General features: G+C 71.7%; 58 protein-coding genes (2 of these 58 running past the window's edge). 29 read left to right on the top strand and 29 right to left on the bottom strand.

The genetic code is table 11. From position 1 onward, the window contains the following. A protein-coding gene (locus tag ACFVSU_RS05180; protein ID WP_387139051.1) for an IclR family transcriptional regulator crosses the window boundary here: on the bottom strand, nucleotides 1–397 show its 5' portion. Its footprint begins 350 nt before the window's first position; 397 of the gene's 747 nt are visible here — the first part of the coding sequence; it begins with the start codon at nucleotides 395–397; its stop codon lies beyond the left edge, outside the window. Beyond that, entirely contained in the window at nucleotides 394–1,833 is a 1,440-nt protein-coding gene (locus tag ACFVSU_RS05175) for an APC family permease (protein ID WP_387139048.1), read from the bottom strand. Before ACFVSU_RS05175 ends, ACFVSU_RS05180 begins: the two co-directional genes overlap by 4 nt. 251 nt (nucleotides 1,834–2,084) lie before the next feature. Between ACFVSU_RS05175 and ACFVSU_RS05170 the strand changes: the two genes are divergently transcribed. The 7 genes from ACFVSU_RS05170 to ACFVSU_RS05140 all read left to right on the top strand — a co-directional run bounded on the left by ACFVSU_RS05170 (nucleotide 2,085) and on the right by ACFVSU_RS05140 (nucleotide 9,792). After that, nucleotides 2,085–2,927 carry a hypothetical protein gene (locus tag ACFVSU_RS05170; protein ID WP_387139045.1) on the top strand — a complete coding sequence of 281 codons (843 nt, stop codon included), beginning with the start codon at nucleotides 2,085–2,087 and terminating at the stop codon, nucleotides 2,925–2,927. A gap of 17 nt (nucleotides 2,928–2,944) precedes the next feature. After that, nucleotides 2,945–4,870 carry a hypothetical protein gene (locus ACFVSU_RS05165; RefSeq protein ID WP_387139042.1) on the top strand — a complete coding sequence of 642 codons (1,926 nt, stop codon included), beginning with the start codon at nucleotides 2,945–2,947 and terminating at the stop codon, nucleotides 4,868–4,870. Nucleotides 4,871–4,965: 95 nt separating this feature from the next. Then, nucleotides 4,966–5,652, top strand: coding sequence for a DUF305 domain-containing protein (locus tag ACFVSU_RS05160; protein WP_387139039.1), 687 nt, complete (start codon nucleotides 4,966–4,968; stop codon nucleotides 5,650–5,652). Continuing rightward, nucleotides 5,649–6,209: a signal peptidase I gene (lepB, locus tag ACFVSU_RS05155; RefSeq protein ID WP_387139036.1), complete on the top strand. Its 561-nt coding sequence runs from the start codon at nucleotides 5,649–5,651 to the stop codon at nucleotides 6,207–6,209. Before ACFVSU_RS05160 ends, lepB begins: the two co-directional genes overlap by 4 nt. Before the next feature lie 189 nt (nucleotides 6,210–6,398). Then, the gene (locus tag ACFVSU_RS05150) at nucleotides 6,399–8,846 is read left to right on the top strand and encodes an FdhF/YdeP family oxidoreductase (RefSeq protein WP_387139033.1); all 2,448 of its coding nucleotides are present in this window, start codon (nucleotides 6,399–6,401) and stop codon (nucleotides 8,844–8,846) included. A 26-nt stretch (nucleotides 8,847–8,872) separates the two neighbouring features. Further along, a complete protein-coding gene (locus ACFVSU_RS05145; RefSeq protein ID WP_387139031.1) occupies nucleotides 8,873–9,352 on the top strand; it encodes a molybdenum cofactor biosynthesis protein B in 480 nt (159 codons plus the stop codon). Then, a complete protein-coding gene (locus ACFVSU_RS05140) occupies nucleotides 9,352–9,792 on the top strand; it encodes a molybdenum cofactor biosynthesis protein MoaE (protein ID WP_387139028.1) in 441 nt (146 codons plus the stop codon). Before ACFVSU_RS05145 ends, ACFVSU_RS05140 begins: the two co-directional genes overlap by 1 nt. A 107-nt stretch (nucleotides 9,793–9,899) precedes the next feature. Here ACFVSU_RS05140 and ACFVSU_RS05135 read toward each other — a convergent pair whose 3' ends face one another. From ACFVSU_RS05135 to ACFVSU_RS05110, 6 genes are read right to left on the bottom strand one after another with little or no spacing between them, the layout of a single operon-like run. Beyond that, on the bottom strand, nucleotides 9,900–10,133 hold the full coding sequence (locus ACFVSU_RS05135) for a MoaD/ThiS family protein (RefSeq protein ID WP_387139025.1): 234 nt from the start codon (nucleotides 10,131–10,133) through the stop codon (nucleotides 9,900–9,902). After that, nucleotides 10,133–10,402, bottom strand: a complete 270-nt coding sequence (locus ACFVSU_RS05130) for a DUF6457 domain-containing protein (RefSeq protein WP_056369179.1) — start codon at nucleotides 10,400–10,402, stop codon at nucleotides 10,133–10,135. Before ACFVSU_RS05130 ends, ACFVSU_RS05135 begins: the two co-directional genes overlap by 1 nt. After that, complete coding sequence (locus ACFVSU_RS05125; RefSeq protein ID WP_387139022.1) at nucleotides 10,399–11,025, bottom strand: molybdenum cofactor guanylyltransferase; 627 nt, start codon at nucleotides 11,023–11,025, stop codon at nucleotides 10,399–10,401. The genes ACFVSU_RS05130 and ACFVSU_RS05125 overlap by 4 nt, the downstream gene beginning before the upstream one ends. Next, on the bottom strand, nucleotides 11,022–11,513 hold the full coding sequence (gene moaC, locus ACFVSU_RS05120; RefSeq protein ID WP_387139018.1) for a cyclic pyranopterin monophosphate synthase MoaC: 492 nt from the start codon (nucleotides 11,511–11,513) through the stop codon (nucleotides 11,022–11,024). Before moaC ends, ACFVSU_RS05125 begins: the two co-directional genes overlap by 4 nt. Then, on the bottom strand, nucleotides 11,510–12,754 hold the full coding sequence (gene glp / locus ACFVSU_RS05115) for a gephyrin-like molybdotransferase Glp (protein WP_387139015.1): 1,245 nt from the start codon (nucleotides 12,752–12,754) through the stop codon (nucleotides 11,510–11,512). Before glp ends, moaC begins: the two co-directional genes overlap by 4 nt. Next, on the bottom strand, nucleotides 12,751–13,884 hold the full coding sequence (locus ACFVSU_RS05110; protein WP_387139012.1) for a ThiF family adenylyltransferase: 1,134 nt from the start codon (nucleotides 13,882–13,884) through the stop codon (nucleotides 12,751–12,753). The genes glp and ACFVSU_RS05110 overlap by 4 nt, the downstream gene beginning before the upstream one ends. Before the next feature lie 88 nt (nucleotides 13,885–13,972). Here ACFVSU_RS05110 and ACFVSU_RS05105 point away from each other — a divergent pair, with 88 nt between their 5' ends. Continuing rightward, on the top strand, nucleotides 13,973–14,584 hold the full coding sequence (locus ACFVSU_RS05105; RefSeq protein WP_387139009.1) for a hypothetical protein: 612 nt from the start codon (nucleotides 13,973–13,975) through the stop codon (nucleotides 14,582–14,584). A 34-nt stretch (nucleotides 14,585–14,618) separates the two neighbouring features. Here ACFVSU_RS05105 and ACFVSU_RS05100 read toward each other — a convergent pair whose 3' ends face one another. Next, nucleotides 14,619–15,551 (bottom strand): phosphotransferase enzyme family protein, encoded by a 933-nt coding sequence (locus tag ACFVSU_RS05100; RefSeq protein ID WP_387139006.1) that lies wholly within the window; start codon nucleotides 15,549–15,551, stop codon nucleotides 14,619–14,621. Between the two features lie 163 nt (nucleotides 15,552–15,714). On the opposite strand from ACFVSU_RS05100, the gene ACFVSU_RS05095 reads away from it, so the two are divergent. Beyond that, a complete protein-coding gene (locus ACFVSU_RS05095; protein ID WP_387139003.1) occupies nucleotides 15,715–17,229 on the top strand; it encodes a YdiU family protein in 1,515 nt (504 codons plus the stop codon). Nucleotides 17,230–17,253: 24 nt separating this feature from the next. Here ACFVSU_RS05095 and ACFVSU_RS05090 read toward each other — a convergent pair whose 3' ends face one another. Continuing rightward, nucleotides 17,254–17,616 (bottom strand): MmcQ/YjbR family DNA-binding protein, encoded by a 363-nt coding sequence (locus ACFVSU_RS05090; protein WP_387139000.1) that lies wholly within the window; start codon nucleotides 17,614–17,616, stop codon nucleotides 17,254–17,256. Between the two features lie 151 nt (nucleotides 17,617–17,767). Between ACFVSU_RS05090 and ACFVSU_RS05085 the strand changes: the two genes are divergently transcribed. The 6 genes from ACFVSU_RS05085 (at nucleotide 17,768) to ACFVSU_RS05060 (ending at nucleotide 23,328) form a co-directional block, all read left to right on the top strand. Next, entirely contained in the window at nucleotides 17,768–18,160 is a 393-nt protein-coding gene (locus ACFVSU_RS05085; protein ID WP_387138997.1) for a molybdopterin-binding protein, read from the top strand. Nucleotide 18,161: 1 nt separating this feature from the next. Further along, nucleotides 18,162–18,968 (top strand): molybdate ABC transporter substrate-binding protein, encoded by an 807-nt coding sequence (gene modA / locus ACFVSU_RS05080; protein ID WP_387138994.1) that lies wholly within the window; start codon nucleotides 18,162–18,164, stop codon nucleotides 18,966–18,968. Nucleotides 18,969–18,979: 11 nt separating this feature from the next. After that, the gene (locus ACFVSU_RS05075; RefSeq protein WP_387141240.1) at nucleotides 18,980–19,798 is read left to right on the top strand and encodes an ABC transporter permease; all 819 of its coding nucleotides are present in this window, start codon (nucleotides 18,980–18,982) and stop codon (nucleotides 19,796–19,798) included. Further along, nucleotides 19,795–20,880 (top strand): sulfate/molybdate ABC transporter ATP-binding protein, encoded by a 1,086-nt coding sequence (locus ACFVSU_RS05070; protein WP_387138991.1) that lies wholly within the window; start codon nucleotides 19,795–19,797, stop codon nucleotides 20,878–20,880. The genes ACFVSU_RS05075 and ACFVSU_RS05070 overlap by 4 nt, the downstream gene beginning before the upstream one ends. A gap of 105 nt (nucleotides 20,881–20,985) precedes the next feature. Continuing rightward, nucleotides 20,986–21,597, top strand: coding sequence for a GNAT family N-acetyltransferase (locus ACFVSU_RS05065; protein WP_387138988.1), 612 nt, complete (start codon nucleotides 20,986–20,988; stop codon nucleotides 21,595–21,597). A 180-nt stretch (nucleotides 21,598–21,777) separates the two neighbouring features. Then, nucleotides 21,778–23,328: an SDR family oxidoreductase gene (locus tag ACFVSU_RS05060; RefSeq protein WP_387138984.1), complete on the top strand. Its 1,551-nt coding sequence runs from the start codon at nucleotides 21,778–21,780 to the stop codon at nucleotides 23,326–23,328. 10 nt (nucleotides 23,329–23,338) lie between these two features. Here the strand turns inward: ACFVSU_RS05060 and ACFVSU_RS05055 are convergent, their stop codons facing one another. From ACFVSU_RS05055 to cydD, 3 genes are read right to left on the bottom strand one after another with little or no spacing between them, the layout of a single operon-like run. Then, nucleotides 23,339–24,283 (bottom strand): capsular polysaccharide synthesis protein, encoded by a 945-nt coding sequence (locus tag ACFVSU_RS05055; protein ID WP_387138981.1) that lies wholly within the window; start codon nucleotides 24,281–24,283, stop codon nucleotides 23,339–23,341. A gap of 38 nt (nucleotides 24,284–24,321) precedes the next feature. Continuing rightward, a complete protein-coding gene (gene cydC / locus ACFVSU_RS05050) occupies nucleotides 24,322–25,998 on the bottom strand; it encodes a thiol reductant ABC exporter subunit CydC (RefSeq protein ID WP_387138978.1) in 1,677 nt (558 codons plus the stop codon). Beyond that, complete coding sequence (gene cydD / locus ACFVSU_RS05045; protein WP_387138975.1) at nucleotides 25,995–27,764, bottom strand: thiol reductant ABC exporter subunit CydD; 1,770 nt, start codon at nucleotides 27,762–27,764, stop codon at nucleotides 25,995–25,997. Before cydD ends, cydC begins: the two co-directional genes overlap by 4 nt. Before the next feature lie 89 nt (nucleotides 27,765–27,853). On the opposite strand from cydD, the gene ACFVSU_RS05040 reads away from it, so the two are divergent. After that, complete coding sequence (locus ACFVSU_RS05040) at nucleotides 27,854–29,143, top strand: alpha/beta hydrolase (RefSeq protein ID WP_387138972.1); 1,290 nt, start codon at nucleotides 27,854–27,856, stop codon at nucleotides 29,141–29,143. A 48-nt stretch (nucleotides 29,144–29,191) separates the two neighbouring features. On the opposite strand, the gene cydB is transcribed toward ACFVSU_RS05040, so the two are convergent. The 3 genes from cydB to ACFVSU_RS05025 all read right to left on the bottom strand — a co-directional run bounded on the left by cydB (nucleotide 29,192) and on the right by ACFVSU_RS05025 (nucleotide 32,043). Further along, entirely contained in the window at nucleotides 29,192–30,226 is a 1,035-nt protein-coding gene (gene cydB / locus ACFVSU_RS05035) for a cytochrome d ubiquinol oxidase subunit II (RefSeq protein WP_387138969.1), read from the bottom strand. Nucleotides 30,227–30,244: 18 nt separating this feature from the next. Next, complete coding sequence (locus ACFVSU_RS05030) at nucleotides 30,245–31,690, bottom strand: cytochrome ubiquinol oxidase subunit I (protein ID WP_387138966.1); 1,446 nt, start codon at nucleotides 31,688–31,690, stop codon at nucleotides 30,245–30,247. A gap of 191 nt (nucleotides 31,691–31,881) precedes the next feature. Continuing rightward, complete coding sequence (locus tag ACFVSU_RS05025; RefSeq protein ID WP_387141322.1) at nucleotides 31,882–32,043, bottom strand: hypothetical protein; 162 nt, start codon at nucleotides 32,041–32,043, stop codon at nucleotides 31,882–31,884. On the opposite strand from ACFVSU_RS05025, the gene moaA reads away from it, so the two are divergent. Both moaA and fdhD read left to right on the top strand, forming a co-directional pair. Then, nucleotides 32,012–33,040: a GTP 3',8-cyclase MoaA gene (moaA, locus tag ACFVSU_RS05020; RefSeq protein ID WP_387141237.1), complete on the top strand. Its 1,029-nt coding sequence runs from the start codon at nucleotides 32,012–32,014 to the stop codon at nucleotides 33,038–33,040. The genes ACFVSU_RS05025 and moaA overlap by 32 nt on opposite strands. Nucleotide 33,041: 1 nt before the next feature. Next, the gene (fdhD, locus tag ACFVSU_RS05015; RefSeq protein ID WP_387138963.1) at nucleotides 33,042–33,956 is read left to right on the top strand and encodes a formate dehydrogenase accessory sulfurtransferase FdhD; all 915 of its coding nucleotides are present in this window, start codon (nucleotides 33,042–33,044) and stop codon (nucleotides 33,954–33,956) included. 12 nt (nucleotides 33,957–33,968) lie between these two features. Here the strand turns inward: fdhD and ACFVSU_RS05010 are convergent, their stop codons facing one another. Further along, nucleotides 33,969–34,577 (bottom strand): ArsR family transcriptional regulator, encoded by a 609-nt coding sequence (locus tag ACFVSU_RS05010; RefSeq protein WP_387138960.1) that lies wholly within the window; start codon nucleotides 34,575–34,577, stop codon nucleotides 33,969–33,971. 59 nt (nucleotides 34,578–34,636) lie between these two features. Continuing rightward, nucleotides 34,637–35,008, bottom strand: coding sequence for a hypothetical protein (locus ACFVSU_RS05005; RefSeq protein WP_387138957.1), 372 nt, complete (start codon nucleotides 35,006–35,008; stop codon nucleotides 34,637–34,639). A gap of 325 nt (nucleotides 35,009–35,333) precedes the next feature. On the opposite strand from ACFVSU_RS05005, the gene ACFVSU_RS05000 reads away from it, so the two are divergent. Together ACFVSU_RS05000 and ACFVSU_RS04995 are read left to right on the top strand one after the other, a co-directional pair. Then, on the top strand, nucleotides 35,334–36,749 hold the full coding sequence (locus ACFVSU_RS05000; RefSeq protein ID WP_387138954.1) for an amidase: 1,416 nt from the start codon (nucleotides 35,334–35,336) through the stop codon (nucleotides 36,747–36,749). Nucleotides 36,750–36,867: 118 nt separating this feature from the next. After that, nucleotides 36,868–37,860, top strand: a complete 993-nt coding sequence (locus ACFVSU_RS04995) for an SDR family NAD(P)-dependent oxidoreductase (RefSeq protein ID WP_387138951.1) — start codon at nucleotides 36,868–36,870, stop codon at nucleotides 37,858–37,860. Nucleotides 37,861–37,873: 13 nt separating this feature from the next. On the opposite strand, the gene ACFVSU_RS04990 is transcribed toward ACFVSU_RS04995, so the two are convergent. The 3 genes from ACFVSU_RS04990 to ACFVSU_RS04980 all read right to left on the bottom strand — a co-directional run bounded on the left by ACFVSU_RS04990 (nucleotide 37,874) and on the right by ACFVSU_RS04980 (nucleotide 40,249). Beyond that, on the bottom strand, nucleotides 37,874–38,095 hold the full coding sequence (locus tag ACFVSU_RS04990) for a hypothetical protein (RefSeq protein ID WP_387138948.1): 222 nt from the start codon (nucleotides 38,093–38,095) through the stop codon (nucleotides 37,874–37,876). Between the two features lie 114 nt (nucleotides 38,096–38,209). Continuing rightward, the gene (locus ACFVSU_RS04985) at nucleotides 38,210–39,226 is read right to left on the bottom strand and encodes a hypothetical protein (protein WP_387138945.1); all 1,017 of its coding nucleotides are present in this window, start codon (nucleotides 39,224–39,226) and stop codon (nucleotides 38,210–38,212) included. Between the two features lie 60 nt (nucleotides 39,227–39,286). Beyond that, complete coding sequence (locus ACFVSU_RS04980; RefSeq protein ID WP_387138942.1) at nucleotides 39,287–40,249, bottom strand: alpha/beta hydrolase; 963 nt, start codon at nucleotides 40,247–40,249, stop codon at nucleotides 39,287–39,289. A 167-nt stretch (nucleotides 40,250–40,416) separates the two neighbouring features. Between ACFVSU_RS04980 and ACFVSU_RS04975 the strand changes: the two genes are divergently transcribed. Then, nucleotides 40,417–41,160 (top strand): sulfurtransferase, encoded by a 744-nt coding sequence (locus ACFVSU_RS04975; protein WP_387138939.1) that lies wholly within the window; start codon nucleotides 40,417–40,419, stop codon nucleotides 41,158–41,160. Then, nucleotides 41,157–41,558, top strand: a complete 402-nt coding sequence (locus ACFVSU_RS04970; protein ID WP_387138936.1) for a DUF3054 domain-containing protein — start codon at nucleotides 41,157–41,159, stop codon at nucleotides 41,556–41,558. The genes ACFVSU_RS04975 and ACFVSU_RS04970 overlap by 4 nt, the downstream gene beginning before the upstream one ends. Before the next feature lie 11 nt (nucleotides 41,559–41,569). Here the strand turns inward: ACFVSU_RS04970 and ACFVSU_RS04965 are convergent, their stop codons facing one another. From ACFVSU_RS04965 to ACFVSU_RS04940, 6 genes are all read right to left on the bottom strand, one after another. Then, entirely contained in the window at nucleotides 41,570–41,869 is a 300-nt protein-coding gene (locus tag ACFVSU_RS04965; RefSeq protein WP_387138933.1) for a hypothetical protein, read from the bottom strand. 19 nt (nucleotides 41,870–41,888) lie between these two features. After that, complete coding sequence (locus ACFVSU_RS04960) at nucleotides 41,889–43,247, bottom strand: hypothetical protein (protein WP_387138930.1); 1,359 nt, start codon at nucleotides 43,245–43,247, stop codon at nucleotides 41,889–41,891. 148 nt (nucleotides 43,248–43,395) lie between these two features. Further along, nucleotides 43,396–44,310, bottom strand: a complete 915-nt coding sequence (locus ACFVSU_RS04955) for a glycine betaine ABC transporter substrate-binding protein (RefSeq protein ID WP_387138927.1) — start codon at nucleotides 44,308–44,310, stop codon at nucleotides 43,396–43,398. A gap of 28 nt (nucleotides 44,311–44,338) precedes the next feature. Beyond that, nucleotides 44,339–45,064 carry an ABC transporter permease gene (locus ACFVSU_RS04950; RefSeq protein WP_387141234.1) on the bottom strand — a complete coding sequence of 242 codons (726 nt, stop codon included), beginning with the start codon at nucleotides 45,062–45,064 and terminating at the stop codon, nucleotides 44,339–44,341. After that, nucleotides 45,061–45,732: an ABC transporter permease gene (locus ACFVSU_RS04945; RefSeq protein WP_387138924.1), complete on the bottom strand. Its 672-nt coding sequence runs from the start codon at nucleotides 45,730–45,732 to the stop codon at nucleotides 45,061–45,063. Before ACFVSU_RS04945 ends, ACFVSU_RS04950 begins: the two co-directional genes overlap by 4 nt. Beyond that, nucleotides 45,729–46,553 carry an ABC transporter ATP-binding protein gene (locus ACFVSU_RS04940; RefSeq protein WP_387138921.1) on the bottom strand — a complete coding sequence of 275 codons (825 nt, stop codon included), beginning with the start codon at nucleotides 46,551–46,553 and terminating at the stop codon, nucleotides 45,729–45,731. Before ACFVSU_RS04940 ends, ACFVSU_RS04945 begins: the two co-directional genes overlap by 4 nt. Nucleotides 46,554–46,705: 152 nt before the next feature. On the opposite strand from ACFVSU_RS04940, the gene ACFVSU_RS04935 reads away from it, so the two are divergent. From ACFVSU_RS04935 to ACFVSU_RS04920, 4 genes are all read left to right on the top strand, one after another. Beyond that, a complete protein-coding gene (locus ACFVSU_RS04935; protein ID WP_387138918.1) occupies nucleotides 46,706–48,124 on the top strand; it encodes a dihydrolipoyl dehydrogenase family protein in 1,419 nt (472 codons plus the stop codon). Nucleotides 48,125–48,195: 71 nt separating this feature from the next. Continuing rightward, nucleotides 48,196–48,690 carry a DUF427 domain-containing protein gene (locus ACFVSU_RS04930; RefSeq protein ID WP_387138915.1) on the top strand — a complete coding sequence of 165 codons (495 nt, stop codon included), beginning with the start codon at nucleotides 48,196–48,198 and terminating at the stop codon, nucleotides 48,688–48,690. 124 nt (nucleotides 48,691–48,814) lie between these two features. Beyond that, entirely contained in the window at nucleotides 48,815–49,372 is a 558-nt protein-coding gene (locus ACFVSU_RS04925) for a PadR family transcriptional regulator (RefSeq protein WP_387138912.1), read from the top strand. 121 nt (nucleotides 49,373–49,493) lie between these two features. After that, entirely contained in the window at nucleotides 49,494–51,194 is a 1,701-nt protein-coding gene (locus ACFVSU_RS04920) for an ABC1 kinase family protein (RefSeq protein WP_387138909.1), read from the top strand. A 50-nt stretch (nucleotides 51,195–51,244) separates the two neighbouring features. On the opposite strand, the gene ACFVSU_RS04915 is transcribed toward ACFVSU_RS04920, so the two are convergent. Next, nucleotides 51,245–51,790 carry a hypothetical protein gene (locus tag ACFVSU_RS04915; RefSeq protein ID WP_387138906.1) on the bottom strand — a complete coding sequence of 182 codons (546 nt, stop codon included), beginning with the start codon at nucleotides 51,788–51,790 and terminating at the stop codon, nucleotides 51,245–51,247. Here ACFVSU_RS04915 and ACFVSU_RS04910 point away from each other — a divergent pair. The 3 genes from ACFVSU_RS04910 to ACFVSU_RS04900 are packed head-to-tail and all read left to right on the top strand — an operon-like array spanning nucleotide 51,789 to nucleotide 54,306. Then, nucleotides 51,789–52,541, top strand: a complete 753-nt coding sequence (locus ACFVSU_RS04910; RefSeq protein ID WP_387138904.1) for a DUF1345 domain-containing protein — start codon at nucleotides 51,789–51,791, stop codon at nucleotides 52,539–52,541. The genes ACFVSU_RS04915 and ACFVSU_RS04910 overlap by 2 nt on opposite strands. A 59-nt stretch (nucleotides 52,542–52,600) precedes the next feature. Further along, a complete protein-coding gene (gene gnd, locus ACFVSU_RS04905; RefSeq protein WP_387138900.1) occupies nucleotides 52,601–53,689 on the top strand; it encodes a phosphogluconate dehydrogenase (NAD(+)-dependent, decarboxylating) in 1,089 nt (362 codons plus the stop codon). Then, complete coding sequence (locus tag ACFVSU_RS04900; protein WP_387138897.1) at nucleotides 53,686–54,306, top strand: GyrI-like domain-containing protein; 621 nt, start codon at nucleotides 53,686–53,688, stop codon at nucleotides 54,304–54,306. The genes gnd and ACFVSU_RS04900 overlap by 4 nt, the downstream gene beginning before the upstream one ends. A 3-nt stretch (nucleotides 54,307–54,309) precedes the next feature. On the opposite strand, the gene ACFVSU_RS04895 is transcribed toward ACFVSU_RS04900, so the two are convergent. Next, nucleotides 54,310–54,896: the 3' portion of a hypothetical protein gene (locus tag ACFVSU_RS04895; RefSeq protein ID WP_387138894.1), read on the bottom strand. 361 nt of this gene lie beyond the right edge of the window; only the last 587 of its 948 coding nucleotides appear in the window; its start codon lies off the right edge, out of view; the stop codon is at nucleotides 54,310–54,312.

Genomic DNA, 54,896 nt, shown 5'->3' with positions numbered 1-54,896 from the left:
CGAGGTCCGACAGCGGCTGGGACTCGTCCTCGTCGAGGACCATCAGGCCCGAGCGGTGGAAGGCGAACAGGTGCACGGCCTCGCCGGTGTCGTCCCGCAGCCGCGCGACCACGGCGGCGTGCTCCGGCCGGGTGCGCGCGCCCACGATCGCGGCGAGCTCCAGCACGCGCGTGCCGAGGAGGAACCCCGAGAAGTCGCCGCGGCGCACGAGGTACTCGTCGCGCACGAGCGAGTTGACGACGCGGTAGACCGTCGCGCGGGGCGCGCCGACGGCACGGGCGATCTCGGCCGCAGAGGCGCCGCGGTCGTCACGCGCGACCTGCTCGAGGATCTCGAGGGCCAGGCCCAGACCCTTCTCCGGCAGGCGGGTGTCGTCCGCGAGGCCCGCGCCGCTCACGTCCGCGCCGGCCCGTCGATGCAGTCCGCGTCGGTCGGCCAGTCGTGCACGCCGATTCTGGCGGCCACACGCGGATGGCGCGCCAGTCGGACCGACCCGGCGACCACGACTGCGGCGAGGATGCCCACGGACCACAGCAGGCCCGCCGGATTGTCGCGCAGCGTCGCGGCGAGGTAGAAGCCCAGCACGCACAGCAGCCCCGCGAGCGGCACGACGCTGAGCAGGACCGCCCGAACGGTCAGCTCGCCGATCCGCGCGAGGAACACCGGAGCCGCCGCGCACACGAGCGCGTATGCGAGCACGAAGCCGAGGATCGACGCCGGTGAGGTGACGATGCGCATGTCCTGCCGGCTGCCGCCCCCCGCGAGGACGGCGACGGGCACCAGCGTGACCACAGCGGCGAGCAGCACCCCGCCGATCGCCGGCACCCCGCGCCGCGACACGCGTCCGAACGCCGCAGGCATCAGTCCCTCGCGGCTCATCGCGAAGACCAAGCGCGTCGCGGCGTTGGTCATCGCGAGCGCGCACGCGAGGAACGAGATCGCCACGATCACGTCGATGAGGGTCGCGAGTCCGGTGACGGAGGCGAGGGATGCCGCACCCGGCCGCTCCGCGACGATCGACAGCTGAGCCGCGGTGCCGACGAGCATCACGAGTCCCGTGGCTCCGACGCTCACCATGATCGCGCGGGGGACGGCGGCGAACGGGCGACGGGTCTCGGGGCCGAGCGCGGCGCCGCTCTCGAATCCCACGAACCCGATGAGGGCGAAGGCGACGCCGGTGATGATCGCCTCGAGCGACACGTCCGGGGCGCGGGGGATGAGAAGACCGACGTCCCAGCGGGTGAGGCTGAGCGCGGCGATGGAGAGGCCGAGCACCGTCACGACCGCGATCGACTCGAGCACCAACAGAACGCGTGTCGACATGCGCAGCCCACGGGCGACGACGAAGGCGATGACCGCCCCGAAGCCGGCCATGAGGGCGGTCACGAGCCACGGCGGAGCGTCGCCTCCGCTCACGATGTTCGCCAGTCGCGTCGACCCGGAGGCCAGCGTGTTCATCGCCACGGCGAGGTAGCCGATGCCCAGCGCGGCACCGGTGAGGAGACCGGCGTGCGAGCCGAGCCCCCGCACCGCGAACGTGTAGAGGGACCCCGTACTCGCGATGCGTCGCGCAAACATGCCGATCACGAGTCCCACGCCCACCACGAGGGTGATCGTGATCGCGATGTCGAGGAAGGCGAAGGAGCCGCTGCGTGCGAAGGCGGCGGCGGGATGGATCAGGAGCACGCCAGCGGGAGCGGTGGCGGCCACGGACTGCGCGACCACGTCGATCGTGTGGGCATGGCGTCGGCGGAGACCGGCGAACGGTGAGCGGGCGCCGAGGTCGTTGCGCGGGCGAGCCCGCTCGATCGCGTCCGCGAGTGCACTGCTCACGCGACCTCCTCGCTTCCGACGCTCGCCGCCGTGCGGCTGGCCGTGACGCTACCGGCTGCGCGTTGCCGGGAACGACGGGGCATGTTTCGGCCTCGTGACGAGCCGTGGGAACGAAGGACGTCGATCGCGCGGCCTCGTCTCACGAAGTTTTCGCCCGACGTTCGCGGACCCGAATCATCGGGAAACGGGGGCGTCCAAGAATCGGCCTCGATGCGGGTGCGAGCCGCGTCATCGCCGTCGAAAGGACTCTTGTGACCGAACAACAGCTCTCCACCGAGGGGGACTCGCCGCCCTCGGACCCGCGGCCCTCGAGGCGGGGCCGCTTCCTCACTCCCCGCACGCTGGGCATCGGCTCGGCGCTCGCCGCGACCGCCGCGGCTGTCGCGCTGGTGTTCGCGACGCAGACCGCTGTGCAGGCGACCTCGTCCCCTGAATCGCCGGCGTCCACCCCCATCGCCGCAGACAGCACCGACGAGGACGCCCCCGAGAAGGCGACGGAGGTTCCGAAGCCGGCCACCGTCGCCGCCGCGTACGACGGGCTCACCGGCGCCGAGGTCGAGTACGTGCGCTTCCTCGGCGCCCAGGACGCCGCGTTCGCTGCGGGCAAGGACCTGTTCGGCGAGCCCGGCCTGCAGTTCCTCTCGACCGACGTCGCCGACCCGCAGGCGTACTCGGACGGGCACCGCCGGCTGCTTTCGCTGTACTACGACTACGCCACCAACGAGTTGGTCAGCATGATCGTCAACGTCACCAACGGCGCGATCGAGTCGGTCGACCGTGCGTCGGGCACGCAGCCCGCGCCGACCGACGCCGAGACCTCGTTCGCGTGGGAGCTGCTGCTCGACGACGACTCGGCGCAGCCCGTGGTCGACGAGTTCGCCGCCCTCACCGGGGGCTCCGTCCTGACCCCGGCATCCGCCGAGGTGCTCCTCACCGCCCACTCGTTCGTGACGGATGCCGGATCCTTCGGCGCCGAATCGTGCGGCATCGACCGGTGCGTGCAGGTGCTCGCCCAGGTCGACGGCGGCGCCTTCCTCACCACCAGCACGTACGTCGTCAACCTGTCGACGCGCGCCGTCCTGTCCATCTCATGACCATGGAGACACTCCCGATGAAACGAACGTCCCTCCGCCGGCTTCTCGGCGCGGGCACCGCGATGGCCCTCCTCGCGGGCGGCCTCGTGCTGTCGGCGCCGGCCGCAGCATCCGCGCAGACCGTCACCGAGGCATCCTGCTCCGGCGAATCCCTCGTCTCGGAGACACTGGAGTCCGGCTCGAGCTGGCAGATGTGCTGGCGCCTCGACACCTACCGCGGCCTCGTGCTCGACAAGATCGCGTACCAGCCGCGGGACGACGCGGCGCCGATCCTCGTGCTCGACTCGATCGCGCTCGCCCAGCTCAACGTGCCCTACGACACCGGAGCCACCGAGTACAACGACGTCACCACCTACCAGGTGGGTGGCCGTCGCCTGCAGGCGATCGAGGCGGTGGACTGCCCGGTCGGCGACGTCTTCAACGCCTGGGTCGACGCGGCTCGCGGCGCGATCCCCGCGCTCTGCATCGGCGAGGAGGACTCGGGCCTCGCGTACCGCTCGAACATCGCGCGCGACGCGCTCTACGCGGCGCAGGGCACGGACCTCGTGCTGCACACGGTGTCGCGTATCGGCTGGTACGAGTACCAGACCGAGTACCGGTTCCACGATGACGGCGAGATCTCGGTGCGCCTCGGCGCGACCGGCGACCTGTCGCCCAACGACTACGTGAACGTCGTCAACCAGGGCTGGCCGATCGCGCCGGGCCAGGAGGACTTCGCCGTCAACCACTACCACTCGGCCTTCTGGCGCGTGGACTTCGGCATCGACTCGGGCGCGAACCAGGTCGTGGAGAAGTTCGCCACCACCCCCACGGGCGAGTACGGCACGACGGGCGACACCGGCCACACCGCGATCCTCGAGACGCAGCTCACCCAGGTCACGAACGAGACAAAGACGATGGGCGCGAACCGCGAGGCGTACCGGGTCGTGAACCCGGAGAGCCTCAACGCGGACGGCCACGCGCGCTCGTACGAGATCATCGTGCCGCGCGACCAGGCCTACAACCTCAACCCCGAGACCGACTTCGACATCGCGTTCACGTCGGCGAAGTCGGACGAGGTGCACGCGAGCCACAACCTCATCCCGTCGAAGGCGGGCCAGATGGTCACCGACTACATCGCCGACGGCGAGTCGCTCGAGGACCCGGTGGCGTGGGTGAACGTCGGCTTCCACCACATCAACCGCGACGAGGACCAGAGCCCCATGCCGATCCACTGGCAGGGCTTCACCCTCTACCCGCGTGACTTCGCCGCGCAGAACCCCAACATCCCCGAGGGCCGCAAGTGGGTCAACGGCGACATGCGGGGCGTTCCGAACCCCAACATCACCCCGACGCCGACGGCGTCGCCCACACCCACGCCGACGACCGAGCCGACGGGTGAGCCCACCCCGACCGCGACGCCGACCACGCCGGGCAACGGCAACGGCAACGGCAACGGCAACGGCAACGGCAACGGCAACGGGAACGGGAACGGCAACGGCAACGGGAACGGGAACGGGAACGGGAACGGGGCCACGCCGGCCGCCGCCTCCGTGACGTTCGGCTCGGGCGAGGTCGCTCCGGGGGCCGCGCAGACGGCCACGGCGAGCGGATTCACCCCTGGCGAGACGGTGAGCGCCGTGCTGCACTCCGACCCCGTCAACGTCGGCACGTTCGTCGCCGACAGCGAGGGTGTCGTGACCGCGCAGTTCGTCGTCCCGTCGGCCACACCGGCCGGTGAGCACACCCTCGTGCTGACCGGGCAGACCTCGTCGGCGGTGGCGCAGGGCACGTTCACGGTGGCATCCGCGTCGCCCGCAGCGGTGTTCGGTGCTCTCGCCGCCACGGGCACCGATGCGAACCGCTGGGCACTCTCGGGGCTCGTGCTCCTGGTCGCCGGCGCGGCCCTCGCCGGCACCTCGTGGTACCTGCGGCGTCAGCAGAGCCTGAAGGCTCACGCCTGACCCGCTCCCGCGGGGCGGCGCCCGGCGCCGTCCCGCGGGACCCTTCCTCGGCGCACCTCGCCGGGGACGAGGCATCCGACAGAAAAGGACAACTGATGCGCAACCGCATCGCCGCACTCGGCGTCGTGCTGGCCCTGTCGACCGTGATCGTCGGCGGTACCGCGGTCGCGCTCGGGCTGACGACGCCGGAGGACTCGGCTCCGCAGGCGGCAGCCTCCGGAGCGATGACGGATGCCGCGACCTCCGCCTACCCGACGCTCGAGGATCACTGCTACATCGAGGGGATGATTCCCCACCACGAGCAGGCGCTCGAGCTGAGCGGCCTGGTGCTCGAGGCCACGGGCGTGCGCGAGCGCACCCGGGCGCTCGCCGAGTTCATCCTCGCGGACCAGACCGCCGAGATCGACACGATGCGCGCGTGGCAGACCGCGTGGCGCGGCGCCATCCCCGCCGACGGTGCGGCCGCCGGCCACCAGGGTCACGGCGCTGCCCAGGCCGCCGCGGGTGCGATCCCGACCGGCTGCAGTGAACACGGGCACGCGGAGATGAAGGGCATGGCGACCGCCGAGCAGCTGGCCGCGCTGGCCGCGGCCGACAGCGCCGCCGCCGACCGGATGTTCCTCGAGCTGATGATCGCGCACCACGTCGGGGCGCTCGAGATGGCCGAGAGCGCCGTCCGTGAGGGGTCGAACGCGTTCGTCCGGAACTCCGGCAAGCATGTGCTCGTCGAACAGGAACGTGAGATCGCCGCGATGACGGCGCTGCTCGCCGAGGTGCCGTGACCCTCGTCGCCGCACCCCAGGGGCCGCTCGCCGTGGCGGCCGGACGGCGCCACCGCACGCTCCTGTCGCTGGCGGCCTTCGTCGCCCCGATCGTGGCGGCGCTGCTCGTCGCCTCGGCGTTCGGCGTCGCGACGGTGCGCCACGACTCGATGAGCCCGACCCTGCACAGCGGCGCCACCGTCGTCTTCGATCGCTGGAGCGCGCCCGCCCGCGGCGACGTCGTCCTCCTCGTCGACCGCGAGGCCTGGTCGGGCACGCCCGACACGCTCATCGTGAAGCGGATCGTCGGCGTCGGCGGAGACGTCGTGGTCTGCTGCGAAGCGGGCAGCGGTCGACTCCTCGTCAACGACCTCCCGCTCGACGAGCCGTATGCCGGCGAGGTGCGCCCGGGTGGCGGCATCCCGTTCCGCGTGACCGTGCCTGAGGGGGCCGTCTGGGTCATGGGCGACAACCGCGCCGGCTCGGCGGACTCGCGGCTCTCCGTGTCGGAGCCCGGCCATGGCGCCGTGCCGCTCGACGACCTCCGCGGGACGGCGCGTCTCTGGTGGGGTGGCTGAGCCGGGGCCGCGGCATCCATCCAACAGGTCAACCGGGGTTCCACAGGAGGGCTCTGCGCGGAATCGTCCGGCGCAAGCCCGGTTGACCTGTTGAAGCCCTTGCGGGCCGGGAACGAACACCGGGGGTCTGACGGCCCCCGGGGTGGTCGCGCCGACCCTCGAGAGCCGCGCGAGGCATAGCCTGGAGGCATGGCGACGAAGCCTCCGTCAGCGGACATCGACGAGACCCGCGTACGCGCGAAGCGGCCCAAGAAGGTCGCCGTGGGCGTGCCCGCGGTGCTGCACGCGCTCGAGATCGCGAACGAGCAGATGGGGGTCGCGCGCTCGGTGCAGACGCTGATGCGCGTGAACCAGAAGGACGGCTTCGACTGCCCCGGGTGCGCCTGGCCGGAGGAGGACAAGCGCCACATCGCCGAGTTCTGCGAGAACGGCGCCAAGGCGGTCGCCGAGGAGGCGACGCTGCGCCGCGTCGGGCCGGAGTTCTTCGCGGCGCACTCGCTCGACGAGCTGCGCGCGCACGACGACTGGTGGCTCGGGCAGCAGGGCCGGCTGACGCACCCCATGGTGCTCGACGAAGGCGCGACGCACTACCGCCCGATCCCGTGGGACGACGCGCTCGCCCTCGTCGCCGACGAGCTCAAGGCCCTCGACGACCCCGACGACGCGGTCTTCTACACGTCGGGCCGCACCTCGAACGAGGCGGCGTTCCTCTACCAGCTGCTCGTGCGCGGGCTCGGCACGAACAACCTGCCGGACTGCTCGAACATGTGCCACGAATCGTCGGGCTCGGCGCTCACCGAGACCATCGGCATCGGCAAGGGCACGGTCTCGATCGAGGACGTCCACGAGGCCGACCTGCTGATCGTCGCCGGCCAGAACCCCGGCACGAACCATCCCCGCATGCTGTCGGCCCTCGAGAAGGCCAAGCAGCGCGGGGCCACGATCATCGCGGTGAACCCGTTGCCCGAGGCGGGTCTCATGCGGTTCGAGAACCCGCAGACGGTGCGCGGCGTCGCCTTCGGCGGTACGAAGCTCGCCGACGAGTTCGTGCAGATCCGCCTCGGCGGCGACCAGGCGCTCTTCCAGGCGATCGGCAAGCACCTCCTCGAGGTGGAGGCCGCCGACGGGGGAGTGCTCGACCACGAGTTCATCGCGGAGCACACGAGCGGCTTCGACGCCTACCGTCAGGCGATGACGGATGCTGCGTGGCGCGACCTCGTCGTCGCCACGGGGCTCCCCGAGAAGGCGCTGCGCCGGGTCGGCGAGGCCGTGCGCACCTCGAAGGCCACGATCGTCTGCTGGGCGATGGGACTGACCCAGCACAAGCATTCGGTGGCCACGCTGCGCGACATCGTCAACGTGCTGCTGCTGCAGGGCAACATCGGGCGACCGGGCGCCGGAGTCTGCCCCGTCCGCGGGCACTCGAACGTGCAGGGCGACCGCACCGTGGGCATCTACGAGAAGCCGTCGACGGCGTTCCTCGACGCGCTCGACGCCGAGTTCGGCTTCGCCGCTCCGCGCGAGCACGGGTTCGACACCGTCCAGGCGATCCGGGCGATGCGCGACGGCCAGGTGCGGTTCTTCATGAGCATGGGCGGCAACTTCGTCTCGGCCACCCCCGACACCGCCGTCGTCGAGGCCGGGATGGCCCGGGTGGGGCTCACCGTCCACGTGTCGACGAAGCTCAACCGGTCGCACGTGGTCACCGGCCACCGCGCCCTCATCCTCCCGACGCTCGGGCGCACCGACCGCGACCGCCGTGGCGGTCGCGAGCAGCGGGTCACGGTGGAGGACTCGATGGGCGCGGTCCACTCCTCGCGCGGCCGTCTCGTCCCACCCTCGGAAGAGCTCCTCAGCGAGGTGGCGATCGTGGCGCGGCTGAGCGCGCTCGTCTTCGGGTCTGAAGGGGGATCGCCGGCGGAAGCACCGCCGAAGCACGTCGGCGACCACGACCGCGGGTACCCCGAGCGCACCGCGGCCGAGGAGGCCGCGGTTGCCGACAACCCGGCCGACCACCCGGTCCCTGAGCTCGTCGAAGGGCCGTCCAACGTCCCGCAGGCCGACTGGGCGGCGCTCGAGGCCGACTACGCGCTCATCCGCGCGCACATCGAGCGGGTCGTGCCGGGCTTCGACGACTACGAGGAGCGCATCGACAAGGGGCGCACGCTGCACCTGCCCAACGGGCCGCGCGACGCCCGGCGGTTCGCGACCGTCGACGGCAAAGCGCGGTTCACGGTGAACCGGCTCGAGTATCCGGTGATCCCGCGCGGTCGGGTCCTGCTGCAGACGCTCCGATCGCACGATCAGTACAACACCACGATCTACGGCAAGGACGACCGGTACCGCGGCATCCACGGCGGCCGGCGCGTGGTGCTCGTGAACGCGAAGGACATCGTGTCGCTGGGGTTCGCGGAGAACGACGTGGTCGACCTCGTGTCGGAGTGGACGCGCCCGGACAGCACGATCGAGGAGCGCCGGGCCGAGGAGTTCCGCATCGTCGCCTACCGCACGCCGCGAGGGAACGCGGCCGCGTACTACCCCGAGACGAACGTGCTCGTTCCCCTCGACTCGGTCGCCGACGTCTCGGGCACGCCGACGTCGAAGTCGGTGATCGTGCGCCTCGAGCGCCGCCCGTGATCCGCGCCCGCACCTAGGCTGGACGCATGACCCGAGCCGCTGTCGTCACCGTGTCGGACCGCTCGGCCGCGGGCTCGCGGACGGATGAGAGCGGACCGCTCGCCGTCGCGGCGCTCCGCGAGGCCGGCTTCGACTGCGCGGATGCCGTCGTCGTCCCCGACGGCGCCGACAGCGTCGAGCGCGCGCTCACCGCGGAGGTCGTCGCGGGCGTGAAGCTCATCGTCACGACCGGCGGAACGGGGGTCTCGCCCCGCGATCAGACGCCCGAGGGCACTGCGCGCGTGGTGACCCGCCAGATCCCCGGGATCTCCGAGGAGCTGCGTCGCCGCGGTGCCGCCGAGAAGCCTGTGGGCATGCTCACGCGCGGCCTGGCCGGCGTCGTCGATCCCCACGGGGTGCTCGTGGTGAACCTTCCGGGATCGCCCGGGGGCGTGGCATCCGGCATGCCCGTCGTGGTCTCGGTCGCCCGCCACGTGCTCGACCAGCTCGGCGGGAGCGATCACTGATGGCCGTGTCGACCGATGCCGTCCGGGTCGCGGCGATCAGCGCCGACCCGCTCGATCTCGACGCCCACCTGCGCGCCGTCGACGACACGCACATGGGCGCGGTCACGACGTTCGTGGGGCGCGTGCGCGATCACGATCCGGATGCCGCCACCGCCGTCGTCGCCCTCGAATACTCCGCTCACCCCGACGCCGCGGCGACGCTCTCGCAGCTGGCGGCGGCCGCCATCGGCTCGACCGGAGCGCTGGTCGCGGTGTCGCACCGGGTCGGAACTCTGCAGGTCGGCGACGCCGCCGTCGTGATCGCGGTCGCCTCGGCGCACCGGGCGGAGGCGTTCGAGGTCTGCCGCGCCCTCATCGAGACGATCAAGACCGACCTCCCGGTGTGGAAGCGCCAGGTCGAGTCCGACGGCACCGCGACCTGGCTCGGCCTCGGCGGCTGAACGCGCACGCCCGCGCCGAGCACAGAATCGGAGATTCTGCGCGACACGCCGGGTCGCGGCATCCGTCCCCGGCGCGTCGCCGGAGAACTCCGATGCTGTGCGGGGGATCAGCCGCCGGCGAAGGGCGGCAGCACGTCGACGAGTTCGTCGGCGGCGAGAGGAGTGTCGTCGTCGACGCGCGAACCGCCGACGAGTACGGCGCAGCGGGGGAGGATCCCGCCGAGGCCCGGATACGCCGCCGACACGGCGTCGCGCAGCGCGCCCAGCGTGGTCTCGGAGCGGCGTTCGGTGTCGAGGCCGGTCGCCTCCTGCGCGGCGGCGAAGTATCGGACGACGGCCACTAGACCTCCCACTCGTTCGCCATGGCGGTGATCGCGGCGACCGCAGCCGCCGTGTCTTCGGGCGAGCCGCCCGCGCGACCCGCGACGAGTCCGGCGGCGAACGCGCTGAAGGGGGCTGCCGGGCGGGCGACTCCGAGCGCTACGTCGCGTGCCAGATCGAGGATCAACGCCACGGGAAGCTCTTCCGGCGCGAGGTCGAACCGCTCGCGCAGCGCGTCGGCCCACGCGTCGAGGGCCTCGGGCGGAAGGGTGCGGGACTGCTCGCTCATGACGGCTCCTCCGGTCCGTGCTCGGCCCGCCTTCGGGCCTCCTTCAGATCCTCCCACGTGTCGACGTCGCGGGTCAGGTCGTCGGGCGCGGCGACGACCGTGATCGCGAGATCGTCGAGCAGCGCGCGGACAGGGGCGTCCCGACCGGCATCCGGAAGGACGGATGCTGCGGCCCGCAGCGCGCCCGTGCGATAGGCGCCGATCAGCCACTGCGGGCGGCTGGTCGCGTCGGCGAGGCAGACGCCGTCGCTGTCGGAGGGGAGAAGGGGGATGTCGCCGACGAGCCTGCGCACGGCGGCGCCGATGCCGGGAAGGTCGCAGGCGAGCAGCAGCGTCCACGCCGGGTCGTCCTGCGCCGACCAGGAGGCGAGGGCGGCGACGACGGCAGCCGCCGGTCCGGTGAACGGCGGATCCTCGCGCACCCAGTCGACCGGCAGCCTCTCGTCGAGGACCGGGGCCACCACGGTGATCGGCCGGGCGGCAGCATCCGTCGCCGCCGTCACCGCCGCCGCCAGGAGAGTGCGCCCGCCCACATCGAACAGCGGCTTCGCCGCGCCGTCGACGCGGGACGCGCGGCCGCCGGCCAGCAGGATCGCGCCGAGGCCGCCAGGAGTCGGGGTCATGCCTCGCCCGGGCGGTGCCAGTCGCCGCTCTTGCCACCGGTCTTCGTCACGATGCGCACGTTCTCGATCGAGGTGCCCTTGTCGAGGCCCTTCACCATGTCGACGACCGCGAGCGCGGCGACCGAGACCGCCGTGAGCGCCTCCATCTCGACGCCGGTGCGGTCGGCGGTGCGGACCGTCGCCTCGATGTCCACCCCGTCGTCGACGATCGCGAGGTCGACCGTGGCGCCGTGCACGCCGATGACGTGCGCGAGGGGCAGGAGCTCGGGGGTGCGCTTGGCGGCCTGGATCCCCGAGATGCGCGCGACGGCGAGCACGTCGCCCTTCGGGACCGAGCCGTCACGCAGCGCGGCGACGACGTCGGGAGCGCAGCGGACGAAGCCGCGCGCCGTGGCGGAGCGCACCGTCGGCTGCTTGAGCGTCACGTCCACCATGCGGGCGTGTCCCGCCTCGTCGAGGTGCGTGAACGTCGGCTGCTCGGTGCTCATGAGATCAGCATGACATCGACGAGGTCGCCGGCTGTGACGGCCTCGACCTCAGCCGGCACGATGGCGTAGGCCTCGGCGCGGCCGAGTCCGCCGGCGAGGTGGGATCCGCCGGAGGTCGCGGGGGTCACCCGCCACGCGCTCGGGTCGGTGCGGTCGATGGTGACGGGGAGGTACTGCCGCCGTCCAGGCGGCGTGCGCCAATCGGCGGCCGCGGGCAGCGTGAGAACGCGGTGGTCCCGCACGAGCCGACCCTGCATGAGCAGCAGGGCGGGCCGCACGAAGACCTCGAACGACACGGCAGCGCTGACCGGGTTGCCGGGCAGACCGAACAGCAGCGCGCCCGAGGGCAGGCGGCCGAAGCCCTGCGGCTTGCCGGGCTGCATCGCGACCTTCGAGAACGTCATCGTGCTCGCGAGCGTCGTCTTCACGACCTCGTACGCGCCCGCGCTCACGCCGCCCGAGAAGACGACGACGTCGGCCGGGTGCGGTGACCGCGGATCGGTCACCTCCGCCAGCACCGCGTCGAGGTCGCCCGGCTCGTCGGGAACGCTCGCGCGTCGAACGACCTCGGCGCCCGCGTCGGTGGCGAGGGCCGCGAGCAGCACGCTGTTCGACTCGGGGATCTGCCCGCGGCGCAGCGGCGCCCCGGGCTCGACGAGCTCGCTGCCGGTCGAGATGACCGCCACACGCGGTCGCCGCGAGACCGCCACCTCCGCGACGCCGCACGCCGCGACGGCCGCGACCTGCAGCGCGCCGAGCACCACGCCCGCGGGGAGCACCTCGTCGCCGGTGCGCGCGTCTTCTCCCGCGCGGCGGACGTGCGCGCCGACGGCGCGCGGCGCGCGCAGCACCGAGATCGACCCGAGCGAGTCGGCGAGTCCGCCGGCCGTGTCCTCGAACGGCACGATCACGTCGGCGTCGGAAGGGACGGGCGATCCCGTCATGATGCGGGCGGCCTCACCCGGCGCGAGCGCCGGGTCGGCGGCGGTCCCTGCAGGCAGGTCGGCGACGACCTGGAGCATCACCGGAGCGTCGGGGGCGGCATCCGTGACATCCGCGAAGCGCACGGCGAAGCCGTCCATCGCGGAGTTGTCGAAGACGGGGATGTCGACGGCCGCCCGCACCGGTTCGCTGAGCGTGCGGCCGTGGGCGTCCGTAAGAGGGATGCGCTCAGTGGGCAGCGGCTGGGCGGCGGCCAGCACGTCGGCGAGCTGCTCCTCGACGGCGCGGAGCCCGCTCACGCGTGCACCGCGCTGATGTCACGGTTGTACGCGTCGATGCCTCCGGCGAGGACGGATGCCTCGACCCCGGCGTCACGCAGGGCCGCCGCTGCGCGCTGCGCGCGCATGCCCACCTGGCAGACGACGACCACGGCCGCCGCGCCGACCCGCGACGGGTCGGCGAGCACGTCGCCGAGGGGCAGCAGCACCGAACCCGGAATGACCCCCCGCTCGGTCTCGAAGGGCTCGCGCACATCGAGCAGCACCGAGCCGGCGCGCTGGGCGGCCAGCGCCTCCGCGGGGGAGAGGTGCGGGATGGCGGGACGCGGTGCCGCATCGACTCGGCTGGACGGGGGTGCCGTGGTTGCGGTCGAGGTCGCATCGGACGCCGGCCGCAGCGGCACCTCGTCGGTGCGACCGCGGAGCGCGTCGATCACGAGCACACGGCCCAAGAGCGGGTCGCCGACACCGGTGATCAGCTTCACGGTCTCGGTCGCAAGAAGTGACCCGACCTGCAGGCACAGCGTGCCGAGCACGCCGACCTGCGCGCATGAGGGGGCTTCGCGCCCGGCGTCCGGCGGGTACAGATCCGCGAGTCTCACGGGGGTCTCTCCCGCAGGCGGGGCCAACCAGAAGACGGTCACCTGCGCGTGGAACTCCTGCACGACGCCCCACACGAGCGGCACGCCGAGCTGCTCGCACGCCGTCGCAACGGCCTCGCGCGTCTCGAACGTGTCGGTGCCGTCGACCACGACGTGCGCGCCCGACAGGAGCTCCGCGGCGTTGTCGGGTGTGAGCAGTGCGCGTACCGGGCGCACCATGGTGGTGGGTGAGAGATCTGCGGCGATGCGCACGGCCGAGTCGACCTTCGGCGCCCCCACATCGCCCACCCGATGCATGACCTGGCGCTGGAGATTGGATGCCTCGACCAGGTCGTCGTCGATCACGGTGATGGTGCCGACCCCCGCGGCGGCGAGGGCCAGCACGACGGGAGAGCCGAGGCCTCCGGCCCCGACGACGGCGACGTGAGCCGCGGCGAGCCGACGCTGGGCGATCTCGCCGAAGCCGGACAGCACACGGTGACGTGCGGTGCGCGTGCGTTCGGCGTCGGTCAGCTCGGCGACCGGCTCGACGAGCGGGGGAAATGCCATGTCCTCAGGCTAGCCGCGCCCGTGGGCGCCGAGGCCGGTCGTTCGGCAGCTCCGATCTGCCGTTCGCCGGTCGCCGTCTTCGATGCCATTGCGGCGTGCGGTCGCGACTGGCATCCTTCTGTCGTTCGGGGAACTGGGTGTGGTTTCGCGATGTCCTTTCGGTGCCGAGGCTGCACCCCTGATCAAGGGGAGGCCGATCATGGCACAGAAGAATCGACGCCGCATCGCGGCGATCGCGGCAGCGGTGGCACTGGGGATCGTCGCGATACCGAGTCCGGCATCCGCTGCCGACTTCGAGTTCACCTTGCCAGCCGGGCAGGCGTGCGCGTTCGAGCTCAAGGTCAATGGAACGGGCGGCTCGCTGATCGACAGGGAGTTCACCAACCCGAAGACGGGCGCCGTCCGAACCTTGTCCGCGGGGCGCGGCTCTGATCTCACCTTCACCAACGTGTCCACAGGTGCGACCTTCTCGCTGAAGGGCAACGGCTCCGTGTTCAGCACGACCGTCGACGTCGATGGCGCGGCGACCATCCGGGGCACCGGACACAACGTGATCATCATGTTCCCGACCGACCACCCGGCCGGCCCCTCGACGACGCTCTACGTCGGTCGCGTGGCATTCGAATCGGATGATCAGTCCAACTTCACGATCCTCAGTTCGTCCGGTCGCACCACCGACATCTGCGCCGAGGTGTCGTAGCGGTCACCGAGCGGTCGTCGGCCGGCCCGTGGCGTCACCGGCGTTCGCAGGCGTCGAGCATCTCGAGCGACCAGTCGTCGACGATGCCGAGCCTCGCCGCGAACGCCGGGTTGACCTGCGCCGTGCCGGTGTACCAGAGCCCGAAGCCGACCTGACGGACGGCGATGTAGTCGTCGACCTGCGACAGGTCGATCGAGCGGCGGGTCTCGTACCCCGTGCGCAGCGCCTCGACGTATGCGGGGTAGTCGTCCTCGAGGCGGTACTCCCACAGCGCGACCGCCAGCTCGTACTGCCGCGGTCCGGTGCCGCAGTCGTCGAAGTCGATCAGCTTGACCCGGTCGCCCTCGAAGAGCGCGTTGCCGAGGTGGAGGTCGGCGTGGATGAGGCCGACGCCGTCGCCGGCCGCGAAGACGTCGGCCATGCGTTCGGCGACGGCTTCGAACCGGACGCGGACGGGCGTCGGCAGCAGCCGCCAGCAGTCCGCCGCGGGGATGCCGCCGTAGATCATGCCGTCGCCGAAGAACGTCTCGTGGTCCCACTGGATCCGCACGAAGTCCTCGGGCGGCATCCAGGCGTCCGCGTGGTCGTGCAGCGCCGCCATCGCGGCACCCAGCCGCCGCAGATGCACCGGGCGCGCGGACTCCTCGTAGATGCGGCCGTCCATCCAGCGCAGCACCGTGCAGACCCGCGTCTCTCCCACCGCGGTGGCGGTGACGGTGACCGCCCCATCGTGCGCCGGCAGAACCTCCGGCACCTCCAGGTCTGTTTCGTCACGGATGCTGCGCAGCCACGCGATCTCGGAGGCGATGGCCCTCGCCGAATCCACCCCTTCACCGTGGCGCTCCGGCCGATGGACCCGGACGAGGTGCCGGCCCGCCGCGCTGTCGTGCCGGAACGTCGTGTTCTCGCCGTGCGTGACGAACGTCAGCCGCCCGTCCGGCAGGGGGGTACTCGCGAAGCGCCGCAAGCGCGACCTGCCGCATCGCGGCGATCTGCTGGCGGCGCGAGAGCATGGACCCTACTGTGCTCCGCAACCGGTTTCTGAGGCAAGCACGTCATGGGGCGACGCGCACGGCCGCACGGCGTCATGTTCGAGCGCAGGGGATGGGGGTCCGGCCTAGCCTGCGTTCATGAGTGACGTGGATCTCGAAGCGCGGACAGGCCGCGCGGTCACCCGGGTCGACGGACGAGAACCGCCGAGGCTCGAACGAGTCTGGGCCGAGGCTCTTCCGGAGCTGTCCCGCCCGGTCGCTCCCGTCCGAACGCCGCAGCCGCGCGTGCTCGTGCTGAACGACGCGGTCGCCGTCGAGCTCGGCCTCGATCCCGACTACCTGCGCTCCTCCGAAGGGGTCCGCTTCCTGACGGGTGAGTCGCTGGGATCGGGTTCCACCCCCGTGGCCCAGGTGTACGCGGGACATCAGTGGGGTGTCTTCACGCCGATCCTCGGCGACGGTCGCGCGGCGCTCCTCGGCGAGCGGCGTGACCGCGGCGGACGCCTGCGCGACGTGCACGTGAAGGGGATCGGCCCCACGTCGATGTCGCGGGTCGACGGGTACGCCGTCGTCGGGCCGATGCTTCGCGAGTTCCTCATGACCGAGGCGATGCACGCACTGCGGGTTCCGACCACGCGGGCGCTCGCCGTGGTCGCCACCGGTGCTCCTCGCGACCATGCCGGTCGCGTGCTGCCCGGCGCCGTCCTCACGCGCACCGCGGCGAGCCACGTGCGGTTCGGCTCGTTCGAGTACGTGGCCGCGCAGGGCGACCTCGCGCTCCTGCGCCGGCTCGCGGATCACGTCATCGCCCGCCACCACCCGGCGGCGGCCGACGCCGATCATCCCTATCGTGCGCTGCTCGAGGGGATCGTGGACGCTGTCGCGGCCCTCACCGCCGACTGGATGCGCATCGGCTTCGTGCACGGCGTGCTCAGCACCGACAACGTGCTGGTGTCCGCGGAGACCATCGACTACGGACCCTGCGCCTTCCTCGACGCGTACGAACCCGGCGCGTACTTCAGCTCCATCGACGAATTCGGCCGTTACGCCTACGACAGGCAGCCCTCGATCATGCGATGGAACCTCGAGCGGCTCGGCGACGCCATCGCGCCACTGCTCGCCGACGATCCCGCTGCCGGGATGCTCGTCGCCGCGGAGATCGTGGACGCGTTCGACGCGCGCTATCGGTCGCACTGGACCGCAGCGTTCCGGCAGAAGCTCGGCTTCGACGATCGGATCGACGCGCAACTCGCCGCCGAGCTCGCCCAGGGCGCGCTCGACCTGCTCGCCGACCACGGGGTGGATTTCACCGGGTTCTGGCGCGATCTCGCGGCGGCCGCGGAGCACGATCAGCGGCCGCTGCGTGATCGCTTCCTCGGTCCGGTCGCCGCGCTGGACGCGTGGCTCCGCCGGTGGTCGGCGCTGGCACCGGATGCCGCCCTCATCCGGGCGACGAACCCGCTGTACATCGCCCGCAACCACATCATCGAGGAAGCGCTGCAGGCAGCGACCGACGGGGACCTCGCGCCTTCCGAGCGGCTGCTCGACCTGCTGCGCGACCCGTGCACCGAGCGATCCGAGAGCGAGTACCGCCGCTTCGCGCGGCCGGCGCCCGACGGCATGCCTCGGCACCGCACCTTCTGCGGCACCTGACCGCGGGCTCGACGCCGCCCGCAGTCACTCGGTGTCCGGACCGCGGTACTTCTTCGGCAGCCCGGCGACCACCAGTTCGTACGAGCGGTCGATCGCCTCGCGCAGCTCGTCGTCGGGGATGGCGCCGCCGGTCTTGAGTCGATTCCACCCCGAGCGGCCGATGTAGGCTGCGACGCTGGCGTCATCGGGATAGCGCGCCAGCCAATCGTCCGCCTCGTCGCGGCTCGTCGCCGCCTTGACGCCGATCGTGCTCCCGTCGCCGAGGAAGACGAAGATCTTGCCGCGCTCGCCCGGACCCACCTTGAAGACCGGGTCGTCTTCCCAGGGCACGTCCTCCCACGCGCCCCACTTCGCGGCGCAGTACGCGCGGATGTCCTCTGGCGTCACGCCCTCAGTATCCTCGCTCGCTCCTCCGCAGGCGAGCCTCCGGCTGAACGCCGGTCGGAACCCTTTCCGCGCCAACCGCTGAGACAAGAAACGCCGCATGTGCGGCGATGCCGAACAGATATGCACGCATCTGCGGTGCTAGCGTGAGGCCGTGAGCAGCTACAAGATCGCCGAAGCGGCGCGCCTTCTCGGCGTGAGCGACGACACCGTACGGCGGTGGGTCGACGCGGGGACGCTGCCGACGACCGGGGCGTCGCCGATCGAGGTCCCCGGCGACGCACTCGCGGCGCACGCGGTCGGGCTGGCCGCGACGCCGAAGGATCCGGCCGACGTGCTCTCCAGCGCCCGCAATCGGTTCGTCGGACTCGTCACGCGTGTGCAGATCGACGGCGTCATGGCGCAGGTCGACATCCAGTCCGGGCCTCATCGCGTGGTCTCGCTCATGTCTTCCGAGGCGGTGCGCGAGCTCGAGCTCGAGCCCGGCTCGCTCGCCGTCGCCGTGGTGAAGGCCACGAACGTCATCGTCGAAACCCCGAAAGGCTGACATGCCGCGCTCCGCGCTTCTGCGTACCTCCGTCGTCCTCGCCTCGCTCGCATTCGTGCTCACCGGCTGCGCGACCGGCGCCGATCAGGATCCGGCGGCGACGTCCGCGCCGACGACCTCGGCCGAGCCCGAGCTCGCCGGCGACCTCACGGTGTACGCGGCGGCATCGCTGAAGGCGGCGTTCGATGAACTGGCGACGGAGTTCGAGGCGCAGCATCCGTCCGTCGATGTCCAGCCGATCACGTACGACGGGTCGTCGACGCTCGCCACCCAGATCATCGAGGGCGCCCCCGTCGACGTGTTCGCGTCGGCCGACGAGAAGAACATGCAGAAGGTCGTCGACGAAGGCCTCGCGTCGGGTCCGCAGCTGTTCGCGACCAACACGCTCGTGCTGGTGGTGCCCGCCGACAACCCCGGCGGCGTGAAGAGCCTCGACGACCTCGCGAACGCCGATCTCACCGTCGTGCTGTGCGCCGCCGAGGTGCCGTGCGGCGCGGCGTCTGCGACGCTGCTCTCGAACGCCGGCGTCACGGCGAGCGTCGACAGCTACGAGCAGAACGTGACGGCGGTGCTCACGAAGGTCGCCGCCGGTGAAGCCGATGCGGGACTCGTCTACGTGACGGATGCGGCGACCACCGACGACGTCGACGCGATCGAGGTCGACGGCGCCGAGGACGTCGTGAACCGCTACCCGATCGTGGCTCTCTCCGCCGCGGCGGACCCCGAGGTCGCCGACGCGTTCGTCGCGTTCGTGCTGGGCGACAAGGGGCAGGAGGTGCTCGCGGCCCTCGGCTTCGGGGCGCCGTGACCACCGCCGAAGTGACGCACGCGCCCGCGCGCGAGGAGCGCGCGGGGTTCGTGCCGCGTGTGCTCGCCGTACCCGCGGTGATCGGGCTCGCACTGCTCATCCTGCCGCTGGGCGCGCTCGTGCTGCGGGTCGAGTGGGGGACGCTGTGGAGCGACGTCACCTCGCCCGAGGCGCTGTCGGCCCTGGGGCTCTCGCTCGCGACCGGCGCGGCAGCCACCGTGGTGTGCGTCGTGCTGGGGGTTCCGCTCGCGCTCCTGATCGCCCGGAGCACCGTGCGCACGGCAGCAGTGCTGCGCGCCCTCGTGACGGTGCCGCTCGTGCTGCCGCCCATGGTCGGCGGTGTGGCGATGCTGTTCCTCTTCGGCCGCACCAGCTGGCTGGGCGGCATCCTCGCGGAATGGGGCATCCGCATCCCGTTCACGACCACCGCCGTCGTGATGGCGCAGACCTTCGTCGCGCTGCCCTTCTTGGTGCTCGCACTCGAGGGCGCGCTGCGGTCTACGGGCGTCGGCTTCGAGCAGGCGGCGGCGGGCCTCGGGGCGGGGCGCTGGACGATCCTCGCCCGCGTGACGCTGCCCCTTGCGGCCCCGGGGCTGGTCGCCGGCATCGTGCTGTGCTTCGCGCGTGCGATCGGCGAGTTCGGGGCGACCGCGCTGTTCGCGGGGAACGCGCCCGGCGTGACGCAGACCATGCCGCTCGCGATCTACACCGCCTTCAACGGCGCGGGCGTCTCACAGGGCACGGCCGTCGCGCTGTCGCTGCTGCTGCTCGTGACCGCCGTCGGCGTGCTGCTCCTCGTGCGCGCCTGGCGAGCAGAGGCGCCGCGATGAGCGCGGTCGTGCCGGAGCGAGGAGGGGATGCCGGGCCCGGCGCCGCAGCGGGGCTCGACGCCCGCGTGGTGGTGCGCCGCGGCGGGTTCGCGCTCGAGGCCGTCCTGCAGGTGCCGGGTGGATCCGTGGTCGCCCTCATGGGTCCGAGTGGCGCCGGCAAGTCGACGCTGCTCGGAGTGCTCGCGGGGCTGACGGGGTTCGACGAAGGCCACGTACGTCTCGGTGGACGCACGCTCGACGAGTCTCCCGCGCGCCGCACCCCGCCCGCGTCGCGCGGCGTGGTGCTGCTCGGGCAGGATCCGCGCCTGTTCCCGCACCTCAGCGCGCGCGACAACGTCGCGTTCGGGCTGCGCGTGCACGGCGCGACCAAAGCCGCCGCCGCGGACGGAGCCGTCGACTGGCTCCGGCGCGTCGGCCTCGAGGATCTCGGCGAGCGCCGTCCCGCGCAGCTGTCGGGGGGCCAGCAGCAGCGCGTCGCACTCGCCCGTGCGCTCACGACGGCGCCCGCCGCGATCCTCCTCGACGAGCCGCTGACGTCGCTCGACACCGAGACGGCCGGCGACGTGCGCGCGCTCCTGCATCAGCAGCTCGCGGCCACCGGAACCACGGCGGTCGTCGCGACCCACGACGCGGTCGACGCCGTGGCGCTTGCGAGCCGCCTCGTTGTGCTCGAGGACGGCCGCGTCACGCAATCCGGTCCCGTCCGCGAGGTGCTCGCGTCGCCGGCGACCCGGTTCGCCGCCGCGGTGGCGGGGCTCAATCGAGTAGCGGGACGGACGGATGCTGCCGCCTGGCGTGCGGGCAACCTCGTGCTGCCGGCGCCGGCGGGGGCGCAGCATCCTGCCGCTGCTGTGTTCCGTCCGAGCGACGTCCGGGTCCTCGACGGGGCGCCGAGCGGTGCGGGGGAGTGGACCGCGCACATCGTGCGGCTCGAGCAGACGCCCGCGGGGGTGCGCGTGCGCACCGGCGAACCCGACGTCGCGGTGGACGTGACCGCCGACCGTGCGGCGGGGCTGGCACCCGGGGATCCGATCACGCTGCGGGTGGACCCGGCCGACGTGCGCTTCGTCGTCGACGCTTGAGTCTTCGCCGTGCTCGGCGCGTGTCGTATTCGGCGCGCCGGACGCGCTCCGCTCGACGACCGGTGGGCGGGGTGCGACGCGAACCGCAGACCGTAGACTCGGCCGGTGATGCGAATCCGCCCGTTCCGACCGGGTGACGAGCCCGCCCTCGCCGAGATCTGCCTCAAGACCGCGGACGCCGGCGCCGATGCCACCGGTCTGCTCGACGACGACGACCTCTGGGCCGAGATCTTCGTGCTCCCGTACGCGGCGCGTCACCCCGAGTTCGCGTTCGTCGTCGAGACGGACGATGAGCGCGTCGTGGGCTATATCGTCGGTGCGCCGGACTCCGCCGCTTTCGAGCACTGGTTCGAGACCGAGTGGTGGCCGCGGTTCGCCGAGCGGTGGCCGAAGCCGCAGGGGGACCCGCTGCCGGTGAGCGTCTCCCGGCAGGACGGCATCGTCCGCTACGCGTACGCGCGCCGCGGCGGCGCGCAGCCGTTCGGCGACGCGTACCCCGCGCACCTGCACATCGATCTGCTGCCCGAGACCCAGGGGCAGGGGCTCGGCCGCCGCCTCATCGAGACGCTCGAGACGGCTCTCCGCGAGGCCGGGGTGCCCGGCCTCCACCTCGTCGCGTCGTCCGACAACACCGGTGCCATCGCGTTCTATCCGCGCGTGGGGTTCGAGCCGCTGCCGTCGCCCGAGGGCACGCAGGTCTTCGCGACGCGCCTCTGACGGTGCCGAGGCGGCCGTGCCGTCGGTCGCCGGTGAAAGCTCCGGGCCGGATCGCGCAGCGACGCCCGGAATCGAGGCGGTACAGCTGTTTGAGCCCGGCGCTTTGACACGGATGCGAGCGCATTCGCGCGCGGGCGTCAAGCCCGTGCCTCCCTTCGAGCACTCCCGTAGTCTGCGGGCGTGGACGATGTCTCGGCGCCGACCGGCCGCGAGCCGGAACTGACCGCTGTGCCGCGTGCGGACGGCTCCGCGCCGCGCGCGCTCGTGCTCGGGGCCACCGGGTACATCGGCGGACGCCTGGTGCCGCGGCTGCTGAACGCCGGGTACGAGGTCCGCGTGCTGGCGCGCGACCCCGCCCGGGCTGCGGCTCTCCCCTGGGGCGACCGCGTCGAGATCGTTCCCGGAGACGCCACCGACCCGGCATCCGTCGGGGAAGCGGTCGAGGACGTCGACGTGCTGTATTACCTCGTCCACTCGATGTCGGGCGGCGCGACCTTCGCCGACGCCGATCGTCGTGCTGCCCAGACGGTGTCGCGGGCGGCTGTCGAGGCATCCGTCGGCCGGATCGTCTATCTCGGCGGACTGCACCCCGACGACGTCACACTGTCGCCGCACCTCGAGTCGCGCGTCGAGGTGGGGGAGACCTTGATGGGAAGCGGCGTGCCGACGATCGTGCTGCAGGCGGGCGTCGTGATCGGTTCGGGGTCGGCGTCGTTCGAGATGGTGCGCCACCTGACCGAGGTGCTCCCGTACATGCCGGCGCCGAAGTGGGTGCGCAATCGCATCCAGCCGATCGCCGTGCGCGATGTGCTGCACTACCTGCTCGGTGCCGCGCGTCTGCCCGCCGACGTGAACCGGGCGGTCGACATCGGCGGCCCGGATGTGCTGCGCTACGGCCAGATGATGAACGGCTACGCGGTCGAGGCGGGGCTGCCGCAGCGGCCGATCGCGGCGCTGCCGGTGCTGACGCCCCGGCTCGCCTCGCACTGGGTGAACCTCGTCACGCCGATTCCGCGGTCGATCGCGCGTCCGCTCGTCGAGTCCCTGCAGAACGAGTGCATCGTCAAGGACCACGCGATCGACGCCCTCATCCCGCCACCCGAAGGCGGACTCACGCCGTACCGGACGGCGGTGCGGCTCGCGCTCGGCCGGGTCGAAGCGGACGCGATCGAGACGAGCTGGCAGGACGCCGAGGTGCTCGGCGCGCCGAGCGACCCACTGCCGAACGACCCCGACTGGGCGGGACGCGTCGTGTTCACCGACGTGCGCACCGCGCACACCCCCGCATCGCCCGCGGCGCTGTGGGCGGTGATCGTGGGAATCGGCGGCGAGAACGGCTGGTACTCGTCGCCCCTGCTGTGGGCGGTCCGCGGATGGATGGACCGCCTCGTCGGCGGCATCGGACTGGCGCGCGGACGACGCAGCAAAGGGCGGCTCGCGGTCGGCGACGCCCTCGACTTCTGGCGCGTGGAGGCTCTCGACCCGGGACGGATGCTGCGCCTCCGCGCCGAGATGAAGGTGCCGGGGCTCGCGTGGCTCGAGCTGAAGGCGTCGCCCGACGGCGACCGCGGCGGCTCACGCTACGATCAGCGCGCCGTGTTCTTCCCGCGCGGACTGGCGGGGCGCCTGTACTGGCTCGCGGTGGTGCCGTTCCACGGGTTCATCTTCGCCGGGATGGCGCGGCGCATCACCGCGACGGCCGAGGCCGCGGCGGAGTCCGCCCAGCCGTGACCGCGTCGGTTCATCCGACGAGGAGCGGTTCGCCCGACACCAGCCGCTCCAGCACCGAACCCGGTGGGACGTCGTCGTACTTGTAACTGAGCTTCTGCACGAGCGAGGCTCCGGCGACGAAGCGGAGTGGATCGGGATCCCAGGGCTGCATCATCCCGAGCTGCAGAAGGTGGCTCGCGGCGCTCGACAGCGTGGGCGCAGCATCCCACTGGCCGTGGAACTCGGGGACGAGGTCGAGGAGCACCTCGAAGATGCGGTGGTACAGGAAGTAGTCGGGGATCCCGCCGTCCTGCTCCCACCACGCCTCGAGCGCGAGCCGCTGCAGCCGGATCAGCGGCGTCCCGGGCACGGCGGCGATGAACCAGTTGCCCATCTGCCGGTGCGTCCAGCGCGGGTAGAGCGCGCCCGCGGTGAGGAGCGGAGCCACCGCCTCAGGCAGAGGCGCCGGCGCCCAGCACGTCGCGTCCACCCAGATGCCGCCCAGCCGGTCGAGCACGCTGATGCGGACGAAGTCGGAGAAGTGCGCGGGGTGGTCCTTCTCGAGGGCGTCGGCGACCGCGTCGGGGATCTCCACGAGCTCGCGCGCGGAGCGGCCGTCCAGCACCGTCAGCGGCGTCGGGAGATCGGCGTGCAGGCGCGTCATCTCGCCGACGCACGCCTGCACCAGCGGTGGGGCGGTGTCGAGGGGTGTGTTCCAGAACGTGTACAGGTTGAGCGCGGACGGGTCGATGCGCTCGCCGTCGCTCTGGGCGATGAGGCGGCCGTCCCTGCGGGTGCCGGGCTGTTCCGGGAGCCCCGCCGCCACGCGCAGTTCGGGCAGGCGCGGGCGCAGGAAGTCGGTGAACGTGCGGTATGCCGCGATCGCGGCGACGGGGTCGACCGAGTCGCGGAACCTGTCCGCGCGCCGCAGCTGCGCCTCGAGCCCCTGCAGCGGGTTCGGGATGCCGTCGCTCACGGTGCGAGCCTATGCGCCGGTGCCCGCGGAAGCCGGGATCACGCGACCAGGCGTCCGTCCTCGATCCGCACGACGCGGTCGACCTGGCCGTCGGGTACCGCCACGTGCGAGATCAGCACCACGGCCTGGTCATCACGGACGGCGCCGAGCAGATCGGTGAGCAGGCGATCGGAGGCATCCGGGTCGACGCCCGCCGTCGGCTCGTCGAGCACCAGCACGGGGAAGCCTCGCAGGAGCGCCCGCGCCAGCGCGATCCGCTGCGCCTGCCCTCCTGACACGAGCGCGCCGCGCTCGCCGACGCGCGCTCCGAGACCCCCACGCTCGCGCAGCCACGGCCCGAGGCCGACGCGATCGAGCGCGGCCTCGAGCTCGGCGTCCGTCGCGGTGTCGCGCGCGAACAGCAGGTTCTGGCGGATGTCCTCGTCGAAGAGCATCGGATGCTGCTCGCACAGGCCGACGGTGAGCCGCACGTCGTCGGGCGAGAGGTCGTGCACCGAGCGAGCGCCGATGTCGTAGCCGCCCTCGATCTCGAGGAACCGCACGAGCGCGTGCGCGAGGGTGCTCTTGCCGGCGCCGCTCGATCCCATGACGAGGACGCGCTCGCCGGGCCGGATGGTGAGGTCGACCTCGTGCAGCGCGGGCTCGGCGGCGCCCGGCCACCGCACGCTCGCGGCCTGCAACCGGATGCCGTCGCCGAGCGCCGGGGCGTCGCCGGTGGGCTCGACGGTCTCGGGAGCGAGCTCGGCGGGCGGGGCCGCGGGCAGCGCGTCGGCGACGCGCTCGGCCGACGCGCGCACCTGCCGCCACGCCGACGCCGCCATCGGCACGGACGCGAACACCTCGAACACCGCCATCGGCACGAGCACTGCGACGGCGAGCGACGGGCCGGTCAGCGAATCCGACGCCGCACCCGGCGCGGTGACCAGCACCGCGGCGATCGACGCGGCACCGGCGAGCAGCGACACCAGGGCGGCGGTGCCGGCCTGCGCTCCCGAACGACGGACGACGGCGCGCCGCAGGGCGGCGTCGGCCCGGGCGATGCGCTCCCGGCTCTGCGCCTCGGCGCCGAACGCCGTGAGCACGTCGAGGCTGCCGATGTGGTCGAGCACCGCGTCGGCGAGGCGGGCGCGCAGCGGCGCGATGGCGCGCTCGGCGCGGGCGCCCGACATCCATCCCCACAGCGTCGCGATCGCGGCGGCGACCACGAGGCACGCGAGGAGGGTCAGTGCCGCCGGCCACCACACGAACGCCACCAGCACGACGGCGCCGAGAGCGACCAGGGCTGACGAGACGAGCGGCTGCACCACCCGCAGCGGGAGGTTCTGCAGCTCGTCGACGTCGTCGACGAGGGCTCCGAGCACCGAGCCACGGCGGGTGCGGGCAAGACCGTCCGGGGCCAGGGGGACGAGCCGGCGTACGAGGTCGGCGCGCGTCGAGGCGAGCTGCCGCAGGGCGGCGTCGTGGCCGGTGAGCCGCTCGAGGTAGCGGAACGAGGCCCGCGAGATCGCGAAGAAGCGCACGCCCACGACCGCGGCGGACAGGTACAGCACCGGCGGCTGCTCGCTCGCGCGCACGATGAGCCAGGCGCTCACCGCGAGGAGGGCGACGGCCGAGGCCTCCGACGCGAAGCCGGCGGCGAGAGCCCACCAGAACCGCCGCGCGGGAGGCATCGCGCCCCTCAGCACCGCCGCTGACGTCGAGGCCTGCGCGGTCATGCGAGCACCTCGCTCGACTCGAGCCGCACGACGTGGTCGGCGATGGCGCGCGCCGACGTGCGGTGCGAGATCAGCAGGATCGTCGCGCCCTCGTCGGCGAGGAGACGGATGCCTCGCCACAGCCGGCCTTCCGTCTCGGGGTCGAGCGCCGAGCTGGGTTCGTCGAGCGCGATCACCGGGGCGTTCCCGCGCAGGTGCCGGTAGAACGCACGGGCCACCGCGACGCGCTGGGCCTGGCCGCCGGACAGACCCGCGCCCTGCACGCCCAGCTCCTGCGCCGGGTCGAGCGCGCCGGCGCAGGCGAGGTCGAGGGCGCGCCGGATCGCAGCGGGGTCGGGTGCCGCGTCGCCGAGCGTGACGTTGTCGGCGATGCTGCCGGTGAGGAGCCCCGGCCGTTGGCCTGCCCACGCGAGCCATGCGGACGGCGCGAGGGCGCGTACGTCGGCGCCGCCCCAGGAGGCATCCCCGTCGAACATCGCGGCCCCGCGCAGTGCGGCGAAGAGGCTGGACTTTCCGGAGCCGCTCGGCCCCTCGATGAGCGTGACGGTGCCCGGCCCGGCCGTCAGATCGACGGGCGGCAGCAGCCGGTCCCCGCGCGTGACGCGGACGCCGTCGAGGGCGAGGTTCGCGCCGGGTGCAGGCGTTTCGTCTCGCTCGTTCCTCGCTCGCTCAACGAGCGGTTGCTTTAGTCCCGGTCGTTGAGCGGAGGGCGCTCTAGCGCCCGCAGACGAAACGCCTTGGATGTTCGGGATGGGCCGGGGGAGCTCAACGCGAACACCCCGCGCCGCATCCAGCACGTCGAACACGTCGTCGGTCGCGGCGACGCCCTCGGACGCGGCGTGGAACTGCACGCCGACCTGGCGCAAGGGCAGGTACGCCTCGGGTGCGAGCAGCAGCACGTAGAGGCCCACGGCGAGCGTCAGCGCTCCGTCGATGAGCCGGAAGCCGATCGACACCGCGACGATCGCGACGGCGATCGACGCGAGGAACTCGAGCGCGAACCCCGACAGGAACGAGACCCTCAGCACCCGCATCGTCTCGCGGCGGTACTCGCCGGTGACCCGTTCGATGGATGCTGCGGCTCGGTGCTGCCGACCGAACACCTTGAGCGTCGAGAGGCCCTGCACGGTGTCGGCGAAGCGCGAGGCGAGGCGCTGGAGCGTGCGCCACTGCCGGTGCTGCACCGAGCGCGTGGCGAGGCCGATGAGCACCATGAAGATGGGGATCAGGGGGAGCGTGAGCAGGACGGTCAGCCCCGAGATCCAGTCCTGCCACCACATCACCGCGAGGATCAGCGGCGTCGCGACGACGGTCTGCACGAGCTGCGGCAGGTAGCGGCCGAAGTACGCCTCGAGGGCGTCGAGGCCACGGCCCGCGGTCACGGCGAGGGCGGCGGAGTTGCGGGCGCCGAGCCACTCGGGTCCGAGGACGCCGATGGCCTCGACGAGTCCCGAGCGCAGCTGGCCCTGCACCCGAGCGGCCGCGCGCGCGGCGACGGCCTCGCGCGCCCAGAGCAGCACGGCGCGGAGAGCGACCGTGATCGCGAGCGCGCCGAGCGTCGCGGCGAGTTCGGCCGACGGCATCCCGTCGATGGCTCCGGTGATGGCGCGCGTCAGCAGCCATGCGAACGCGACGATCACCGCGGTCTGCGCCGCCGCGATCGCGGCGATGGCGACGAAGAAACCGCGAGAGGCGCTCGCGTACCTCAGCAGCCGCGGGTCGACGGGCTTGCCGTTCACGCGAGGCGGGGCATCCGTCTCACTCATTCCTCTTCGACCCTACCTATGTCGTGGTCTGTCGCCGTCCTCGTGGCGACCGCTACTGTGTGTCGCACCGCGCGAAGGGGCAGAGGCGCATGTGGAGCATTCCGATCATCGACGGTCCGGTGCCATGGATCGTCTACACCGTGGCGTTCGCGTTCTTCCTGGTGCTGCTCATCCGCAGGCCGACGGCCCGATGGGTGCTCACTGCGCTCCTGGCGCTCCTGGTGGGCGCGCTCGTCGGCCTCGGGATCGGGCTGCTGATCGACGCGACCGACCTGTTCGGCGCCGACCCGCTGCCGATGCCGGTGCTGTGGTGGGCGGCCGCCACGTTCGCCGCGATCGGCCTCGCGGTCGCGAACCTGTGGCGCTCGCCGCTGTGGCGCAAGATCGTCGCGATCGTCGGCATCGTCGTGTTCGCGATCGCCGGCGGGATCGGCATCAACGCGGTCTACGGGCTCAACCCGACGCTGGGGAGCGTGTTCGGCATCGTCGACGACAACCCGATCGTCGTGCCGACCAACACCGCGACAGCCGATCCCGATGCCGGACCGCTCTACGAGACCTTCACACCCCCGGCCGACATGCCCGCCAAGGGACAGCAAGGCACCCAGGCGATCCCCGCGACCGCGTCGGGCTTCAACGCCCGGGCCGCGGGCATCTATCTGCCTCCGGCGGCGCTGGTGCCGAACGCGCCCGCCCTGCCGCTGGTCATCATGATGATGGGTCACCCCGGCAACCCCGACCCGAGCGCGATCGCCGGCGTGCTCGACGACTTCGCGGCGAAGAACAAGGGGCTCGCGCCGATCGTCGTCGTGCCGGACCAGCTCGGACCTGACGGCAACGACCCCGCCTGCGCCGACTCGAAGGCCTACGGCAACGCCGAGACCTATGTCACGAAGGACGTGGTCGCCTGGGCGAAGCAGAATCTCCACATCATCCAGGACCCGAAGTACTGGGTCATCGCCGGCTACTCCAACGGCGGCGGATGCGCCGTGAAATACCTCGCGAAGTACCCCGACCAGTGGAAGAACCTCATCGACATCTCGGGGGAGCCGTTCCCCGGCTCGGAGGACCCCGGCAGCGTCACCTCGACGATCTACGGCGGCGACACGGCGGCGTTCGAGGCGGCCAAGCCCATCGCCATCATGCAGGCGGCGCCGGCGGGGACCTACGACGGCATGACCGCCGTCTTCACCGCCGGTTCGCAGGATCCGACCTACATCCAGGCGGCCAAGGACGTCTCCGGCGAGGCGCAGGCCGTGGGGATGACGGTGACGTACTACGAGGTTCCGGGCGCCGGTCATGTCGGCGACGCGCTGACGGGTGGACTGCAGGAGGGGTTCACCGTGATGTATCCGGTTCTGGGGCTGTCGGCGAAATGAGGGACGGAACCGGATGCTGCGGCCCGCAGCATCCGGTTCCCATCTGCCTCAGTGCGCGGGCGCCGTGGCCGCCTTCTCGATACGGGAGCGGGTGACGCGCTTGCGGAAGATCCAGTACGTCCATCCCTGGTAGGCGAGCACCAGCGGCAGGAAGACGAGCGCCGCCCACGACATGATCGTCAGCGTGTAGTCGGTGCTCGACGCGTTCTCGATCGTGAGCGATCCGGCCGGGTCGCCGGTCGACGGCATGACGTACGGGAAGAGCGCGAACCACACCGCGAGCACCGCGGTCACGATCGTGAAGGCGCCGAACCCGAAGGCCCAGCCCTCGCGACCGCGCGCGTTCGAGATCCACGAGGCGATGAGGAGCAACGCCGCCACTGCAGACAGGATCGCCGTGACCATCGCGAAGTCGCGACCCTCGGAGAACGCCATGGCGACGGTCCAGACGAGGAACGCCGCGGCGACCACGATCGTGAGGAGCCCCGCGCGTCCGGCGAGCCGGCGTGCGTCGGCGGCGACCTGGCCGTCGGTCTTCAGCGCGACGAAGTAGACGCCGTGCGTGAAGAAGAGCAGCAGCGTCGTCAGGCCGCCCAGGAGCCCGTACGGGTTGAGGAGGGTCAGCAGCGAACCGGTGAACTCGTGGTCCGCGTCGAGCGGCACACCCTGCACGATGTTCGCGACGGCGACGCCCCAGAGGAACGCCGGCACTGCGGAGCCGACCACGATCATCGTGTCGAAGCCCCTCTTCCAGCGGAGCGAATCGCGCTGGTGACGGTACTCGAACGAGACGCCGCGGAGGATGAGCGCGAGCAGGATCAGCAGCAGCGCGAGGTAGAAGCCGCTGAAGAGCGTCGCGTACCACTCCGGGAACGCGGCGAACAGACAGGCGCCGGCGACGATGACCCAGGTCTCGTTGAGGTCCCACACGGGGCCGATCGTGTTGATGACCTGGCGGCGGCTGATGTCGTTCTTGCCGAGGAACGGCAGCGACATGCCGACGCCGAAGTCGAACCCGTCGAGCACGAAGTAGCCGACGAAGAGGAAGCCGACGATCCAGAACCAGAGGTAGGCGAGATCCATGATGTGCTCCTGCAGCCCTTAGTAGACCGTCGTCGGGGTGTCTTCGACCGCCTGGGTGCGCGCATCCGGCGCTCCCGGCTCGGGGAGGGGCTCGGGGCCCTTCTTGGTCGTCTTCAGGATGAGGCCGAACTCGACCACCGCCAGTGCCGCGTAGATGAGGGTGAACGCGGTGAGCGAGATGAGCACGGTCCATCCGGGCACCGAAGGTGAGACGCCGTCCTCGGTGAGCATGAGGCTGAACACGATCCAGGGCTGGCGGCCCATCTCGGTGAAGACCCAGCCCACGAGGATCGCGAGGAGGGAGGCCGGCCAGGCCCAGATCGCCAGTCGCCAGGCCCACGCGGGAACCTCGCGCTTGGCCTTCTTGCGGGTGAGCCAGAGGCCCACGACCGCGACGAGCGCCGCGACGCCGCCGAGGCCGATCATCCAGCGGAACGCCCAGTACGTGACCCAGAGGATCGGCGCGAAGTTGCCGTCGACCTGGTCGGCGAACTGCGGGAACAGCTCGGTCGTGTAGAGGTTGTTGAGGTCGTTGATGCCCTCGACGCAGCCGTCGAGCGAGTGCGTCGACAGCAGCGCCAGCAGGTACGGCACGCGGATCGAGAAGAGCTCGCTCGTGCCGTCGGGCGTACCGAGCGTGAAGATCGAGAACGAGGCATCGGCCCCGCAGGCGCTGTCGAACATCGCCTCAGCGGCCGCCATCTTCATCGGCTGCGTCGCCACCATCACGAGGCTGAGCTGGTCACCCGAGATCGCGACGCCGGCGAAGGCGGCGATGAGGCCCCAGAGACCGAACTTGAGCGACGAGCGCATCATCTCGACGTTCTGCTTGCGCAGCAGGTGCCAGGCCGAGATCGAGACGATCACACCCGCGGTCATCATGAACGCCGCGAAGAGGGTGTGGGGGAGTGCCGCCAGCGCCACCGGGTTCGTCAGCACCGCCCAGAAGTCGGTCATCTCGGCGCGCGAGCCGTCCTCGGCCATCTTGAAGCCGACCGGGTTCTGCATGAACGCGTTCGCGGCGAGGATGAAGTACGCCGAGAACCACGCGCCGATCGTCGCGATCCAGATGCTCGCGAGGTGAAGCGCCTTGGGCAGTTTGTCCCACCCGAAGATCCATAGTCCGATGAAGGTCGCTTCGAAGAAGAACGCCATCAGGCCCTCGAAGGCGAGCGGGGCGCCGAACACGTCGCCGACGAACCGCGAGTAGGACGACCAGTTCATGCCGAACTGGAACTCCTGCACGATGCCCGTGACGACGCCCATCGCGAAGTTGATCAGGAAGATCTTCCCGAAGAACCTCGTCAGGTGCAGCCACTTCACGTTGCCGGTGCGGAACCACGCGGTCTGGAAGATCGCGACGGTCAGCGCCATGCCGAGCGTGAGGGGGACGAAGAGGAAGTGGTACAGCGTCGTGAGGCCGAACTGCCAGCGCGCCAGCAGCAGAGGGTCCAGCAGATCCACGATGCGATTCTCCGATCGTTCCGGACTGGGTCTGATCACCGTAGCATGTGGTCAGACCACACGGGCGACGAATCCCCAGGGGCGCCCGGTGCTCCCAGATTCCCAGGAATCCGCGCAGGGGGCGAGCCTCCTCGCCGTGAATAAAGCGGTCGCACCGGCGCCCGTCGCCCGTCGCGCGACTACCCTCGGAATCATGGCGAGCCGGGCACAGCGATCGGGGCCGGGCGCGTGACGGCGATCCCGGTGACGATCGGGCGACGGATGCTGCAGCCCGCGGCATCCGCCTCTTCCGGCGCGGTCGCCGCCCCGAATGCCGCTCCGGTGGGGTCGATCGGTTCCCCGTTGGTGGACACGCACGGGCGTGTGCACCGCGACCTTCGCATCTCGTTGACGGACCGGTGCTCGTTGCGGTGTACGTATTGCATGCCGGAGCAGGGCAATGAGTGGTTGGCGAAGACGAGCATCCTGACGGTGGATGAGATCGTGCGGATCGCGCGGGTGGCCGCGGCGGACGGGATCAGCACGTTCCGGCTCACCGGTGGGGAGCCGCTGCTGCGCACCGACATCGTCGACGTGGTGCGCCGTCTCGCGGAGATCGCGGGGCCGGATGGGCGGCCGGTGGAGATCGCGATGACCACGAACGGGATCCGGCTGCCGGAGTTGCTGCCCGCCCTGGTCGGGGCCGGGCTGACCCGGCTCAACATCTCCATCGACACGCTGCGCCGTGACCGGTTCCATGCGCTGACCCGCCGGGACCGGTTGGGTGACGTACTGGCGGGGATCGCGGCGGCCGGGGCATCCGGGCTGCGCCCGTTGAAGCTGAACGCGGTGGCGATGCGGGACGTGAACGATGACGAGCTGGTGGAGCTGGTGGAGTTCGCGATCGCGCATGATGCGCAGATGCGGTTCATCGAGCAGATGCCGTTGGATGCCGGGCATACGTGGGATCGGTCGCGGATGGTGACGCAGGACGAGATCCTCACCGCCCTCGGTCGGCGGTGGGTGTTGACGCCGGTGCCGGGCCGGGGTGGGGCGCCGGCGGCGCGGTGGACCCTGGACGGCGGCCCGCATTCGGTGGGGGTGATCGCGTCGGTGACGGCGCCGTTCTGCGGCGACTGCGACCGGTTGCGGTTGACCGCGGACGGGCAGCTGCGCAACTGCCTGTTCTCGACCACGGAGTACGACCTGCTGCCGATCCTCCGCGCGGAGATCTCCCCGGGGGGTGAGCCTGTCGAAACCCGGATCGATGGGATGCTGCGGTCCTGCGTGCACGGCAAGCTGCCGGGGCATGCGATCAACGACCCGTCGTTCCTGCAGCCCGCGCGCGGCATGAACGCGATCGGCGGCTGACATGGGCCGCATCACCGCCCGCAGCCCCGTCACCCGCATCGCACTGAACGACGGCGACGTGGCGGTGCGCCGTCGCGCCGACACGCTCGTCGTGGAGGAACCGCTCGAGATCCGCATCGCCGGCGAGCCGCTCACCGTCACGATGCGCACGCCTGGCAACGACCTCGACCTCGCCGCCGGATTCCTGGTTTCGGAGGGCGTGATCTCGGCCGCCGCGGACCTGCGTTCGGCGATCCACTGCGGCGGGCCGGGCACCGGGGCTGTGCCGTCCACCCCGCTGCTCACGATCGGCATCGGTCCCGCGGAGCCGGCGACCTCGAGCGAGAACACCTACAACGTCCTCGACATCGCGCTCGCGCCCGAGCTCGCACCGCTCGTCACCGACATCGCCCGCAACTTCTACACGACGAGTTCGTGCGGCGTCTGCGGCACCGCGTCCATCGAGGCCATCGAGAAGCAGTCGCGCTACGACGTCGGGACGGATGCCGCAGCCGTCGACGCGACCATGCTCGCCGGTCTTCCCGATGCGCTGCGCGCCGGTCAGACGGTGTTCGACAAGACCGGCGGCCTCCACGCGGCGGCACTGTTCGACGCGGCGTCCGGTGAGCTGCTCGTGCTGCGGGAAGACGTCGGCCGGCACAATGCCGTCGACAAGGTCGTCGGGTGGGCGGTGCTGGAGGATCGCCTGCCGCTGAGCGGAACCGTGCTGCAGGTGTCGGGCCGCGCCAGCTTCGAGCTCGTGCAGAAGGCCGTGATGGCCGGCATCCCGATCCTGTCCGCGGTCTCGGCGCCGTCGTCACTGGCCGTCGAGCTGGCCGCGGCCTCGGGGCTCACGCTCGTCGGGTTCGTGCGCGGGTCGTCGATGAACGTCTACGCCCGGCCCGACCGGGTGCGGGTCACGGCCGCGGTGCGCTGACCACGCCGGGATTCAGCCGCGCGACGCGGCGAGCTGCACGACGCACTGCGTCGGGTCGCACGACGGCGCGATGCCCTCGACCCGCAGCGGGCCGCCGGCCTGCGCGAGCACGCTGTCCATGAGCCCGATGTGCACGTCGCACAGCACGCCGCGGTGCTCGGCGGCGGGCACGTGCGGGCAGGGCGTCAGATCGACCGTGAGGTCGCGTTCGTCGACGAGAGGGTCGAAGCCGGCGTCGCCGAGGTCCTCCACGAGCGCGTCGAGCTGGTGCAGCGCGTCGGCGCCGAGTTCGGCATCCGTGTCGGATCCGTACACGCGACGCAGCAGGTCTCCGCGACGAGCCGCCTCCTCCGCCCGGCGGACGGCGACAGGGCTCGAGGCCGCGTCGGAGCCGGTGGCCGCGGAGTAGAGCACGCGCGGGCGTCCGCGCGTGGTGCGGTGCTCGGTCTCGGCGATCACGTACCCGGCGTCGATGAGGCGCTGCACGTGCTCGCGCACGGTGTTGGCGTGGAGACCTGTCGCCTCGACGAGCTCGGAGATCGCCCGCTGCGGGCGCTCCTGAAGCAGGTGCATGATCTCGACGCGGGAGTAGCTCGAGATCGCGCTGTACCCGGTCGTCATGGTCCCATTATCGCGGGGCGCCACGACGACCGGGTGCCCGCAGGTTCACCCGTGTCGGATCAGAACAGCTGGCCGAAGATGAGGATCGCGATGAAGAACACCGCGACGATGCCGACGATGATCGCGAGCGTTCGGCCGGAGAGCTTCGCGACGCCCCAGCCGACCAGCACGGGGATGGCGAAGAGGAACAGCGCGACGATCCACCAGAACGCGGAGTAGGCGCCGCTGGTCGCGTCCTCGAGGCGTCCGCCGAACAGCGACTGCGTCGCCGGGTGCGTCGCGAAGCGGACCGCGATCGAGATGGGAACCGCCACGAACACGAAGACGACGAGTCCGATGAGCCAGCCCCAGAGGGTGGAGCTTCCGCCGCCCGAGAGGACGCCGCCGTGGAGCTCGGGTTCGGGCTTCTGCTGCTGCTTGCCTGATGCCATGGGCATGACTCTAGTGGCGCGCGGTGGCGGGGCATCGCACGATTCGCACGATTTCGCCCGGACATGGCGCTGTCCGCCGGCGGGGACGGGCGGACAGCGTCGGGGCGCCAGGGAGAACCGCCACTGGGGGAGCGATCTCCGCGCTCACCATCCACGATCGCCGTCCGTCAGGGGGTGGAGCTTCGGGGCGCGCGCTCGCGGGGTCTGAGAGAGAAACTACGCCCGCCGCCGGTGTTCGCAAGGGGGATTGCCTGTGCGTCTCCTGAGTGCTACCCGGCTGTGCCGATAGCCGGCGTTCGCACGCTCGTGGTGGGATGGGACCGACATGAGCCAGCCGCCGCCTCCCCTCGATTCCGCCACCGCGATCGCCGCTGCCGTGCGCCAGGGGGAGGTGACCGCGCAGGAGATCGTGGAGGAGCATCTGGCCCGCATCGCGCGGATCGATCCCGCACTCAACGCGCTCACCGTGGTCTTCGCCGACCGTGCGCGGGCCGGGGCCGCTCAGGTGGACGCCGCGGTCAAGGCGGGTCGCGACCCCGGGCCTCTCGCGGGCGTGCCGATCTCGGTGAAGGAGAACATCGACCTCACCTGGTCGGCGACGACCAACGGCTGGCGAGGGCTCGCCGACGCCGTGCCGGCCCGAGACGCCACCGTCGTGCGGCGGTTGCGGGATGCCGGCGCGGTGCCTGTCGCCCGGGGAAACATGCCCGACTTCGGGATGCGGTGGGACACCGACAACGACGTGTTCGGCCGCACCCTGAACCCGTGGAACCGCGCACGCAGTGCCGGCGGATCCAGCGGCGGCGACGCCGTCGCGGTGGCGACCGGGATGAGCGCCATCGGCCTCGGCAACGACTTCGGCGGCTCGCTCCGCCTCCCCGCCTACGCGGCAGGCGTGGTCGGGCTCCGCCCGTCGCAAGGGCGTGTGCCACGTGCGGCCGTGCGCGAGCAGCCGGTGGCGCTCACGCTCCAGCAGTTCTCCGTGAACGGGCCCATGGCGCGACGTGTCGACGACGTCGCGCGCGCACTCGGTGTCATGCAGGGATGGGATGCCGACGACCCGGTGTCGGTCGCCGCTCCCGCGGTGCGCCCCGGCGCGGTGCCGCGTCGCGTCGGCGTCGTGCGCGATCCTGCGGGCCTCGAGGTGGATCCGGAGGTGGCGGCCGGAATCGACCGGGCCGCGGCATCCCTCGCCCGTGAAGGCTGGGATGTCGTCGACGTCGGCGTCCCGCTGCTCGAGGAGGCGGCCGTGCTGTGGCGGCGGCTGTCGTGCACCGACATGCTCATCTCGCTCGACCCCGCGGCCCTCGGCCTGCCGCTGGGGCGTTCCGCCACGGCGTTCCTGCGCGACAGCACGGCGGCGGCGCGCCCGTACGAGTCGGCGCGCGAGTACGCGGAGGCGTGGGCACGGCGAGCCGCGATCGCGGCGGAGTGGCGACGGCTGCAGGTCGAGGTGCCCGTGATCCTGGGACCTGTGTCGACCTCGCGGATGCGCGAGCCCGACTACGACCTGGGCGGACAGGAGGCCGCGGACCGCGCATGGCGCGATCTGTGGCTGACGGTGGTCGTCAACTTCCTCGGACTGCCGGCGCTGGCCCTGCCCACTGGTCTCGGCGCCGACGGAATGCCCACCGGTGTGCAGCTCGTCGGCCCCGCGTTCGGCGAGGACGTGCTGTTCGAGGCGGGGCGCGCGGTCGAGGCCGGAGTACCGGCCCTTCCTCCGGTTCCTTCGCCGGTCTGAGGCGCCTCTGGTGCACGGAGGCGCCCGTGCGCCAGGCTGAGGCAGGCCCGCCGGGGGTGCGGGCGGTATCAGCGGCATCCGTCCGTCCTCTTCCGAGACGGAGCCGAACGGAGGACCCATGTCTCGCACGCAGGCGTCGCCGGTCGCGCTGCCCGATCTGCGGGGGCGCACCGCACTGGTCACGGGCGCGAGCGACGGCGTGGGCGTCGAGATCGCGCGTGGCCTTGCGGCGGCCGGCGCCGATCTCGTGCTGCCGGTGCGCAATCGCGTCAAGGGAGAGCGGGCGGTCGAACGCGTCCGGGAGAGCGCGCCCGATGCGCGTGCCGACCTGGTCGACCTCGACCTTGCGCGCCTCGACTCGGTGCGCGCGCTCGCCACGGCGATCCTGGCCGATCGCACGCCCCTCGATCTCGTCGTGCTCAACGCCGGCATCGTGCTGCTCGGCGACCGCGAGCGCCACGTGAGCACCGATGGTTTCGAGCTGCACTTCCAGACGAACTTCCTGGGGCACTTCGCGCTCACGACGGCGCTGCTGCCGCTGCTGCAGGAGCGGGGAGCGCGCGTCGTCGTGCAGCTGAGCCTGGCCGCCCGCTTCGGGCGCCCCGCCTGGGACGATCTGCAGAGCGAGCGTCGCTACTCCCCGCTGCGCGCCTACGGGGCGTCGAAAGTGGCGTCAGGACTGTTCGGCTACGAACTCGCCCGGCGCTCGGCGGCGGCCGGGGGCGTCACGGTGCACCTCAGTCATCCCGGCGTCGTGCCCGACACCGGGATCGCGCCAGCCATGCGCGCCCGCGATCGCGGCAGTCTCGGACGCCGACTCGCCGACGGCCTCGGCAATACGCCCGCGCAGGCCGCGCAGCCGGCGCTGCTCGCTGCGGTCACCGTCCCCACTGCCCCTCCACTCGCCGCTGGCGCGGCGAGCGGAGCCTCCGGCCGCGTGGGCCCAGCGCCGGCCCCGGGCTTCTTCGGCCCTGCGGGTGCGCTGCACTTCGGCGGCGCGGCCGGCCCCGTGCGCCCGTATCGACGTCTCGCCGACCCGGTCGACGGTGCGCGGATGTGGGCGGTGGCCGAACAGCTGCTGCAGGACCGCAGCGACGCCGTGCGCGCCTGAACCGGAGCGTCGGCTACGGCCCGGGCGTCTCGGGCGTCTGCGGGAACGGCGGTTCCTCCGGGTGGGGCGCCAGCGGCTCTTCGGGCCAGGGCGCCATCGGCTCGTCCGGCGGCGACGGGATGCTGGGGCCGGGGCCCGGGTCGGGGCTTCCCGGTCCGGGAGAGCCCGGCCCGGGAGGCATCTCGCCCGGCGGGGTCTGGTCCGGCATGGGCTCGGGGACTGTGGGGTCGGTCATGACGTCTCCTGGGAGGAACGAGGGCCGCGCGTCGTGCCCTCCATCACCCCCAGCCTGCGGCGCGGGCGACGACGCGGCGAGGCCCTTGACCGCGACGCGGTGCGGGTCTACGCATCAGCGGCCGGGGTCGAACCGCGCGTGCGCCAGCCGGTGCAGCATGAGCGCGACGTCGAGGCGCGTGCGCCCGCGCGCTGTCGACGGGTCGTACCCGAGCCGCGTCGGAAGCTCGTGCAGCCGTGCGCCCATCGTGGAGTGATGCACGCCGGCGTCGGCGGCCAGGGAGCGCTGAGAAGCGCCGCCCGCCAGGGCGCGCAGCATCCGTTCGCTCCACGCGGTCGCGAGCAGCGCGTCGATCGCGAGCACGTCGGGATGCGGCGATGCGCGCAGGTCCTCGGTCTCGGCGAGCTGCAGCAGAGGGCCGAGGTCGGCGGCGCGCACGACGGGCTCGTCGTCGTCGGCGAGGCGCAGCGCGACGAGGGCGGAGCGCCACGACTCGCGCAGGTCGGACAGCCCGGAGGCTGCCGTCCCGATGCCCGCTCGGGGTGCGGGCGCACGGTCGTCGGGCGAGAGGGCGGCGCGCGCGAGGCCGAATCGCGTCGCGACCACGGCGTGGGCGAGAGGACGGTCAAGGCGCACGGTCGGCGGCACGGCGACCGCGTGGATCGCGGTATGCGCGCCCAGCGACAGCCGGGCGGCCGCCTCCTCGCGCTCCTGTTCCGACGCGTCGCCCGTGAGCAGCACCTCGACCGCGCGACGCGTGGGCGTGCTGGTGTCGAGCCGGACCGACTGGATCGACAGCGCGATCGCCAGCCGCTCGAGCACCATGGCGTCGTTCGCGTGAGCATCCCCGGCGCGCTCGAGCCACACCGTCGAGCCGTCGGCCGACGGGACAGCCGGCCAGTCGTCGGGACGGCCCGGCGCCAACTCGGCACCATCCGCGCCGAAGCGGCGGCCCTCTGCGCGGCCGGTGTGCACGTGTCCGATCGGCGCGCCACTGAGCACGGCGGCTCCGCGCAGCATCCCCTCGGCGCCGACGCGTCCATCGACCAGCGCGTCGAAGTACGCGATGACCTTGAGCGTCTCGCTCGCCTCGGGGTCGAGGGCGCTGAGCCTGCCCACGAGTTCCTTCATCGGCATCCCCCTCGACGCTGCTGAGCCCCACCCTACGCGGGCGGGACTCAGCAGCGCGGCTCAAGCGTCGAGCATGCGGGTGAGCCAGCGGTTGCGGGTCTCGATCATCGCCATCGAGATCTGGGCCTGCGGTGCGAAGCCGTCGAACCCGTGGAAACCGCCCGGCCACACGTGCAGCTCTGCGATGCCGCCGGCCGCCCAGATGCGCGACGCGTAGGCGACGTCCTCGTCGCGGAACACCTCGGCGCTGCCGACGTCGATGAAGGTGGGCGGCAGGCCCGAGAGGTCCTCGGCGCGGCCGGGAGCGGCGTAGATCGACACGTCGTCGGTGCCGCGGCGGTCGCCGAGCAGGGCGTTCCAGCCGGTGAAGTTGCTCGTGCGGTCCCACACGCCGATGCCCTGGATCTGCAGCGCCGACACCGACTCGTTGCGGTCGTCGAGCATCGGGTAGATGAGCAGCGAGGCGCGCAGGGCCGGGCCCTGGCGGTCGCGGGCGAGCAGCGTCACGCCGGCCGACAGACCGCCCCCGGCGCTCGCCCCGCCGACGATCATCCGCGTCGGGTCGATGCCGAGCTCGTCGGCGTGCTCCGCCGTCCACACGAGGCCCGCGTAGCAGTCCTCCACCGGTACCGGGTCGGGGAACTCGGGCGCGAGGCGGTACTCGACGCTCACCACGACCGCGTCGTGGCTGGCGACATAGGGCAGGAAGGCCTGCACGCCCATGAAGCGGTTGCCGATCACCATGCCGCCGCCGTGGATGTGGTAGATCCCGGGCCCCGTCGTGGTCCGGCCGGGCCGACGGTAGATCGACAGCACGATCTCGCCGCCGTCGTAGCCGGCGATCGTGCGCTCCTCGTGCACGGCGCCGACGGCCGCGACCTGGTCGTCGAGCGTCGGGTCGGCGGGCATCTCGCGCATCAGCGGGATCATGTCGGGCGTCAGCGTGGGCTTGATGACCTCGGCGATGAGGCCGAGCGCGGCGTGGAGCTCGGGATCGAAGGGTGGTGCGGTCAGCTCGGGCATGGGGTCTCCGTCGTTCGGGTCCGCCGCGGCGCTGCGGCGTACGTCGATCCTCACTTCATGGTGATGGATGCCGCGACCGCCGTGTGCGGCGGTTTCAGGGCTGTGAACCCGCCAGGTGCGCGGGCGCTCGTGCGCAGGGCGCCGCGGGGGCTCCTTAGGCTGGAGGGGTGGCATCCGTTCTCAACATCTCGGCGTACCTCTTCACACGCATCGACGACGCCGGCGAGCTGCGCCCGCTGCTGCGTGAGCGCGCGGTCGCTGCCGGATTGAAGGGGACGATCCTGATCGCCGAGGAGGGGATCAACCTCTTCCTCGCGGGCGACGCCGAGGGGGTGCGCGGCTTCGTCGCCGCGCTGCGGGCGGATTCGCGCTTCGCCGCGCTCGCGACGAAGGAGAGCTGGTCGGACGCGCAGCCGTTCGGCAAGATGCTCGTCAAGGTCAAGCGCGAGATCATCCGCATGGACCACCCCACCATCCGCCCCGAGGGCAATCGCGCGCCCGCCGTCGCGCCCGCCACGCTGCGCCGGTGGCTCGACAGCGGTCACGACGATGACGGCCGCGAGGTCGTGCTGCTCGACACCCGCAACGCCTTCGAGGTCGACTACGGCGCCTTCGACGGCGCTCTCGACTGGCGCATCGAGCGGTTCACCCAGTTCCCGGATGCCGCGGCCGCCGCGGCGTCCGACCTCCAGGGCAAGACGGTCGTGAGCTACTGCACCGGCGGCATCCGGTGCGAGAAGGCGGCGATCTACCTGCGCGAGGCGGGCGTCGAGGCCTACCAGCTGGACGGCGGCATCCTCGGCTACTTCGAGCACGTGGGCGGCGACCACTGGAGCGGCGACTGCTTCGTGTTCGACGAGCGGGAGGCTCTGACGCCGGGCCTCGCCCCGCGGTCGGGGGCCCTCGCATGACCGCGCAGGAACCGGCGGCCGCTGCTCGTCCCGTCGGCCGCGCCGCGGTCCTGGGCGCGCTCGGGGTCGATGTCGTCCTCGTGATCGCGTTCGCCGCCATCGGTCGCGCGAGCCACGACTCCGACGTCTGGGCAGGCCTCTGGCAGACCGCCTGGCCATTCCTGGCGGGCCTTGGCATCGGCTGGCTCGTCACGCGAGCGTGGCGTGCACCGGCGGCGCCGGTGCGCACCGGCCTGGGCGTCTGGGCGGTCACCGTCGCGGGTGGGATGCTGCTGCGCTGGGTCTCGGGTCAGGGCACCGCGCCGGCGTTCATCATCGTGGCGTCGCTCACCCTGCTGGTTGCGCTCGTGGGCTGGCGGGTCATCGTCGCGATCGTGCGTCGCGTGCGCCGGCGCTGACTCGGGCGGGCTCAGGCGGTCTTGCGCAGGCCCGTCTCGATCACGATCCGGTTGCCGTCGATCACACCGGGGCCGTCTCCGGGAAGCGGGGCGGGTGCCGGCGTGATCTGCTCCGCCTCCCACACCGCGCGGGCGTTCTCGGCCGTCGGGTAGAAGAACTCCTCGACTCCGAGCAGCCCGCCCGACGAGTGCGCCGGCGTCTCGCCGCGCCGGCGACGTCGGTGCGTGTCGAACGAGAACCACAGGAAGTACACCGGCAGCGCGACGACCGCGGAGACGAATCCCCACACCATCGCGTCGCCCACGGTCATGCCGACAGCGTACGTCGCCTCAGCGGTGAGCGGAGGCCTGGAGGGTGACGTCGGGAGGGAACTCGGCGAACCACGCCTCGAAGGGCACTGGAGTCCCGTCGCCGGGCACCTCGTCGACATACGCCGTGGCGGCGCGCACGATGCGGCCGTCGATCGCCCGTGCGACCACGGTGACGGCGACGTAGCGCTGATCGTCGGCGAAGCGCCCGCTCACGGTGCCGGTCGCCGTGCCCGGCGGGGTGCGCGTCGAGGTGCCGCCGGGGTCGGGTGTGCCCGCGAGCCCGTCGACGCGGAACGAGCCGGTCTCGTCCGCCGGGGAGAGCGTCGCATGCGAGGCCTCGGGCACGGTCACTTCGAGGGTGTCGATCAGCTCCTCGCCCTCGATGGTGAAGTAGCCGACGACCGCGGTCTGGCCCGACAGCAGGGTCGCGATGGCGGTCGAGGAACCGATGACGGTGCCGTCTTCGGCGTACGCCTGTGCGTCGAGGAAGGCGTCGAACACATAGTCGGCGTTCGGGTTGTCGACCACGACGACGTACCACCAGATGTCGCCGAAGTCGTGCCCGAACGCGGTCTCCGTCACCGTCGGCCGCTGGGGCGTCGGGAACTGCGCGCCGGGGTCGGGCTGGCCGTCCGTCCCCGGCGCGGCGACGCCGGGGATGGCGTAGTCGTCGTACCCGTCGCCTGTATTCGGAACGACGTCATCGCGGGAGGAGGTGCTGAACGGTCCGAGCACCGAGACCACGACCACGACGGACACCAGGCCCCCGAGGACCGAGGCCGCCAGCGCGCCCGCGCCGAAGCCCTTGCCTCCCTGATTCCGGCTGAGGAGAGCGACCAGCGACAGGACGAACGCCGCGAGGAGCAGCAGGGGAGCGAGCAATCCGGCGCCCGATCCGAGCCCGACACCGACGAAGAGCAGGAGCACCCCGGCACCGGCGAGGACCAGCGCGACGATGGCGAGCGCCTTCGGCCGGCTGTCGCGGCCTCCCGGCACCGGGTACGCCGGTGCCGTCGGGGAGCCGGGTGCAGCGGGGTACGCCGAAGTGGTGGGGTAGCCGGGCGCGACGGGGTAGCCCGATGCCTGGGCCGCGCCGTCCCGCGCGTAGGGCGGGAGCAGGTGGTCGGCTCCGCGCGGGTCCGTGCCGGCGAGCCCGTAGCCGTGCGGCGCTGCGTACGGGCCCGGGATACTCGGCGCCGTCGGCGAGGCGTCGCCGGGTTCTGGTGCCGCGTACGCCGGAACCGCGTACTGCGGGGCGTCGAGGTCGGGTGTGCGATAGCGCCGCGGGGTGGGCGCGCCGTCCGGAGTAGACGCGTTCGCGGGGTCGTCCGGTGTCGCCGCTTCGGCGGGGTCGCCCGGAGGGGAGGGATCGGGCATGCGGCTCCTGTTCGCGGTCTCCTGGCTGCCCAACCTAGCGAAGTGCGTGCCCGCGGTCGGGCGACTCGGGCGAGCGGAGACGACGACAGCGCCCCCTGCACAGCCCTGGGCGGGCGACGCAGGAGGCGCTGTCGGTGGCTTCGCGGTGTCAGCTCAGGCCGTTGGCGGCGAGCCAATCCTTGGCGATGTCTTCGGACGAGCGCTGGTCCACGGTCGATTCGACATTCAGCGCGACGAGGCCCTCGGGCGTCAGCGCGGCGCTCACCGCGTTGATCACGTCGGCGATCTCATCGGCGAGGTCCGCATTCACGAGCGGAACGACGTTGGATGCCAGGAAGAGGCCCTTCGGGTCCTCGAGCGTCACCAGCTTGTCCGTCTCGATGCGGGGGTCGGCGCTGTAGACGTTCCCCACCTGGATGTTGCCGGCCACCAGTTCGTCGACCGTCGTGTCGGCGGTCGGATTGAACGTGACGGAGACGCCGTAGACCTCTTCAAGACCCTTCGGACCATAGGGGCGCTCTTCGAGCTCGGGCGGGCCGCCGAGCACGAGGCCGTCGATGCCGGCGAGGTCCTCGATCGAGGTGAGCCCGTTCTCCTCGGCGAACGCGGCCGTGACGTTGTAGGAGTCCTGATCGGTGGCGGGCGACTGGTCGAGCACCGTCAGCCCGTCCGGCAGGGCGTCCTTGAGGGCCGCGTAGACGTCATCAGGAGTGGTCGCCGTCGTGTCGGGCTCGAAGTACTGCAGCAGGTTGCCGGTGTACTCCGGGAACAGGTCGATCGAGCCGTCCTCGAGCGACGGGAGGTACGCGTCGCGCTGCCCGATGTTGAAGTTGCGATCGACGGTGAAGCCGGCGCCCTCGAGTGCCTGCGCGTAGATCTCGGCGATGATCTCGTTCGAGTAGTAGGCCTGCGAGCCGATGACGATGGTCGACGAGTCAGCGGTGTCTCCGCTGTCCGTGCTGTCGCCGCTGAGCGGGTCGCTCGACGCGCAGCCCGCGAGAGCCAGCGCCGCGATGGCTGTTCCGGCGAGGGCTACGGCGAGCCGGGTTCGTGCTGTGGACATTGTCATACCTCCGGTGTGGTGGTGGGGATCAACGAGAGAACTGGGGCGCTCGCGTCAACGGCGATGCGGCCAGGCGTGCGCGGGTGCGCGGACCGTCGGTCCGCGGGACGGCGAAGCGGGCAAGGAGGGCATAGAGCCCATCGAGCACCAGGGCGAGGACGACCACGATGATCGACGCGCCGAGGATCTCGGCGAAGTCGCGCAGGTTGATGCCCTGGATGATGTAGAAGCCGAGTCCGCCCAGGCCGACGTACGCGGCGATGGTCACGGTGGCGACCACCTGCAGCGTCGCGGAGCGGAGTCCGCCGATGAGGAGCGACAGGCCGAGCGGCATCTCGATCTGGAACAGGATCTGCCATTCCGTCATTCCCATCGCGCGTCCCGCGTCGATCACGCTGCGGTCGATCGATTCGATGCCGGCGTACGCCCCCGCGAGGATCGATGGGATCGCCAGGACGACGAAGACCGTCACCGCGGCCTCGGTCTTGAGGTTCACGCCGAAGAGCATCACGAGCAGCACGACGAGGCCGAGGGCGGGCAGCGCGCGGGCCGCGCCCGACAGGAACACGGCGATCTCGCGACCGCGGCCGGTGTGGCCGATCAGCCAGCCGATCGGGATCGCGATGACCGCGGCGATCGCCACGGAACCGAACGTGAACGCGAGATGCTGGGCGATCGCGGTCGGCAGGGGAAGCGTCCCCGTGAGGCGGGCGGGCGAGAAGATCCACGCGAACGCCTCGGCGAGCAGATTCATGCCGTCACCGCCCTCAGTCGGCCCGGACGCGGTGCGCTCGTCCGTCGCGTCCACGGCATGAGTGCGCGGCCCGCCAACATGAGCATGACATCGACGATGACGGCGATGACCACCACCGCGATGACGCCGGCGAACACCTCGGCGATGATCCGGCGCTGCGAGCCGTTCGTGAACAGGTAGCCCAGGTTCTGAACGCCGATCAGCGCGCCGACGGTGGCGAGCGAGATCGTCGACATGGCGGTCACGCGCAGCCCGGCGAGCACCACGGGACCTGAGAGCGGGAAATCCACCGTCCAGAACCGTCGCCATGCCCCGAAACCCACTGCGATCGCGGCGGACCGCGCCACGGGGTCGACCGAGGCGAGTCCGTCGGTCACGGAGCGGGTCATGATGGCGACCGCGTAGATCGTGAGGGCGACCAGGAGGTTCAGTTCGGACAGGAACGGGATGCCGAACAGTGTCAGCACCGCGAAGAGTGCGAACGACGGGATCGTGTACAGCAGCCCGACGACGGTGAGCACGGTGCCGCGCAGCGGGGTGTACCGGAAGGCCAGCCACCCGAGCGGCACCGACAGGAGGAAGCCCGCGATGATCGCGATGGCGCTCTGCCGCAGATGATCGAGCGTCAGCGCCCAGATCAGGTCGACGTTGTCGGCGACCCAGCTCACGGCTCGTCCTCCACGAGCACGCCCTGCGTGCGGCCGGCGTCGTCGACGAGCACCGTGCCGCGCGCGGTGCGCTTGGCGCGCAGCGCCCGCGCGCCGCGCTCGACGCCGATGAAGTCGGCGACGAAGTCGCTCGCCGGGTTCTCGATGATCTCGCTGGGGCTGCCGATCTGCGCGATGCGCGCGCCCTTCTCGAGGATCACCACCTGGTCGCCGAGCAGGAACGCCTCGTCGATGTCGTGGGTGACGAAGACGATCGTCTTGTCGAGCTCCTTCTGCAGGCGGAGCGTCTCGGTCTGCAGTTCGCGACGCACGATGGGGTCGACAGCGCCGAAGGGCTCGTCCATCAAGAGGATGTTCGGGTCGACGGCGAGGGCGCGGGCGACGCCCACGCGCTGCTGCTGACCGCCGGACAGCTGGCTCGGATACCGCTTGGCAAGGCCACGCTCGAGACCCACGACATCCATCAGCTCGAGAGCCCGCTCGCGCGCCTTCGCCTTCGGGACGCCGTTCAGCACCGGCACCGTCGCGATGTTGTCGACGACCGAGAAGTGGGGGAGGAGCCCGGCGTTCTGCAGCACGTAGCCGATGCCCCGGCGCAGCGTGACGGGGTCGCGCTCCGAGATCGGCTCGTCGTCGATCCTGATGATCCCGCCGGTCGGATCCACCAGGCGGTTGATCATGCGCAGCAATGTGGTCTTGCCGCTGCCGGACGAGCCGACGAGCACCGTGGTCTTGTGCGCGGGCATGAGCACGCTGAAGTCCTCGACGGCGGCCGTGCCATCGGGATATCGCTTCGAGACCCCACGGAATTCGATCGCCATGCTGCCCTTTCGGCCGGGGTTCCCAGATAACCACAGCCCTCGGACATGACGGCGGCGCTGGACAGAGGCCGTAACCTGCGCCATCCTTCCGCCTGCGCGCGCTTGCGGCAAGGACGTCGCCCGTGTCATCGCCGGCCGCTACGTTAGGGCGCATGACTGCTCGGGAGTACGACCTCATCGTGATCGGCGGCGGCCCTGTCGGCGAGAACGTCGCCGACAGGGCGACCCAGGGCGGCCTGTCGGTCGTCGTGGTCGAGAGCGAGCTCGTCGGCGGCGAGTGCTCGTACTGGGCCTGCATCCCCTCGAAGGCGATGCTGCGCGCAGGCGCCGCGGTGCGTGCCGCGCAACGGGTGAAGGGCGCCGCCGAGGCGGTGACCGGAACCGTCGACGTGGCCAGGACCCTGGTGCGCCGCGACGAGCTGGTGCACAACTGGGACGACACGTCGCAGGTCGAGTGGCTCCAAGGCGCCGGCATCGATCTCGTGCGCGGGCACGGGCGGCTGACCGGCGAGCGCGAGGTCACCGTCACCGGTGCCGACGGCACCGAGACCGAGCTCGTCGCCCGCCACGCCGTCGTGGTGTCCACCGGTTCGGCGGCGCTCCTGCCCGACATCCCGGGGCTGCGCGACGTCGCACCGTGGACGAGCCGCGAGGCGACAGGCGTGCGCGATGTCCCGGCATCGCTGGCGGTGCTCGGCGGGGGCACGGTCGGCACCGAGATGGCGACCCTGTACGCGTCGTTCGGCTCCACCGTGACCGTGATCGCCCGTTCCGGCCTGCTGCGAGGCGTCGAGCCCTTCGCGGGCGAGGCCGTCGAGAAGGCGCTGACGGATGCCGGAACCACCGTCAAGACCGGCGTCGAGGTCGAGCGGGTCTCGCGTGACGACGCCGGCGACGTGGTGCTCGCACTGTCGGACGGGTCCGAAGTGCGGGCCGCAGAGGTGCTGGTCGCCACGGGCCGGGTGCCGCGGACGGAGGATCTCGGGCTCGAGGCGATCGGGCTCGAGCCCGGTTCGTGGCTCGACGTCGACGACACGCTCCGCGTGCGCGGCGTGGACTGGCTGTACGCGGTCGGCGACGTGAACCACCGCGCGCTGCTCACCCACCAGGGCAAGTACCAGGGCCGCGCCGCGGGCGACGTCATCGCCGTGCGCGCGAAGGCCGCCGACGTCGACGATGCCCCGTGGGGGAGGCACGTCGCGACGGCCGATCACGCGGCGGTGCCGCAGGTGGTCTTCACCGATCCCGAGGTCGCCGCGGTGGGGCACACCGAGAAGTCGGCGCGCGAGGCGGGTCTCAGCATCCGTGTCATCGATTACGACCTGTACTGGATCGCGGGTGCGAGCGAGGTCGCCGACGATTACCAGGGACGAGCGCGGGCGATCGTCGACGAGGAGCGCCGCGTGCTCGTCGGCGCCACGTTCGTCGGGCAGGACGTCGGAGAGATGCTCCACGCGGCGACGATCGCGATCGTGGGCGAGGTGCCGATCGAGCGCCTCTGGCACGCCGTGCCGTCGTATCCGACGATCAGCGAGGTCTGGCTGCGCTGGCTCGAGGAGTACGGCCGCTGAGCCGCGCCTGAGGGTGCTCGGAGCGTCGCGGAGTACGCTGACCGCTCACCGCCACCGTGAGGAGGACCGCCATGCGACCCGAGCCCCTGCCCACCGGTCCCGGCCAGGAGTCGGTCTGGGACTACCCGCGCCCGCCGCGTCTCGAGCGGGTCGCACGCCGAGCGCGGATCCGGCTGGGCGGCGAGGTCATCGTCGACACCGACGACGTCGTCCGCGTCCTCGAGACGAGCCACCCGCCGGTCTACTATCTGCCGATCCAGGCGTTCGCCGAGGGGACGCTCACGCCCGGCGAGGGGTCCTCGTACTGCGAGTTCAAAGGCGGTGCCGCCTACTTCGACGTGCGCAGTGGCGACGAGGTGCGCCCCCGCGCGGCGTGGACGTACCCGCGACCCTCCGCGGGTTTCGAGCAGCTCGAGGGCCGCGTCGCGGTGTACGCGCGCGAGATGGACGGCTGCACGCTCGACGGCGTCGAGGTCGTGCCCCAGCCCGGACGCTTCTACGGAGGGTGGATCACTCCCGACGTCGTCGGTCCGTTCAAGGGAGAGCCGGGTTCGCTCGGCTGGTGAGACACCCGGAGCTCCGGCGTCTGTCCTGGGAACTGCACAGCGAACGCCCAGGCCCGACTCTTGTTCACCGATATATCGGTAGGTATCGTCAGGGTATCGGCACACGCTCGTTCAGGAGGTCGTCATGAGCGGTTCGTTCCAGGGATTCGGTTCACGTCCATCAGGGCAGGGCTCGGGGCTTCCGAGCAGCTTCTGGGATGCGATGGACCAGTTGAAAGACACCTTCGAGCGCAGCTTCTCGCCGCGCGTCGCCAAGGGTGATGTGCGGGCCGCGGTGCTCGCGATCCTCGCCGAGAAGCCCATGCACGGGTACCAGATCATCCAGGAGATCGAGGAGCGCAGCGACGGCGCGTGGAAGCCGAGCCCCGGGTCTGTGTACCCGACGCTGCAGATGCTCGCGGACGAGGGCCTCGTCGCCGCCGAGGAGTCGAACGGCAAGAAGACCTACTCGCTCACCGAGGCGGGGCGTGCGGCAGCGGCGGCAGCCGAGGGGCAGTCGGCCCCGTGGGAGGCCGCCGGATCGCGCGACTCCGGACGCACGGCGCTCCCGAAGGCGGGCGCCAAGCTCGCCCAGGCGGCGGCGACGGTCGGTCGCAGCGGCACGTCCGAGCAGGTGGCCAAGGCGGTCGAAGTGCTCGACGACGCGCGGCGTAAGCTCTACTCGATCCTGGCTCAGGACTGACGGCCGGCGTGCCGGCAGACGGCGTCGGCCCGAGTCCGCGGGTTCGGCGGGGCAGACGATCCCGGGCGACCGGGATCGCAGGCACTCCTAACCGCTGAACAGCACCGTCCGAGGAGCTTCGATGGCCGACGTCGGGAACCCGCGCGCCCGCTACCGCCGGATCCTGCGCTTCGCCGGCCGGTACATCGTGCAGGCGTGGTGGTTCGAGCTCGTGCTGCCGAGGTTCGGATTCGGCGCGCTCGCCGCGCGCGGCCGCACGAAACGCCTCCAGACCATCGCCCGCCGGTTCCACGTGCTCGCCGTCCAGTACGGCGGGCTCATGATCAAGGTGGGCCAGTTCCTCTCCTCGCGGCTCGACGTGCTGCCTCCTGAGATCACGAAGGAGCTGGAGGGGCTGCAGGACGAGGTCCCGCCGGTCGCGTTCCCCGCGATCCGCGCGCTCGCGGAGGCGGAGCTCGGCATCCCGCTCGGACGCGCGTTCGAATGGGTCGATGAGACACCCGTGGCGGCGGCATCCCTCGGCCAAGCGCATCGTGCGCGGCTGACGCCGAGCGACGCGGCCGAGACCGGGTTCGCCGACGTCGTCGTCAAGGTCCAGCGGCCCGGCATCGAAGCGATCGTCGACGTCGACCTCGCGGCGCTGCGCCGCGTGGCCGGCTGGCTCACCCGCGTGCGGATCGTGCGCGATCACGTCGACCTGCCCGCGCTGGTGGAGGAGTTCGCGCACACGAGCCGTCTGGAGATCGACTACCTTCACGAGGCGCAGAATGCGGAGCGGTTCGCGACGGACTTCGCGCGCGACCCCCGCGTCACGGTGCCCGAGATCGCGTGGGAGCGCACGACGCGCCGCGTGCTGACGCTCGCCGACGTCACGGCGATCAAGATCAACGACGTCGAGGGACTGCGGGCGGCGGGCATCGACCCGGCGGAGGTCGCGGTCGAGTTCGCGAACGTGATGTTCGACCAGCTCTTCCTGCGCGGGTTCTTCCACGCCGATCCCCACCCCGGGAACATCTTCGTGACGCCGGTCACGCGGGCAGCCGGCGACAGCCGGCATCCGTGGACCCTCACCTTCATCGACTTCGGCATGATGGGCGAGGTCCCCGACAAGCTGCGCCACAACCTGCAGCAGCTCATGATCGCCGTCGCCTCGCGCAACAGCGCACAGATGATCGACAGCATCCGGGCCGTCGGGGTGCTCCTTCCCTCCGCTGACACAGTGGAGCTCGAACGGGCCATGACGGCGCTGTTCGCGCGCTTCGGGGGCATGGGATTCGCGGAGCTGCAGGAGGTCGACCCGCGCGAGTTCCGCCAGTTCGCCAAGGAGTTCGGCGACGTCATGAGGTCGCTGCCGTTCCAGCTGCCCGAGAACTTCCTGCTCATCATCCGCGCGGTCTCGCTCACCAGCGGCATGTGCAGCTCGCTCGATCCCGCCTTCAACGTGTGGGACGCCGTCGAACCGTACGCCGCGCGGCTGCTGCGCGACGAGCGGGGCAACGCGGCGAAGGCGATCGCCCAGGAGGCGGTGTCGACCGCCGGTGTCATGGCGCGCCTGCCGCGGCGCCTCGACGACATGGTCACGCGCATCGAAGATGGGCGGCTCGTCGCCGACGTCCCGAAGCTCGACCGATGGCTGCGCCGCCTCGAGCGCCTGATCCGGCGTGTCGTGGCGGCCGTGCTGTTCGCCGGGCTGCTGATCAGCGGGGCCGTGCTGCGTGTCGAAGACCTCACGATCGGCACCGTGCTCATGATCGGCTCGCTGGTGCCGTTGCTGTACGCGCTGTTCGCGGGCTTCTCGGGCAGGCGCGGCCCGCACGACTGAGGTCACGTCGGCCCGGGGGGATCGGGCGACGGATGCTGCGCCCCGGCGCGTCAGCAGCCGCCGAGGTCCGCGATCGCCGTCTCGACCTGTGCCAGCCGAGCGCCCCCGTCGCCGGTGACCTCGATCACGCGAGCCCCGCCGAGCAGGTCGGGGTCGTCGGAGAGCTCGAGCAGCGCGTCATCCATGGCCTCGCGCAGCTCCGGGTCCTCGTCCTCCGGCACCCGGATGTCTCCGCCGAGCGGCAGGAGCACGAGCAGATCCACGTGCGCCATCGCGGCCACGGTGAGGTCGACGGCTCGGGGCGGGTGACCGCCGGGGCGGGACGCGCGGCCGAGCTCGTCGAGGGCGGTGAGGTACGCGAGGAAGTCGAGCGGGCCGCGCTCGGCGATGACCTTCGCGCCTGGATCGAACTCGAGCAGGCGCCGGGCCGAGATGCCGAGCTGGGCGAGGAAGAGTCCCGCATCGGGCTCGTCGCCCGCTTCATCCAGGAGTTCGTAGGGATCCGGCAGAACCTCGAACTCGGGGTGCGCCGCCGAGAAGTCGCCGACGAGGGTGCTCTTCCCGCTGGCATGGGTGCCGGAGACCACGATCCGCATGATCGGAGCATACGAGTGGAGCGCGTCCGGCTCGGTGGGCTCCCCACCCGCTACGGTGGCACGCAGGAACTCGTCCTCGGGGGTGCGTGTGGTCTGGGCGGTGATCGTGCGGGTCGCGGATCTGCTGGTGCAGCTCGCACTGATCTGGCTCGGGCTGCAGATCCTGCTGGTGGACGACGTCGAACTCACCCTCGATGCGCTCGCCGCATGGTGCGCGGTCGGCGGGCTCTACTGGCTCGCATCGGTGATCGTGGTCGGCGCGAGCGTGAAGCGCTCCCGCACCGCCGCCCCGCGCTGGATCGGAGCGTTCGACGCGCACCCGGTCGTCGCGGCGGTCACCGTCACCGCGACCTTCCTGGCGAGCATCGTCGGGATCGTCGCCGCCACCGAGATCCTGGTGCTCCGCAACGACCCTGGCTGGGCGGGCTGGGTCGAGCCCGTCGGAGTGGTCGCGATGCTGCTGTCGTGGGCGCTGTACCACTGGGGCTTCGCGCGCATCTATGACCGCCGCTACCGCCTCTCGATCATCCCGCCGCTGATCTTCCCCGGCACCGAGAACCCGCGACTTGCCGATTTCGTGTACTTCTCCTTCACGAACGCGACGACCTTCTCCGTCTCCGACGTGCAAGTGGTCACGACCCGCATGAGGTGGACCGTGGTCTGGCACACGACGACGAGCTTCTTCCTCAACGCGCTCATCATCGTGCTGGCGTTCAGCACGATCATCAACGCGGGCCCGGTGGATCTCTAGACTTCGAGAACGAGCGCCCGGGCGCGGCGCTCTCGCCACAGGCGAGCGAAGGAGACGCGATGCAGCTGGGAATGGTGGGCCTCGGCCGGATGGGCGGCAACATCGTCCGGCGCCTGATGCGGGACGGTCACGAATGCGTCGTGTACGACGTCAGCCCGGACGCCGTGTCCGCTCTCGCGGGCGAGGGCGCCGTCGGATCCGAGGGCCTCGCCGACCTCGTGTCGAAGCTCGAGGCGCCGCGCGCGGTCTGGCTCATGATCCCCGCCGGGCTCACGAGCACGGTCGTCGACGAGGTCGCCGCGCTGATGGACCCGGGCGACATCATCATCGACGGCGGCAACTCGAACTACCGCGACGACGTCCGCCGTGCGGCCGCGCTGCGGGACAGCGGGATCCACTACGTCGACGTCGGCACGAGCGGGGGCGTGTTCGGCCTCGATCGCGGATACTGCCTCATGGTCGGCGGCCCCGACGAGGCGTTCGCCCGCATCGAGCCGATCCTGCGCACGATCGCCCCGGGAAACGGCGAGGTCGAGCGCACGCCGGGCCGCGCCGGGGACTTCGCGCCCGAGGAACTGGGCTACCTCCATTGCGGTCCGTCCGGTGCGGGTCATTTCGTGAAGATGGTGCACAACGGCATCGAGTACGGCGTGATGGCGGCGCTCGCTGAAGGCCTCAACATCCTGGAGCACGCGGATGCCGGCGTGCAGGAGGCCGAGCACTCCGCCGAGGTCGCCCCGCTCGAGGAGCCCGAGTTCTACCAGTTCACGATCGACACCCCGAAGGTCGCGGAGCTGTGGCGCCGCGGATCGGTGATCTCGTCGTGGCTCCTCGACCTCACCGCGGCGGCGCTCCAGGGCAACCCCACGCTCGACGGTCTCGCGGGACGCGTCTCGGACTCGGGGGAGGGACGCTGGACGGTCAAGGCCGCGGTCGACACGGGTGTTCCCGCGCCGGTGCTCGCAGCATCCCTGTTCGAACGATTCGCCTCGCGCGGCGAGGACCATTTCGCCAACCAAGTGCTCTCGGCCATGCGGCTGCAGTTCGGCGGCCACCAGGAGCTGCCCGCCGGTGATGTGCTCGAGGCGGGCTCGCGCAAGTCGGAGTCGTCGAGCGGCGGTCAGTCCCAGACCGACGGCGCTTCGTGACCAAGGCCGATCTCAAGAAGTCGATCGCGGCGTACACGGCGCCGCGCGGGTCGTTCGAGATCGTGGACGTCCCACCGATGCAGTACCTCATGGTCGACGGTCACGGCGACCCCAACACCTCGGACGAGTACGGCGAGGCCGTGGCGGCGGTGTTCGGGGTCGCCTACAAGCTGAAGTTCTTCAGCAAGGCCGAGCTCGGCCGCGACTACGTCGTGATGCCGCTCGAGGGCCTGTGGTGGTCCGACGACATGGCGGCGTTCACGTCGGAGCGCGACAAGTCCCGGTGGAGCTGGACGATGATGAGCTTCGTCCCCGAGTGGCTCGACGGCGGGCACTTCGAACGGGCGCGGGATGCGGCCGCCGCCAAGGGCGCGTCACCCGCCCTGGATCGGCTGCGCCTGACGGAACTCGCCGAGGGCCGCTGCGTGCAGACCCTGCACGTCGGGTCGTACGACGACGAAGCGCCGGTCCTCGCCGAGATGCACGAGCGCTTCATCCCCGAAGCACGGCTGCGCATGCGCGGGCTGCACCACGAGATCTACCTCGCGGACCCTCGCCGCACGGCCCCCGAGAAGCTCCGCACGATCCTGCGCCAGCCCGTCGAGCCGTCGGACTGACGTTCAGGCGGTCGGCGGCTTCGCGGCGTCGGGCGCGTCCGGCGCCGGGTGGCCGTGGGTGCCCTCCGTGGTGCTGCCCGGACCGCGCGAGATGAGGTTCGTGGCCCAGCGTTCGTTGAACCCTGCCAGGAATCCGACGGCGCCCCAGAAGAACCAGCTCGCGATGTGATCGTCGGGGACGGTGAAGATGCCCGCGAGCAGTCCGCTCTTCAGGAAGAACACCACGGCCGCGGCGAAGAACCAGCCGAGGAAGATGCGGTAGATCGCCGCACCCCGGGCGGCCGACTCGATCGTGAGATTGTGCATCCGGTGCATGCGCAGCATGACGCTCACGCAGGCGCCCGCCGCGCCTGCTCCGACGGCGACCAGCACATCACGCAGGGCCTCGCTCTGGTCCACCGGCATCGGCCCGTGGCGCCACAGCGTGATGACGGCCGCGCCGCCGGCGCCGATGAGCAGGAGGAGGAAGAACGTCATCGTGACGCCGCCGAGCAGGCCTCGCGCGTACCGTCGGCGCGCGATCTCGCCTTCTCTGCGCTGGAGGAAATCGGCCGCGTAGATGATGCGGCCGTCCAGGGCGGTGAGCTCCG

This window comes from Microbacterium sp. NPDC058062, assembly GCF_042885375.1.
Lineage (GTDB): Bacteria > Actinomycetota > Actinomycetes > Actinomycetales > Microbacteriaceae > Microbacterium > Microbacterium trichothecenolyticum_C.
This window is presented reverse-complemented; position numbering and strand designations above follow the sequence as displayed.

Coding starts and splice junctions, on each gene's coding strand:
- ACFVSU_RS05165 (WP_387139042.1), top strand. CDS start 2,945: ATGAAACGAACGTCCCTCCGCCGGCTTCTCGGCGCGGGCACCGCGATG.
- ACFVSU_RS05160 (WP_387139039.1), top strand. CDS start 4,966: ATGCGCAACCGCATCGCCGCACTCGGCGTCGTGCTGGCCCTGTCGACC.
- ACFVSU_RS05150 (WP_387139033.1), top strand. CDS start 6,399: ATGGCGACGAAGCCTCCGTCAGCGGACATCGACGAGACCCGCGTACGC.
- ACFVSU_RS05145 (WP_387139031.1), top strand. CDS start 8,873: ATGACCCGAGCCGCTGTCGTCACCGTGTCGGACCGCTCGGCCGCGGGC.
- ACFVSU_RS05140 (WP_387139028.1), top strand. CDS start 9,352: ATGGCCGTGTCGACCGATGCCGTCCGGGTCGCGGCGATCAGCGCCGAC.
- ACFVSU_RS05130 (WP_056369179.1), bottom strand. CDS start 10,402: ATGAGCGAGCAGTCCCGCACCCTTCCGCCCGAGGCCCTCGACGCGTGG.
- ACFVSU_RS05125 (WP_387139022.1), bottom strand. CDS start 11,025: ATGACCCCGACTCCTGGCGGCCTCGGCGCGATCCTGCTGGCCGGCGGC.
- moaC (WP_387139018.1), bottom strand. CDS start 11,513: ATGAGCACCGAGCAGCCGACGTTCACGCACCTCGACGAGGCGGGACAC.
- ACFVSU_RS05110 (WP_387139012.1), bottom strand. CDS start 13,884: ATGGCATTTCCCCCGCTCGTCGAGCCGGTCGCCGAGCTGACCGACGCC.
- ACFVSU_RS05095 (WP_387139003.1), top strand. CDS start 15,715: ATGAGTGACGTGGATCTCGAAGCGCGGACAGGCCGCGCGGTCACCCGG.
- modA (WP_387138994.1), top strand. CDS start 18,162: ATGCCGCGCTCCGCGCTTCTGCGTACCTCCGTCGTCCTCGCCTCGCTC.
- ACFVSU_RS05070 (WP_387138991.1), top strand. CDS start 19,795: ATGAGCGCGGTCGTGCCGGAGCGAGGAGGGGATGCCGGGCCCGGCGCC.
- cydC (WP_387138978.1), bottom strand. CDS start 25,998: ATGACCGCGCAGGCCTCGACGTCAGCGGCGGTGCTGAGGGGCGCGATG.
- cydD (WP_387138975.1), bottom strand. CDS start 27,764: ATGAGTGAGACGGATGCCCCGCCTCGCGTGAACGGCAAGCCCGTCGAC.
- ACFVSU_RS05040 (WP_387138972.1), top strand. CDS start 27,854: ATGTGGAGCATTCCGATCATCGACGGTCCGGTGCCATGGATCGTCTAC.
- cydB (WP_387138969.1), bottom strand. CDS start 30,226: ATGGATCTCGCCTACCTCTGGTTCTGGATCGTCGGCTTCCTCTTCGTC.
- fdhD (WP_387138963.1), top strand. CDS start 33,042: ATGGGCCGCATCACCGCCCGCAGCCCCGTCACCCGCATCGCACTGAAC.
- ACFVSU_RS05010 (WP_387138960.1), bottom strand. CDS start 34,577: ATGACGACCGGGTACAGCGCGATCTCGAGCTACTCCCGCGTCGAGATC.
- ACFVSU_RS05005 (WP_387138957.1), bottom strand. CDS start 35,008: ATGGCATCAGGCAAGCAGCAGCAGAAGCCCGAACCCGAGCTCCACGGC.
- ACFVSU_RS05000 (WP_387138954.1), top strand. CDS start 35,334: ATGAGCCAGCCGCCGCCTCCCCTCGATTCCGCCACCGCGATCGCCGCT.
- ACFVSU_RS04995 (WP_387138951.1), top strand. CDS start 36,868: ATGTCTCGCACGCAGGCGTCGCCGGTCGCGCTGCCCGATCTGCGGGGG.
- ACFVSU_RS04990 (WP_387138948.1), bottom strand. CDS start 38,095: ATGACCGACCCCACAGTCCCCGAGCCCATGCCGGACCAGACCCCGCCG.
- ACFVSU_RS04985 (WP_387138945.1), bottom strand. CDS start 39,226: ATGAAGGAACTCGTGGGCAGGCTCAGCGCCCTCGACCCCGAGGCGAGC.
- ACFVSU_RS04980 (WP_387138942.1), bottom strand. CDS start 40,249: ATGCCCGAGCTGACCGCACCACCCTTCGATCCCGAGCTCCACGCCGCG.
- ACFVSU_RS04970 (WP_387138936.1), top strand. CDS start 41,157: ATGACCGCGCAGGAACCGGCGGCCGCTGCTCGTCCCGTCGGCCGCGCC.
- ACFVSU_RS04965 (WP_387138933.1), bottom strand. CDS start 41,869: ATGACCGTGGGCGACGCGATGGTGTGGGGATTCGTCTCCGCGGTCGTC.
- ACFVSU_RS04960 (WP_387138930.1), bottom strand. CDS start 43,247: ATGCCCGATCCCTCCCCTCCGGGCGACCCCGCCGAAGCGGCGACACCG.
- ACFVSU_RS04955 (WP_387138927.1), bottom strand. CDS start 44,310: ATGTCCACAGCACGAACCCGGCTCGCCGTAGCCCTCGCCGGAACAGCC.
- ACFVSU_RS04950 (WP_387141234.1), bottom strand. CDS start 45,064: ATGAATCTGCTCGCCGAGGCGTTCGCGTGGATCTTCTCGCCCGCCCGC.
- ACFVSU_RS04940 (WP_387138921.1), bottom strand. CDS start 46,553: ATGGCGATCGAATTCCGTGGGGTCTCGAAGCGATATCCCGATGGCACG.
- ACFVSU_RS04935 (WP_387138918.1), top strand. CDS start 46,706: ATGACTGCTCGGGAGTACGACCTCATCGTGATCGGCGGCGGCCCTGTC.
- ACFVSU_RS04930 (WP_387138915.1), top strand. CDS start 48,196: ATGCGACCCGAGCCCCTGCCCACCGGTCCCGGCCAGGAGTCGGTCTGG.
- ACFVSU_RS04925 (WP_387138912.1), top strand. CDS start 48,815: ATGAGCGGTTCGTTCCAGGGATTCGGTTCACGTCCATCAGGGCAGGGC.
- ACFVSU_RS04920 (WP_387138909.1), top strand. CDS start 49,494: ATGGCCGACGTCGGGAACCCGCGCGCCCGCTACCGCCGGATCCTGCGC.
- ACFVSU_RS04910 (WP_387138904.1), top strand. CDS start 51,789: ATGATCGGAGCATACGAGTGGAGCGCGTCCGGCTCGGTGGGCTCCCCA.
- ACFVSU_RS04915 (WP_387138906.1), bottom strand. CDS start 51,790: ATGCGGATCGTGGTCTCCGGCACCCATGCCAGCGGGAAGAGCACCCTC.
- gnd (WP_387138900.1), top strand. CDS start 52,601: ATGCAGCTGGGAATGGTGGGCCTCGGCCGGATGGGCGGCAACATCGTC.